Raw genomic sequence first — 41464 nt, forward strand, 5'->3', positions numbered from 1 at the left:
TTTTGTCTGCTCAAAAAATGATATAACCCTCTGAATTAAGAGGGTTTTGTTTCATTTTTACAAACTAAAGACGAGAATTAATCCCTCGCTCCGAGCCATCGAACAGGAAGCCGGACATGAAAAAAACTCTGTAACAGGAAGTATTACAGAGCTAAGTCCTACAAGGAGGGAAAAATCATCTATCTTTAGGGAACCTTGTACACAAAGTTATGACAGCCGCCGCAATAGTTCACTCCGGCCTTGTGGCCTTTATGACATTCTGAGCACGGAAGCGCGCCTTCATGCTGAGCGTGAGGATTAACTTCATAGCGGCCTTCGGTTTTTTGGATCATCGCGGGATAGTCTCCGTGACAGGTCGCGCAGACATCCAGGTCTCCGGAGGTCTTGACCTTATTGTCCGGAGTGTGGCAGGACTCGCATTTCATCCCGCGGGCGACATGGCGGTCAGCTAAAAATTGTCCCTGCTGAGCCTGAGCAGTCAGGCAGAAAAGAGACAGGATCATGGCGGAAAAAGCAATGAGGCGCATATTCTTTTTATCCTTGTTTAGAGCCTCGGGCTATTCGCCCGAGGCTTGATTACAGCTGCGTATTACAGAGTGGTGTCCGGAAGTCCGGCAACATTCTTACCGACGTGACGGCCGTAAACCAGACATTCTGTCAGGTTGCCGCCGCCCTGATAAACGAACTTCAGTGCGGAAGCGATTTCACCGACGCTGTAGAGGCGCGGAATCGGTGTGCCGTCCCAGGCCAGAACGCGTCTGTCGCCGTCAGCAAGAAGACCGCCCTTAGTGTTCGGGCCGCCGGCAACAAGCGGCATCGCATAGAAGGGACCCTGCTCGATCTTGCCAAGCGTTGCGGGTCTGCGGCCAAAGTCGGCGTCCTTCTTGTCGTCGCAGAACTTGTTGAACTTCGTGACTGTCGTGGTCAGATTTTCAGGGACCATGCGGCCTTTGTTTTCCGGATGGTTCTTGATGAGATTGGCGAGTTCCTCAATGCTGTTGGCTTTGAGAATCAGACCGGAAGCGATCGGTTTTTCATTCTTTTCGTCCCAGTCAACCAGACCGTAGCCGACAACGGAGATACCCAGGCCGACGAGCGGTTTGGAAGCGCGCAGTTTTTCATCGAAAATCATCCAGGACGGAGTTCTCGGATAGGACAGAGAGTTAATGTCGAAGTGAACCGCGGCTTTGTAGAAGAAGTAGCGGCTCGGATTGTCCGTCACCTTGGTTTCAGCTTCATAACGATTGCCGTAGTTGTCAACCACGATGGAGTTGGCGGAACCCACAGCCGGAGTAATGGAGCCAAGACGCATGCCGTTACAGCGAACCTGAGTCGGAACGATCACGCGGGCAGCGGACTTGCCTGCTTTCTGCAGACCGGCACCTGCGGCCATACCCATAGCGATACCGTCGCCGGTGTTGGATGTCGTACCGTAGAAAGCCCAGCCGTCAACGCCCGGACCTTCAAGGAAAGCCTGACGCATCGGTTTGCTGTATTCGTAGCCGCCGGAGCAGAGAACGACCGCTTTCTTGCCGCGGTAGAAGACCGGTTTGCCGTTATGCATGGCTTTAACGCCGACCACTTCGCCTTTGGCGTTCTTGAGCAGTTCAACAGCGGGAGTTTCCCAAACAACCTGAATCTTGTCGCCCTGCTTCTTGACGCCTTCTTCCAGGCAGCGCCAGAAAGCTTCGCCGGAGCTGGTTTCTTCTTTCGGGCTGTCAACCGACTTCTGATTGAAGTTCTTCATGCGCTTTGTATATGTAGCACGATAGGCATTGTATTTGCACTCTTTAGCGCCGGGGAAATTTGGGAAAGAAGCCTTGTTGAAACCGGGCTGGCTGCCGCCGATAAAGGCCGGATCAAGAGACTGGAGGAAGTCCAGGTTCGAGGGAGAAAGATCAGCCCAGATCTGAGCCAGAACTTCAGAGTATTCAGGGATTTCGCCTTCTTCTTTCCAGTCAATGTTTTCACCGGAGAACATCGCCTGAGCGTAATCCTTCAGAGCTTTCGGATCACCATCTTTGAACGGGCAGTGGAAGATACCGCCGGACATGCGGGTGTTGCTCAGATGATGGTTCTGGGGGTTCTTTTCCAGAATGATAACTTTAGCGCCGTTCTGAGCGGCAACGATACCGGTAGTCGCACCGGCGCCGCCAAAGCCGACAACTACGACATCGGCTTCACCGTCCCATTTTGCGGGAAGGTTGGCTGCGGGTGCGGCAAACGCAGGCGCGACAGCGGCAGCTGCAGCACCGGCTACGGCACCTTTCATAAAGGAACGACGGGAAGCGGTGATGGATTTTGTCATTGATTTCTCCTTGAGATGCGTACCCAAAATGGGCCGCGATGAGAAAATTTTAGTTTTTGCGGCTGTTTTCCCTCAACAAGCAAACGGCCATTGACAGAATCAATTCAATGCAACAAAATTAAAGATTCGTTTAAGAATCCTTAAGGATCGATTCCGCGGCGATTCTTCCAAAACAAACGGCGCTGTTAATGCCGTTGCCGCCAAGTCTGTTTTTCCCGTGAAGGTTGCCGATCATCTGTCCGCAGGCATACAAACCGCTAATCGCTCGATGCGCACCGAGCACACGTGCCTTTGTGTCGATCGCGACGCCGCCGAGCGTAGTATGAATTTTAAAAAACACCCTCACGGCCCAATACGGCGGCTTGTTGAGTACGCCGCGTTCCTGAAGCTCCGCGGCTGAGGCTATCAGATGATCGGGGTTCACCTGCAGCGCCTCGGCTAGTGCTTCCAAAGTTTCGCAGCGCCATGAACGACCGCTGTAAAGCCCGCGGTAAAGACTCTTTCTGCGAGCCAAACCGATCCGCTCCACCGCATCGGAATCGGCGATCGTAAAACAGCGCCGAATATTTTTGCTGCGGTAAGCGCTAAAGATCTCGGACCTCGGACTCGTTTCCTCCACGAATCGGTTGCCGTTCTCATCGACAAGCATCACGACGGTCGGATCATAATCAAGCCGAACCTGCTCCGAGCTTTCCTCAATACCGCCCGGAACGCATTCGATAAACTCCATATTTCTCAGATGAGCGCCAACACTTGAAGCGATATAAATCATTTCTCCTGTCGCTCCCGGATGGCTGTCGCTCCCCATTTCAGCAAAGAGCGGAGAGGACTGAGCCAGCATCTGACGGTTCGCACCGAAACCGCCCGAGGCAAGCACGACTCCGCGGTTGGCAAAGAGCAGACGCTGCTCTCCGCGGTACGTCACGCGAACGCCAACCACCCTGCCCGTTTCATCGTCCGTTACAAGACCGGTCACCGCGGCAGAAATGCGCATATCCACGCCCTTTCTCAGACAGGCGTTGGAGAGTACCTGCACATAGCCGGTCCCCGAAGGCTGAAGCGGCTTGTAGGAGCGTCCCCAGAGGCCTCCGTAAACCAAGTGCGGAACCGGCAAAAATTTCATACCCTGAGATTTGAGCCATTCAAGCGCGGCGCCGCAGCTTGCCGCATAGACCGAAACGACATCCTCATCCGCGTATCCCGCGGCCGATTTCAGAATTTGCTGCTTAAAAAGCTCCACACTGTCTTCTCCGCGCTTTACCGCTTCATCGGTCACCGCGTTGAAGTATCCGCCGGAATGCAGCGTATCGCCGCCAAGAAACGCCATTTTCTCAAGCAGCGTGACCTTCAGACCGTATTCCCTGCAGCTGAGCGCAGCCGTAAGACCGCCGGAGCCGCCGCCGACAACGATCACATCAGAGTACTCCTGCGGCAGGTTCCCTCTGGCCAAAGCAGAAAGCGGCAGGCACATTAAACCGGATTGCAGCAGCAGTCGCCGTTTCATAAGAGACCCTTGTAATGATCCAGATCATGCAGAAACGCTGCCAGCTCAGCGGCGTTTTCCACTTCAAGTTTGTCGTAAACACTCGCTCTCTGTGAGCGGACCGTACGCTCGGAAATTCCTCTTACCTCGGCTATGACCTGATTCGTGAGTCCCTTGGCAACCATTTGGGCGTTTTCTTTCTCGGCTTCCGTCAGCTGATTCCACTGCTGCATCAGCGCTCGTCCGAAAGCCTGATCTTTACGATTGGAAATATTGAGCTTGATCGCCGATTCAATTTCTTCAAGCAGCGTTTCAAGTTTGGGCGGCTTAACGAGGAAGTTTTTTGCGCCTTTATGCACCGCCTGAACCGCCATCTCAATGTCTCCGTGCGCAGATAGGAAAATAATCGGAAGATCGATTTTGCGCCGAATCATTTCGTCCTGCAGCTCCAGCCCCGACATGTTCGGCATACGAACGTCCAGCACCAGACAGCCGTCAATCCTGTTGTCGTCGTTTTCTAAAAATTCGGCCGCGCTGCTGTAGCAGACAACTTTGAGTCCTGCCATCTTTAAAAACATGGACTGTGCCGTCAGAACGGTCGCGTCATCATCCACTAGCCTAACAATAGGTTCACTGCGCATCATTCTTTCCTGTACTTTGAAAGCAGGAGAACCGCTTCGAGCCCTCCGCCTTTAACTTTTCTAAATTCCAAGTGCCCACCGTTGGACTCTGCCATTGCGGATGCAATCGCCAAACCCCAGCCCAGTCCGTCCTCTTTCGAGCTGTAGCCGATCTGTCCGATCTTTAAGAAATCTTCATCTGATATCTCGGGACCGTTGTCAATCACGGAAAGGCGCCAGCGTTCAGGCTCCTCCTCGACTTTGATGAGGATCTTCGGACGCCTGACCGCAGAAGCCGCGGCTGACGCATTCTTGATGAAATTCACGACAATGAATTCAATTTCAAACGGATCCGCCTGAATTTCACAGCCCTTTTTAACTGTGCTGACGATTTTTATATCTCTGCTGTAGCGCAGAACGCGGTCGACAATGTCTTTCAGATCGCACACCTCAACCGTTTTCTTTCGCGCCTTAGCGTAACTGCGGACGTGTTCGATAATGCCTGAAGAGCGCTCAACCTCGGATTGAATCGCATCAATGATTTCCTTGGCCGGCCCCTCGAGCATGCCTTTTCTGCGCAGAAACATGACGAGGCTTCCGGCATAGTAGGAGATATTCGTGATCGGCTGCTTGATTTCATGCGCGAACATACTTGAGAGCTGCGACACAATGCTCATGCGCTCCATCGAATCTACTTTGATCTTATTTTCCTGAGCTTCCCTATGGAAACGTTCCATTTCAACGAGCGCATACCGAAGCTGAGCCGTTCGCTTTTTCACCAGCCAGTTGATGTAGATGCTATGTAAAACCCAAAGTGCAAGCAGCAGAAAACCGATCAGCAGAGGATAGCGATAGTGGGCAAGAAACGCGTCTAAAGACCAGATGCTGACCGGCTTAAAAGGACCGATTTCCAGCTTGCGCAAAAGCTGATAAGTCGGCACGAAATCATTGGCGACCGTCCACTGGAAATCCTGACCTTCGTCAGGCATCGTGAGCAGCGCGACTGCCACTTTGCGGGAAATACTCGAAGGAACCCCGGGCAGCGAAGAAAACACCGCATCCGGGTACAAGTCCGTGCTTTTTGCGCACCCGAGATGACTCTTGGATTCATTCAGCACTCTAAACTCGCCCGGGCGCACTGCGCCTGAAATAATCAGATTTTCTAATTCACAGGCCGCGAGCACGCCGATTTCCGCGGCTTCAGCCCGAATGAGCGCGACCACGTCCGGATATAAGTGATGGGACTCCACCACGCGCCGGAAAAATTTCTCCGGATTGCCAAAGCGCGCAAGCTCCCCTTTTGCGATGAGCCAACCGGGAAAACTGTCGGCGGAAGTGACCGCGACCACCTTTCCCTTGGCGTCGGAAAGCTCCTTGATCTCACTGCTCGTCGGAACAATAAAAGCGGAAGCGACTGTATGACTGACGTCAGGCGAGGACTTAGGTTCACGCGTTGCAACCTGATGCGCGCCCTTGGATTCCATCAGCGACACGTAAGTCGAAGCCGAAGAAACAATAAAGCCCGGCTCAAATTTCCTGATATCTTCGTCCACGCGTTCCGGATTAATTTCAACGATTCGGAAATCAAATTCGGGCAGAGACTTAATCAGATGATCAATCGTCGGAGAGTAGGTATAAATATAAAAATCCGGAGCGAACGTATCGATCAGACCGATCGTCACGCTCGGTTTTGCACATGCGTCAGCTGCTGCGGCAAGCATAAAGACCGCCGCAAGGACAAAAGTTTTTATGGTTTTTATCGCTGGCAAAATATTCTCCGATTGAAAAATATTCTAGCCAGCCGAGCAGGACTTTAGTATTGATAAAAACGTTAAAAAGAAAAGGAGGCCGAAGCCTCCTTCTGCAGTCTCGGACTTAGTCTTCCGACTCCGCTTTTTTCTTCTGCTGTTTGCTTTCGAGTCTTTCTCGCTCGAGTTCAGCGATATATTCGGGTGTTACATCACCTGTAACGTATTTCCCGTCAAAGCACGAGCAGTCAAACGCCTTGATATTCGGGTTAAAGTGCCCGACGGCATCAATCATCCCTTCGAGCGTTTGGTAGACCAGCGCGTCAGCGCCGATTTCCATACGAATCTCTTCGGTCGGACGATTGTCGCCTGCGATCAGCTCCGAAGAAGTCGGCATATCAATGCCGTAAACGTTCGGATAGCGGACGGGAGGCGCGCCGGAGGCGATAAAGACTTTTCTTGCGCCGCTCTGGCGAGCCATACGGACAATTTCCGTAATCGTGGTGCCGCGAACGATCGAGTCGTCAACGAGCAGGACGTTCTTGCCGACAAACTCCACCTTCATGGCGTTCAGCTTCTGACGAACGCTCTTTTTGCGGATCGCCTGACCGGGCATGATGAAGGTTCTGCCGACATAACGGTTCTTAATGAAACCTTCGCGGTATTCCAAACCGAGGGCCTTAGCAAGCTGAGCCGCGGCAGGACGGGAGGAATCGGGAATCGGCATTACGACATCAATATCCTCAAGAGGAATCTGCTTTTTGATTTCCTTGCCGAGGTTTTCGCCTAAACGAAGACGCGCGTCATAAACCGGAATTCCGTCGAGAACGGAATCAGGACGAGCGAGATAGACGTACTCAAAAATGCAGGGATTCAGTTCTGCCTTTTCCGCGCACTGACGCTTATGGATCTTTCCAAGCTCGTCCACCCAAACCGCTTCGCCGGGCGCCACGTCGCCAAGCAGCGTGAATTCGCTGCCTTCAAGCACGACGGATTCACTTGCGAACATGTATTCGGTCGTACCGTCTTCGGCGATGTTCGAGCCGATGCACAGAGGACGAATGCCGTGCGGATCGCGGAAGGCGATCATGCCGTGACCGGCAATGCAGGCGACCACTGCGTAGGAACCTTTAAGGCGTTTGTGCATGCTTGCCACCGCGCCAAAGAGTGCGTCTTCTGTCAGGTGGTTGCCCTGAGTCGTGTTCTGCAGTTCATTGGCAAACACGTTGAGAAGCACTTCAGAGTCGCTTGTGGTATTGATGTGACGGCGATCGAGCTCATAAAGCTCTTTGGCAAGCTCTTTCGCATTCGTCAGATTACCGTTATGCGCGAGCACGATTCCGTAAGGCGCGTTGACATAGAAAGGCTGAGACTCTTTGTTGCTTGAAGCGTTGCCCTGCGTCGGGTAACGGACCTGGCCGATACCGCAGTTGCCAAGCAGATCCCGCATGTTTCGGGTTCTGAACACGTCCCGCACCAGTCCCATGCCCTTATGCATATGGAAGGTCCGATTTTCCACGGTACAAATACCGGCCGCGTCCTGACCCCGATGCTGAAGCAGCAGCAGTGCGTCATAGAGACGCTGGTTCACAGGACCGGACGCGTACAGTGCCACGATTCCACACATTGTCTTATCTCCAAAGGATTAAAAATATTATTCTTTACGCCAATCCAAAAGGCTCTGAGGAATATAAGGAGAGAACCACACGATCCCCTTTTCCGCTACGGGCACCAGAGCAGAATTTTTCCACCACGGCTGTGTCGAAAGAAAATGCGACGTGCCGCCGATGAAAACCAAAAGACCGACAATCAGTACCCCGCGAAGAAAACCAAACAGGCAGCCGAGCAGACGGTCCTCTGCTCCAATCGAAATGGACGCTAATAAATTACGAATTATTTTACCGATTAAGCCAGATACAAAAACGCATCCGATCACAATCAGGATCACCGAGACAAAAGTACGGACCATCAGACCCATATGGTTCTGGAAAGGAAGCACCTCAGCAAGCGCGGCCGAATAGTAGATCGAGATAAAGAACGCAGCGATCCAGCCGACAAGAGCGAATATCTCTCTGACCATTCCTCGGCTGACGCCAAGGAGTGTCGAGATCACAATGATGATGACAAACAGCCAGTCGAGTTCGCCAAGACCAAGGGAAGAAAAATCCACTTTATTTCACCTGTAGAACCTTTCCGGCGCTGAGACCGGCCATACCTAACTTAGCGCTTGCTTCCGTTGCCGCGTTCTTTGTCTTATAAGGGCCCGACTGAACTCTCCAAATCTTGCCGTTCGCGGTTGAGACCGGAGAGAGGAACGCGTTGACACCGGCCTTTTTCATGCTGTTGACAATCTGCTGGGCCTTGTCCTGATTTGAGAGCGCGACCACCTGAATGTAGAACTGTCCTTTAGGCATCGCCTTGGGCGCTTCCGGTTTAGCTTCAGGCTTCTTAGGCTCAGGTTTCTGAGCTTCCGGTTTCTTAGCCTCAGGCTTCTTAACTTCCGCTTTAGGCGGCTCAGGCTTTTTCACTTCGGCCTTAGGCGTTTCCGCCGGTTTCACCTCTGCCTTCTTGGGCTCAGGCTTCACCGCAGGTTTTGCGCTCGGCTGAACCGCGTTCTGCTGAGGCTGCTGAGGCTCAGCCTTGGAAGCTTCAGCCGCATCATGCGTAATCGCAGAAGGAATCGTGATCTTAGAGACTTCAACAGTATTTTCTTTCGGAATTCTCAGGGGAATCGTTACATTTGCGGGCGGCGGCTCTTTATCAAAAAGCAGAGGAATCGCGATCGCAGCGGTAACAAGAAGCACCAGAGCACCGACAAAGCGGCGTCTTGCCTTAATCCATTTCTGTTTCTTCGCAAATTCCGCGTCCGCCTCTTCCTGTCTGCGGTTTGAATCGAGTTCCGGCTTACGTCTGAAGAGCGGCGGTTTCTTTTCGGCTGCCGGCTTTTCAGGTTCAGTCGCCTGCGGCTGAGGCTCGCTCGGCTGCTGAGCGGGCGCGCTCGCAGGCTGGGGAACTTCATTCGGCTGAGGCTGCGGCTGAGCGGCCGCGGCTGCCTGCGTATCCTGATGCTTTGCAAATACCGCCGGGTAAGTTACAAACTCGCCCTGAGACGCTCCTCTCTTTCCGGGAATCTGAGCCTCAGAGAGCGGAATCGACTGAGAGCCGAACATCGGCTCATCGGAAAACTTAATCGGTTGAGTGGAAGGAGCTGCATTTTGATCCATGCCAGGCTCAACGTGTTCCGTCTTCGGAGCTTTATCTTTTTTCCAGAACTGCATTCAGGTACATCCTTTAATCTCGGCCAACGGGAACCTTCAAGTCTTCAATTGCGGAGGCAACTGTGAGGAAGGATCCGAAAACGGTTATTTTATCAGTCCCGCCGCGCTCGTTGACGGCTGTCTCCAATGCGGTCTTCACATTGTCAAAAGTCCTGATTCTCTCGGCAAGCACGCCGCTTTCCACCAAAAAGGCCTTAAGATCTTCCGCTTTTCCGCCTCTCGGTCCTTCTAAATCACACAGATACCAAACATCAAACGTGTTTTTCATGATCTCGCAGACCTGCTTTCTGTCTTTGTCCGAGAGCATCCCGAACACAGCTGCTTTTGGTCTCGGAATCTGCTGAAGCGTTTTAGCGAGCTCTTTGGCCGCATGCGGATTGTGGCCGACGTCGAGATAAATATCAGGCTTCGTACTCACTTTAGAGAAGCGGCCGATGACTTTAGTCGCAAGCAGCGCCGCGCAGATCGAGTCACGTCCGACTTCAAGGCGGTCGCTCACGCACTGCAGCGCTTCAATCGCACCGCTCGCGTTGGAGAGCTGATGCTCTCCCGGCATGGTCGGAAGCGGAAGATCCTTCAGTTTTCCTTTTGAGCCGACAAAGTCCCAAGTGTCTCTGCCCGGAACGTGTATCGCAGCAAAATCTTTGCCGCGCACGAGCAGTTTCGCGCCGATTTCCCTCGCATAGTTCACTAAGGACGCAGGAGGGTCGTCGTCAGCGCAGACTGCGGATTTGCCGGGACGGTATATATGCGCTTTCTCCCAGCCGATTTTGTCTCTTGTTTCACCTAAGTAAGCAGTGTGGTCAATGCCGACACTTGTGATAATCGAGACCGTGGGCTCAATCGTGTTGACCGCGTCAAGTTTTCCGCCCAAGCCGATTTCCAGCACCAGCGCATCCGGCTTTTTCTCCATGAACAAGAGCAGAATGCCAAGAAGCGTGTATTCGAAATAAGAGAGCGTCATTTCGCCTCGAGCCTGCTCTACTTTTGAGAACATGAGCATCAGGTCTTCGTCGCTGGCGTCTTTGCCGTTCAGGCGTACGCGCTCATTAAATCGGATCAGATGCGGAGAAGTGTGCACCCCGACGCTGTAGCCCGATTCCAGAAGCGCCGACTCTAAAAAAGCGCAGGTGCTTCCTTTACCGTTTGTACCGCCCACTGTAAAGACGGGGCAGTCAAAATGAATCCCGAGGCGCTTGATCATTTCATTCATGCGCTCAAGTCCGAGATCGATGGTCTGAGAATGCAGCTTCTCGATGTGAGAAAGCCATTGATCCAAAGTATCAAAATTCATTGTTTAGTGCCGCAGAAAAAACTTAAGGACCGCCTAAAGCGGTCCTTATCAGAAACTCGTTAAATGATGGAATCAGCCGATTCTTTTTGGAAAAGCGCAATGAGTTTCGCAATCTCCAATTTAAGGTCCTTACGTTCGACAATCATGTCAATCGCGCCCTTCTGGAGAAGGAACTCGGCTCTCTGGAAGCCTTCGGGAAGCTTTTCGCGAACGGTCTGCTCAATAACGCGGGGGCCGGCAAAACCGACCAGGGCCTTCGGCTCGGCGATAACAACGTCGCCCATAAACGCGAAGCTAGCGGAGACGCCGCCCATTGTCGGATCGGTCAGAACAGAAATAAACGGCAGACGGTGCTCGGCAAGCTTTGCGATCATGCCGGTCGTCTTAGCCATCTGCATGAGCGAATTGAGACCTTCCTGCATACGTGCGCCGCCGGTAGCCGTAAAGCAGATGAACGCGCAGCGGTTGTCAATCGCGTACTGAACCGCCTGTACAAATCTTTCTCCGACCACAGAACCCATGGATCCGCCCATGAACTTGAACTCAAAAGCCGCGACAACAGCGGGAATGGAGTGAATGGAACCGGCTTCCACCACGAGAGCGTCTGTCTCTCCGGTGGCAGACTGAGCCTGCTTCAGACGATCCGGATACTTCTTGCTGTCCGTGAAATTCAGCGGATCAATCGAGCGAACGTCCTCACCGATTTTCACGCGGTTTTCCGGATCCAGAATCATGTCAATGCGGTCTCGTGCGCCGACACGCATATGGAAATTACATGTCGGGCAGACATTCAGGTTCGCTTTCAGCTCCTGAGAATAAAGCGTTGTCCCGCAGTTTGTGCATTTCGTCCAGACGCCTGTCGGCATGTCCTTTTTGGCGCTTTCGCCTTCCGAACGCTTGATCTTTGGCGGGAGCAGTTTTTCAAACCAGCTCATGATGTTGTCTTGTCAATTAAATTCGATTGATTTTAATCTAAGTTTTCGCTCAGCGCTGACCGCTTAAAAAGGAGAATTGCCCTCAGCAGGCAGTCCGAACTTTTCAGGATAGCCGACGCTGGCAAGATAGAGTCCGGAAGGATAGAAAGTCGGAGCGGCTGCCTGTCGGCTGCGCGCCTCAAGCACTTCCTCCATCCACTCAACCGGTCTTGCGCCCTGTCCCACATAAACCAGACAGCCGACGATGTTGCGCACCATGTGATAAAGAAACGCGTTGGCCTTGATATGGACACGGATCATGCGCCCTCTTCGTTCAACGTTTAGAAATTCAATGGTTTTGACAGGCGTCTTGCTCTGACATCCGACCGCTCTAAAGCTGCTGAAGTCATGCTCGCCTAAAAGCAGCTGCCCTGCTTCGTGCATTTTGACTTCGTCAAGCGGCCTAAAAACCCAGCCTGCGCGTCCTGCCAAGAGCGGGGAGCGAACCGGTTCGTTAGCGATCCAATACTCGTAAGTACGGCTCACAGCTGAAAAGCGCGCATGAAACTCTTCAGGAACAACTTTCGCCCAGCGAACCGCAACTTCCGAGGGCAGATACGAATTAAGCCCGCGAATCCAGGAAACCTCTTTTCGGTCGGTTTCCGTATCTAAATGAACAACCTGTCCGCACGCATGAACCTTCGCATCGGTTCTTCCCGCGCAGACAGCCTTAATTTTTTCACCCGTAAATTGAACAACGGCCGACTCGAGATAGTCCTGGACTGTCTGTCCGGACGGCTGGGTTTGCCAGCCCTCGAAATATCGGCCGTCGTACTCGAGTCCTAAAGCGACTCTCATGTATTCCTTTTATGCCTTGAAATCAACCAAAATTCTGAGCATGCGGCGAAGCGGTTCGGCCGCACCCCAAAGCAGCTGATCGCCAACCGTGAAAGCGGTGACATATTCTGGACCGAAATTCATCTTGTGAATACGGCCGATCGGAACGGACAGCGTGCCCGATACTTTAGCAGGAGTGAGCTCATGAATGGTCTCTTCCTTGTGATTCGGAATAACTTTGACCCAAGGATTGGCTTCGGCGAGCAATCTTTCGATTTCTTCGCAGGAGACGTCTTTCTTGAGTTTGATGGTGAGCGCCTGAGAGTGGCAGCGCATAGAGCCGACACGTACGCACAGGCCGTCAACCGGCATGCAGCCCGGTTCACCGATCGCGGGTTTGCCTAGAATCTTGTTGGCTTCGGCGCCGCCCTTCCATTCTTCACGGCTCTGTCCGTGCTCAACCTCGCGGTCGATCCAGGGAATCAGAGAACCGGCCAGAGGAACGCCGAACGCTTTATCCGGGAAGTCCGGAGAACGGAGTTCTTCAGTCACTTTGCCGTCGATTGAAAGAATCGCGGAGCGCGGATCCTTCAGATCTTCGGCGGCCACACCGTAAAGAGCGCCCATCTGTTCAAGCAGCTCTCTCATGTTGGGTGCGCCGGCACCGGAAGCAGCCTGATAAGTCATGGAAGAAATCCATTCGACCAGATCAGCGCGAATCAGACCGTCAAGCGCCATGAGCATCAGACTCACGGTGCAGTTTCCGCCGACGTAGTTTTTAACGCCGCTGCGAAGACCTTCCTGAATCACGCTCATGTTGACCGGATCAAGAACAATGATGGCGTCCTTTTCCATACGAAGCGTAGAGGCTGCGTCAATCCAGTAGCCGTTCCAGCCCTTATCGCGAAGCGGTTTGAAATGCGCTTTAGTCCAGTCGCCGCCCTGACACGAAATGACAACGTCACACGCTGCCAAAGCGTCGAGATCATCGGCGTCTTTCAGAACCGGATCGGCATTTACGACTTCCGGAGCTTTTCCACCGGCGTTGCTGGTCGAAAAGAAAGTCGTCTGCACAAATTCAAAATCACCTTCGGCTTTCATGCGGTCCATCAAAACGGAGCCCACCATTCCGCGCCAACCAACCATGCCTAGTTTCAGCATTATTTTTCCCCTTTGTCTCGTTAGGTATTGTTAATTACAAAGCCGCGACAACCGCGTCGCCCATTTCAGAACAGGAAACTTTTTTGCAGCCTTCGCTCCAAATGTCACCAGTTCTATAGCCTTGCGCAAGTACCGTCTTAACCGCATTCTCAATGCGTACTGCTTCTTCCTCCATTCCTAAAGAATAGCGGAGCATCATGGCCGCTGACAGAATTTGCGCTAAAGGATTTGCGATGTTCATGCCGGCGATGTCCGGAGCGGAACCGTGAGACGGTTCAAAAAGGCCCTGACCTATTTCATTCAGCGCCGCAGAAGCCAGCATACCGATGGAACCCGTCAGCATCGCGGCCTCATCGGACAGAATGTCGCCAAAAAGGTTGCCGGTGACCATCACGTCAATCTTCTTAGGCGCTTTCACGAGCTGCATAGCCGCGTTGTCCACGTACATATGTTCGAGTGTGACTTCCGGATATTCCTTAGAAACGCGGATCATAGTGTCACGCCAAACCTGGCTGGTTTCGAGCACGTTGGCCTTGTCCACGCTGACAAGGTGTTTATTGCGTCCCATTGCCGCTTTAAACGCGACGTGAGCAATGCGTTCTACTTCCGGAACGGCGTAGCGCATCGTATCAAAGCCTTCTTCTGCGCCGTCAGGGCTGATGCGTTTGCCGCGGGGCTGACCGAAGTAAACGTCGCCCGTCAGTTCGCGGACAAGCAGAATATCCAGACCGGAAACCAATTCAGGCTTCAAAGAGGAAGCCGCAGTCAGCTCAGGGAAGCAAACCGCAGGACGAAGATTGACAAAAAGACCGAGCGCCTTTCTGAGTCCCAAAATCGCCTGCTCGGGTCTTAAGTGACGCGGCAGCGTGTCGTATTTGAAGTCGCCGACAGCGCCGAAAAGCACAGCGTCACTTCTCTTAGCGAGCTCCACGACTTCCTTGGGAAGCGGATGACCGAAAGCCGCATAAGCCGCTCCGCCGACAAGCGCTTCTTCATATTCGAAAGGAAGCTTCATTGCGGTCAGCACCTTCAGGGCCTGTGCCATGATCTCCGGGCCGATGCCGTCACCGGCCAATACTGCGATTTTTTTCATTTGTTTTTCCTATTAAGCCGCGCCGCGATCCGCGGCGCATCGATCATTGTTTAGTAGATAGTTTTGACGAGCCAGGGTTTGGCTTTGAGGCGCGCTCTTTCGAAAGCGGCGATTTCGTCCTTATGCTGAAGCGTAATGCCGATATCGTCCAAACCGTTCAGCAAACAGTAGCGGCGGAACCCAGGAACGTCAAAGCTGTGGGCGGTGCCGTTAGGCTCAATCACAACTTGCTTTTCCAAATCAACTGTCAGGCGATAGCCGTTATTGGCCTGCACTTCGTTGAAAAGATGATCCACCACAAACTCGGGAAGCGGCAGCGGAAGCAGTCCGTTCTTAAATGAGTTGTTGTAGAAAATATCGGCAAAGCTCGGCGCAATAATGACTTTGAATCCGTACTGAGAAAGCGCCCAAGCCGCATGTTCACGGGAAGATCCGCAGCCGAAATTTTTTCTGGCAAGCAGAATATCCGCGCCCTGGTATCTGGGCTGATTCAGCACAAAGTCGGGATTCGGCGTACGTTCCGACGGGTCCTTGCCGACTTCGCCTTTATCCAGATAACGCCATTCATCAAACAGATTCGGGCCGTAGCCGGTTCTGTAAATCGATTTTAAAAACTGCTTCGGAATAATCGCGTCGGTATCCACGTTGGAGCGGTCAAGCGGAGCGACAATACCGGTAAAAGTAACGAATTTGTTCATGCTGATAGCTCCTTAGAAAATTTTGCGGATATCGACAAAACGGCCTTCGATAGCTGCAGCCGCTGCCATCGCGGGTGAGCACAAGTGTGTACGGCTGCGGTTGCCTTGACGGCCTTCGAAGTTTCTGTTGCTCGTTGAGGCGCAGCGATCTTCCGGATTGAGTTTATCGGCGTTCATCGCAAGGCACATGGAGCAGCCCGGGCGTCTCCATTCAAAGCCTGCGTTAATAAAGATCTGATCCAGTCCCTCTTTTTCCGCCTGCTCACGCACGAGGCCGGAGCCCGGAACCACGAGCGCCTGCTTAATGGTCGGCGCAACCTTCCTGCCCAGTTTCTTCACCACATAAGCCGCAGCGCGAATATCTTCAATTCGTCCGTTAGTGCAGGAGCCGATGAAGACATGGTCGGGGGCAATGGAGGTCACAGGCTGTTTGGGTTCAAGCCCCATGTACACATAAGCGCGCTCCCAGCCTTCGCGTTTAACCGGGTCGGGCTGCTCAGACGGCTCCGGAGTTCTGTCGGTAATCTGCACGACCATTTCCGGAGAGGTGCCCCAGGTGACTACCGGAGGAACGGCGTTTCCGTCGATTTCCACCTCAATATTAAAGTGAGCGCCCTCGTCGCTCTTCAGTGTCCGCCAGTATTCTTCGGCCTGTTTAAAGAGTTCGCCTTCGGGCGCGAGCGTGCGTCCGCGCATGTATTCGACGGTTTTATCATCAACCGCGACAAGACCGCAGCGGGCACCTGCTTCAATCGCCATATTGCAGAGCGTCATACGGCCTTCCATGGAGAGCGCCTCGATCGCGGGACCCGCGAATTCGATCGCGCATCCGGTACCTCCGGCAGTGCCGATTCTGCCGATGATAAAAAGAGCGAGGTCTTTAGCGAAAACGCCTGGTGAAAGTTTTCCGGAAACGTACACGCGCATATTCTTCATCTTCTTGGTCAGAAGCGTCTGCGTTGCCATCACGTGTTCTACTTCACTCGTTCCGATGCCAAACGCCACAGCTGCGCAGGCGCCGTGCGTACTAGTGTGAGAGTCTCCGCAGACGACTGTCATACCGGGAAGAATCGCGCCTTCCTCGGGGCCCATGACATGAATCACGCCCTGACCTCTCGAGAGGAACGGAAAATACGCGGCACAGCCGTTATTACGAATATTTTGATCCAGAGTCGTCACCTGCAGTTTGGCTACCGGGTCAGTAATGCCTTCCAGGCCCTGCTCCCAGCCGGTCGTCGGCGTATTGTGATCCGCCGTCGCTACCACCGAGCTCGAGCGCCACAGCTTGCGGTCATTCATTCTCAGACCTTCAAAGGCCTGAGCGCTGGTCACTTCGTGGACCAGATGGCGGTCAATATAAAGCGTTGCTGTACCGTCTTCTTCGGTTCGGACAACGTGTTCGTCAAAAATCTTGTCGTAAAGAGTCTTAGGCGATGTGTCTGTCATTTTCTCTTGGTGTCGATTGTTTTGAAGTAATCTTTTGAGTATGCCACCGATTAACGGCTGATTAGATATTTTTACCGAACTTTTTCCGACAGTACGGGAAATACTTAATCCGAAACCTCGCATAAATGAAAAAGGTCTCAAACTATGGGACCTAGAGCTGTCAGGAACAAAGAACTACTTCACGAGCTGAAGACGGTAAGCGGTAGAACCGACTCCGATTTTCTCAGCTGCCGAAAGCGTGTCGGTGAAATGTTCTTCCTCCCATTTCCTGCGGACTTCTTCGCTTGGCGCAAAACCATACACCATATCGACGGCGGCCTGATCGCAGGCGACGGGATCAAGGCTCACTAAAATGCCGATATCGCCGATATTCTTGGCTTCCTTGCAGCTGTCTCTTCTCTGCGGGTCCAACGCGTCAATAATATTGAAAAAAATCCATCTTCCGGGCTTGTAGTCAAGAGCCGCTTTCACGGCGTCAGCCATGGCTTCGCTCGCCGTCTTTTCGCCTGCAGATGAGTAATACTCGGTCACCTTGCTGCCGCTGTGGATTTGTGCTGCACCGCGCGGCGTCCCCAGACATATGGAAAGATTTTTCATCGTTCCGCCGTAACGCGGCAGGTTATGACCTTTGAACCGAACAATCGAAATCAAAGAGTCGTAATTGGCAAGATGAGCACCGGTAATAAAGGTCTTAAGATGGAGGCCGCCGTGAACCGAAAGCGTGATTTCTCCTTCAGCATCCAGGATATCGATCGGACCGACCTTATCAAATCCGTTCTGTTTAGCAGTTTCTAAATGTGAAGCGGCGGCGTTTCTTGCCGAATCAAAATAATTGCTGTCAATCAGCGTGCCTTTAACCTGACTGACAAGCGGCTTAATCAAGTCAGGATTAATTTTGACCTCGCGATCCCGGTAGTTTTCGAATGTCAGCTTGATGCCGACTTTTCCCTTGAGAGCCGGATCAATCGCTTTGAGAAGGAGAAGCATGGCCTAGGAGCTGACCAAGGGTGAATAGTAAACCACCGGAGCAGCTGCATCCGCGGTTAAATTTGGAAGTGTAATGTCTGAGATTGGAGTGCCTGCGGGCCCCCTACTCGAAGCAAAGCCCTGCAGGGATAAAACCAAACCGCCGAACCCTGCCGCCGCTCCAAGCATCAAACTTCTGCGTTTCATACTGAATCTCCTAAGGAATTTTACGATGTGCAGCACTGAGTTTATGGAGTGGATTTAAGAAAGTCTAATGCCGTTTTTTTATTGATATTGATGCGTTTTTATACATGAATAGCCTATAGCTCTAAATAAGAGCTGACGTTTTAGGTTCCTATATCCGAACTGAACCTTAATTCGATGAAAGGCGTATTCGACCTTGCATCGAATCGAACTCAGCACCTTTTCGCTGGTAATTCTCCGTACCGATAGCTTCTCCCTTGGCTACAGCGTTTCGCTGCCGTATAGGTTACGTGCTCAGGATCGGCACTCTTGCGCTTTTCCTTTCCGAGATACCCGAATCTCCAAGGACTTCCCGGTCATCGGGCGGCGTAATTCGTCCACTTGCGTAACATCATAACCAATATGCATCTTCATTCCGAAGTGCCAATTCTTCCCTTTCTTTGCTCAGAGCATTTCAAGATCGTGCTTCTTGTCAGCGTTTTTCGTCGAACTCGGCGCTCCAATAAAAGAACCGTCTACAATCGTACCTTTGCTGAAGAGAAGACCTCTGTTGGTAAGTTGTCGCGTGAACAAATCAAAGACCTGTTTGTCTAGGCGGTTTTTCTCAAGAAGGTGACGGAAATGCAAAATCGTAGTCTCATCCGGATATTTTGAATCCATCGCCAGGCTAACAAATCGACGACATGCGAAGAAGTCATGAAGCGGCTCCCTAGTCTTGCGCAGTCAAGGAATCGTGGAATAAATCGTAACCGAACAAGGCGAGGTTACGGCTTTATGCCGCGAAAGTTTCTTGACGGCTTATTCAAATACACATTGTTTTAAGGCATTAAGCAATACGCTTAACGCATTAAAAACTAAATGAGGAGGTAAAAATAAAACTTTACTTGCTAAATTTCACGCAAAATCGTGAACAACCTGTTTAATAACATCAAGTAGACTACACATTTCAGGAAACGACACGATGCGAGTCCATGTTTACAAGGTCGTGAAAAAACGGAATCTATCTGGGTTAAGATTATCCGAGGAGCTGAAAACAAAGTTTTTCTTATTTAACATTAACTGAATCACTACTTATGCACTCTCCTCAAAACAACTCCCATATATTTACAAACAAGAGAGGAAACACTCTTATCAAAGAATTCGAAGGAGTGCTGTCGAATAATCCTTCAATTCAGCATCTCGATGCCGTAGTAGGGTTTTTGAGGGCCTCTGGCTATTTTCGGTTACGTCCATTACTAGATAACATCAATAAGGTTCGAATTCTTATTGGTATTGATGTAGATAAATATATCCTTCATGCTGTTAGGGAAGGAATGTTATTTTACGGGGCGGACGAAGCCGTAAAAGATGATTTGCTCCAACAAATTCGAAGAGATATTGAACATTTGGGATATTCAAAAACAGAAGAAGATGGCATTTTTCAGATGGTGGAGGACCTTAAATCTGGAAAGATTGAAGTCAGGTCTCATCCTTCCCGGAAAATCCACGCAAAAATATATATTCTTTACCCCGATGATTTTAACCAATATACACAAGGGCTTCTTGTTACTGGATCAAGTAATCTGTCTGGCAATGGTCTAGGTATTCCAGAGCAACAACAATATGAATTTAATGTCAAATTGACTCAGTTTGAAGATGTAAATTTTGCTTTAAAGGAGTTCGAAGAACTTTGGGAGGAAGCTAAAAATTGTGAAATAACTGCTGATGATTTGAAAGATAGTATCAATCGCACTTATCTCAAAGGGGGTGTAACTCCATACGAACTATACGTTAAGATGCTTATGGAGTACTTCTCGGACAGGGTTACAGAATCAGACAGTGGAAATTCCTTGGAAATTCCTGACGGGTACACAACTTACGATTACCAAACTGACGCAGTTGTGGAAGGTTACCAAAAACTGCTTCGCTATGATGGCTTTTTCCTTGCTGATGTTGTGGGACTGGGGAAGACAGTCATTGCAACAATGATTGCAAAGAAGTTTTTACTAGAAAATGGTCGTGATAAAACAAAAATATTAGTTGTATACCCTCCTGCTGTCGAGCAGAACTGGAAGACAACCTTTCATGATTTTGGCATAGATAAGTATGCAAAATTCATTACTAACGGAAGCCTCAAAAAAGTCCTCGATGAGGAGGAGCGCGATTATTGGAACGCTGAAGAGTACGATCTTATCCTTGTTGACGAAGCACACAAATTTCGTTCGCATACTACAAACGCATTTGAACAACTTCAGGAAATCTGTAAAATGCCTCGCGTTAACGCAGGTCAAATTCAAGGTTATAAGAAGAAGGTGATGCTTATTTCCGCAACGCCAATGAACAACACTCCTGCCGACATTTACAATCAGATTTTACTTTTCCAAGATCCTCGTCGCTGTACTATTGATGGAGTAACAAACTTGACTGCCTTCTTCAGCCCCCTAATTGCTGAATTCAAAAGATTGCGCAGGGAACATAACAGTAGTTTGGATGACTTCAAGGCTCTCGCAAAAAGGGTTCGAGGTAGGATCATAAAACCACTCACCGTTCGTCGTACTCGCACTGATATTGAGCTTATACCGCGTTATCGCAAAGACATTCAAGCGTTCCCTAAAGTCGAGCGGCCTATCGAAAATCAATACGAACTCAATGAGCACCTTGCCGGTCTCTTTGAGAAGACCGTGAGCATACTTACCAAGCAGCTAAAATATACCCGCTATCAGGCGATTGCTTATCTTAAACCTGAAGTTTCAAAGGGTTTGTATGACAATGCGGAGCTTGTATCTCGCTCTCTTGCAGGAATCAGAAAGAATGGCTTAGTAAAGCGTCTTGAAAGCAGTTTCTATGCTTTTAAAGTCTCCATCAATAGTTTTCGCGAAGCCAATAAGGAGATGATCGATACTTTCGATGCAGGAAAAGGCAAGGTCTACATTGCTCCTGATTTAGACATAAATGGAATGACCGAGGAGGAAATTGAGGAGAAGATAAATGAAAAGGCCAAAGACAACCCTAAAAATGCAATATTTAAGGCGTCAGACTTTGAACCAGAATTTATTGAAACGCTTCAAGAAGATCAGCAGCTTCTAGACGAGATATGGAAAGACTGGAATAACATATCTGATGAGGAAGACTCAAAGTTCGCAAAATTTGAGGAGCTCTTGAAGCACGAATTATTCAAAGCAGATAAAAACCCACAGCAAAAATTGGTGGTTTTTTCAGAATCCTTAGATACCATAGAATATCTTTCCAGAAGGATTAGTCGGTCGGATCTTCTTGTTGTTTCAGCTAAAAATAGAAATTCTCAATTCAAAGCAATTCGAGAAAATTTTGATGCGAACTATAAAACCAAGCTGGACAAATACAATATCATCCTTACCACGGATGTCTTAGCAGAAGGAGTCAACCTGCATCGAGCCAATGTCATAGTAAATTATGACACTCCTTGGAACTCTACTAGACTAATGCAGCGTATTGGTCGCGTAAACCGCATTGGTTCGTTATCTGAGCATATTTACAATTATGTTTTCTACCCCTCTCGGGAAGGTAATCGTGAAATTAACCTCAATGAGGTAGCTCTGAGTAAGATTCAGACATTTCACTCCACATTTGGAGAAGACAATCAAATCTATTCCAAGGATGAAATAGTCGATCGAGGTCTTGAAAAACTGTTTGACGAGGCAATCGAAGGAAATAAGGAAGATGCAAATCTTGAACTTCCTTACTATGAGGAACTAAGAGAACTTTATCTCAAGAATCGACAAGAGTATAACCGCATCGCTAGACTCTCTATTCGTAGCCGGTGTGGTCGCGCTGCCCGAAAGATTGACGGGGTCACCTTAAGCAACGACACTGTCGTATTTTTAAAAACAAACCTTAGGAAAGTTTTTCTCCTTGTGTCGTCTTCCGCCGAGGAAATCTCAGTGTTGGAAGCCTTAAAGTACTTTAAGGCGCATCCAAAAGAAAAGAGTGAAGGACTGATAGCCCTACACCACGAACAAGTTGCTAAGGCAGTTGAATATTTTCACTCCATGCAACAACGTGAACTCCAGACTCAAGAGAATGGTCAGGACGATCCCGCAAGCAAAGGGTCTCAGATAAGCACGGCTCTCAATCTTCTTACTAACTTCATGCGTGAAATTGATGATCCGGACCTTCTCATTCAGTTGAGACAGCTTAAAACACTTGCCGAGAGGGGAGTGATAACCTATATTGCAAAGCGTTTGCAACGAATTCAAAAAGACCTTAGACGCACGTCAGGAAAGGCGCGTTTGACACATGACGAAGCTTTAGAAGAAGTCATCAAAATGGCAAGGAAATATTCTCCTTACTATACGGCAGAAGAATCGTTGCTTAAAATGCATGAGTCTGAGGCGGAAATTATCCTGTCTGAGTCCTTTCAAAAGGCTTAATTATGAACTACCAAGAGATAATTGAATCTAAATACAACCGAGAGTCTTGGCAACAACTTTTAACCGATATTTTTCGCAGTAAGGCTCAGTTCTGGCGAGCCCCTTCTCCGGTTCACGTTAGTAGCAAAATTGCAAAGGAAGCCTTGCTTCTGGGCAAGATATCTCTTGCTGACGGAGAGTCTATAGCAGTTTATGAAGTTGAACTTAATGACAATGTGGACATTGAACGAAATAAACGTAGCATCCGGGATATGTTGACAAAAGATTGGCGGGATATGGGACACGCTGGGGCCTTTATTTTTGCACATCGTCATAATGAGAGCGCTCTTCGATTTTCTTACGTTAGTGAAACATGGGGATTTAATAAGCGGGGAGAATATGAGAGAGTCTCCACCGATACTATGCGTTATACCTATCTCCTTGGAGAGGGACGCGGTTGCCGTACTGCCATTGATCAGTTTATAAAACTTCGAGATAGTAAACAAACATTGCAAGACATCACAGAGGCGTTCTCTGTTGAGGCGCTGACGAAGAAGTTCTACAACGATTTGTTTGATTGGTTTCTTTGGGCAGTTGATTCGTCGAGCGGAATTTCATTCCCAAAAAGTGCATCTGTAGAAAAAAAAGCTAGTGACGACCTCGAAGAAAAGATTATTCGATTGATTACTCGCATAATGTTTGTCTGGTTTATCAAGCAAAAATCTTTTATTCCTAACCAGCTCTTTGATGAGAATTATCTTAAGACAATTCTTAAGGATTTTGATCCCAACAGCACGACAGAGGGAAATTATTACAACGCGATTCTTCAAAATCTCTTTTTTGCAACCCTTAACAGAGCAATTGTAGATGAAGATGGCAAGAAAAGAATCTTTGCAAAAGAAGACCAAGAAGACGTAAAGACCTTATACCGATACGCGGAGATGTTTAGTATATCGGAGCAAGATGTCGTAAATGTTTTTTCAGAAGTTCCTTTCCTCAATGGAGGCCTTTTTGAATGTCTTGATAAAACAAAAGTAGTTGACGGTGTCATAACGAGCTATAACTTTGATGGTTTTAGCCAAAACACAAGTCGTCTTGCTGACGGTGTCTACAAATATCGAGCAATTGTGCCAAACGCTCTATTCTTTACTCCAGAAAAAGGATTATTCTCAATTCTTAATCGTTATAACTTTACCATCGAAGAAAATACGCCCAATGAACAACAGATCGCATTAGATCCTGAACTTTTGGGCAAGGTATTCGAGAATCTCCTTGGCGCTTATAATCCAGAAACCAAAGAAACTGCACGCAACATGAGCGGTTCTTTCTATACTCCGCGCGAGATTGTTAGCTTCATGGTAGATGAAAGTCTTATTGCCTACCTCGGAGATAACGATTTCAATCGCTCGTTGTTTGCTTCGAATTTTAAGTATGACGAAAATTTCGAAGAAAGATATCTGGCGACAGCCAATAAATTAAAGGCCGTAAAGGTTCTCGATCCTGCGTGTGGCTCAGGAGCTTTCCCGATGGGGTTGCTGAACCGTATAGTCGATGTACTGCAGAGAATTCTTCCAGAAGAAAAAAGTTATGACCTTAAACTTTCAATAATTGAAAATTGCCTTTATGGTTGTGACATTCAGAGCATAGCGTCCCAGATTACAAAGCTTCGTTTTTTCATCTCTCTTATTTGTGACTGCGAGAAGGATCCTTCCAAGCCTAATTTCGGTATTCCAACACTTCCAAATTTAGAGACTAAATTTGTTACTGCAGACTCTCTGCATACAGTGAAGAGAAGAAAACAGGGAAATCTTTTCGAGGATCCTGAAATAGAGATTACTAAGCAAAAATTAAAACAAGTTCGTAGGCTTCATTTCGAAGCAAAATCCGCTAAAACTAAACGTGACCTTCGCAATGAAGACCATCTACTTCGTTCCAACCTCGTAAAGCTTCTGGCGGAAAATAACGATTTCGCGCCGGAGGACGCATGCCAACTGGCATCGTGGAATCCATATGATCAGAACAGTGTTAGTTCATTTTTTGATCCGGAATGGATGTTCGGCCTCACTGATGGCTTTGACATCGTTATAGGAAATCCCCCCTACATACAACTTCAAAATAATGCAGGGAAGTTGGCTAATTTATATGAAAAGAGTGGTTATAGAACATTTGAACGAAAGGGAGATATTTATTGTCTTTTCTATGAACGCGGTCATCAATTGCTAAAAGCAGGAGGGCATCTCTGTTTTATTACTTCCAACAAATGGATGAGGGCGGGATATGGTAAAAAAACTCGCGATTTTTTGGCAAAGAACACGAATCCCATTTTGTTAATAGATTTTGCAGGTGTAAAAGTGTTCGATAGCGCTACTGTTGATACCAACATTCTCCTGTTCTCTCAGGAGCCAAATCAGCATAAAACGCTTTGTACATGTGCAAGTAAACAGGATAAAAATAGCATAAAAAATTTGAGCGTTTTCGTTCAGCAAAATGCCGTCTCCAACAATTTTGCGACGTCTGATTCGTGGGTGATACTCTCGCCCATTGAGCGTAGTATTAAACGGAAAATCGAAAGTATTGGAACCCCACTCAAGGACTGGGATATTCGAATTTACCGTGGAATTCTTACTGGTTGTAACGAGGCCTTCATTATTTCATCTCAAAAACGCAATGAAATACTAGCCAATTGTGCCAATGAGGCTGAGCGCCAAAGAACGGCTGAACTTATCCGACCGATTCTTCGTGGCAGGGACATCAAGAGATATGGATATGAGTGGGCAAATTTATATTTGATTGCCACATTCCCCGCTCGCCACTACGATATTGAAGATTACCCTGCAGTCAAGGATTACTTTTTATCTTTTGCAGAAAATAATCTCCGTACTGCTGGCTATGATTGGGTTGCAAACGGCTATCTTGCAGATTTCTGTCAGCAGAAATTAGCACAAACGGGGAAATTTGTAGAGATATTAGGAAAAAGAATAGTTATCGGAAATGCCCCTGAAAAGGCACGGAAGAAAACCCCTAATAGGTGGTTTGAAATACAAGACAGCATCAGTTATTGGGAGGATTTTCTTAAGCCAAAAGTTGTATACCCAAACATGACAAAGTATTTGCCTTTTTATTACGATAAAAGGGGTTTTTACCAAAATGATAAGTCTTTCATGATTACGGGGAAACATTTGGCCTTTCTGACAGCATTTCTAAACTCTTCTCTTTTCAAATATTGTTTCGTCAATGACTTCCCAGAACTACAAGGAGGAACAAGAGAGTTGCGAAAAATATTTTTCGAAAAGATTCCTGTCATTCGAATTGATGATTCAACAGAAGCCTTATTTAAAGAGTTGGTAGCCAAAATGCAAGACGTTCCATGCAAGCGAATAGCGCTAAGATTGGACTCCTTAATTTTTGATCTTTATGAACTTACGGAAAAAGAACGTCAACAGATTGGTTTTATTGAGATTCTATAAAGGCGATCTCCTCCTTTGTAAGACTTAATGTCTCGTATAAGCTCCCGCTAACTTTTTTGGGGACCGGCAAATTAAGTACATAAATTGAGAACATACGAACAGCGCAGCTTCCTAATTGCACGGAAATGGTCCGGTAGTACCAGTCCATAAGCTTAGTATTCAAGACTGAGGCTAAATACTCTAATAGTTTTTCAGATTTTGAGGAGAAAAAATAGACCGTGTTATTACAGAAAACTTTTTCCTGACATAAAGCAAAAGTTAAGTTCTGAGAAATATCGGGGTAGAACAATTTTGGTTTGGAAAAATCCTCCAAATAAGCGCAGTTTCTTAAATTATATGGAGTATCTCCTTGGTCTGCTCTCTTTTCAATCTTGTCCCAATATTGGTCTAGATGAGCCTTTACAGCAGGATAGTCCTCTATTTTGATGCGAGGAATACGCCCACGAATGCCGTTATGAATATTGATAAGGTATAGTCCATTGTCCATATATCCATACCTCTTGATATCCCTGCCACGAAGAATCGGTCGGATAAGTTCAGCCGTTCTTTGGCGTTCAGCCTCATTGGCACAATTGGCTAGTATTTCATTACGTTTTTCGGTTGATATGATGAATGCTTCGTTGCTACCAGTCTTTATCCCATAATTAATCTGAATATCCCAGTCCTTGAGCGGGGTTCCAATACTTTCGATTTTCCGTTTAATACTACGCTCAATGGGCGAGAGTATCACCCACGAATCAGACGTCGCAAAATTGTTGGAGACGGCATTTTGCTGAACGAAAACGCTCAATTATTTATTGCTAGTCATATTTTTTATGAACCTGGCAAGTGTATTGCGATCAACTTTGCAGATTTTGGCTATCTGTCTTTGAGATGTGCCAATGGTAAGCAGGTCTTGAATGAGTCTTTCCTTCCCAGAAAGTTTATATTTATCAGGAGAATTCTTCCTTCCTTTAGGACGTCCAAGGATGACTCCTTCCGATTTTTTCCGGGCTAGAGCTTCTTTAGTGCGCTGAGAAATAAGGTTGCGTTCAATTTCTGCGGAAAGGCCGAACGCAAAAGCCAACACTTTACTTTGAATATCATCACCAAGACGATAATTGTCCTTGATGGTCCATACCTTTGCTTCTTTCATCATGCATAAATTAAGGATCTCCATAATCATAAAAAGATTTCGGCCAAGGCGCGACAACTCTGCACAAATAATGAGATCATCTTTCTTTATTCGGTTAAGCAACTTTCCAAGCTCGCGCTTGTTATAGGCTTTGGTTCCCGAAATTGTTTCTTCTATCCAACCGTTAACAACCATATTTTTTTCGATGCAGAAGCGATTAATTTCGTACCGCTGGTTTTCAACCGTTTGCTTGTCAGAACTGACCCTAATGTAACCGTATATCATGGCAATCTATAAAAGTTTCTCTATAGAAGCTTTTGGTAAATCAGTCAAGTAAGCTTGCTAAACGACAAATTACAGGGGGCGCACCAAAGCTTCTGAAAAACGCATTCCGGTTTTTGCAACCAGGAGAATAAACCAGCCCCAATTAAGAGAAGCGGATAAATCCAGAGCGGAAAGAAGCTTGTGTAACTCAAACTGATTTAAAAATTTCGCCTTTTTTGAACGCGGCGCACGCCCCTTGATAATGGCTTTGCGAGTAGGATCTCGGTCAATTAATCCATCGTCGACGGCATCCAAAATTGCGCCTTTAAGCTGATGATGAAAATCAATCGTCGTCTGTTTTTCATGGCATTCCGCATACCGATTCAATAGGTCCTGATAGTTAAGTCGGGTCAAATCCCTAAGAACAAGATTCGGAATCAAACGCCTAACCCAAAGAAGCGTCATTTGATACTTATTAAATGTAACTTCCCTGACGGCACCTTTCTTGTAGATACGTAACCACGATTCGTAGTACTCAGCAAAGGTTTGGGATTCTGTCGGAGGCTTTTTAATTTCATTTTTCATGATAAATCACTCAAAAGTGACACGCAGATGAAGTGAGCTGGTTAAAAACCTGGCGACCTCATTAAACACGAAATCAAGTACGAGTCTCGTCCGGAGAAATAGCATACTCAAATTCGGATCATGGCCCTCACACCTCCCCTAACCTCTTGGCTAACCATAATTTCTGCCGATTGAAAATCGATACTGCTGATCAATTAAACTTATTACCGACCTCTTTCTTAAATGAGTTTCCTTACACCAAAAGGTTGTCTGTATGCACAATAAACAGGTCAGCATTTCCCGAATGAATCTTGAGCATCTCAAGACGTTTCATGTGGTCGCAAGTTTAGGCAGTTTCACTGAAGCCGCCAAAGCGCTTTACATGACTCAGCCCGCGGTTTCTCAGCAGATTCAGGGCATCGAACACGCACTGCGCAACCCGCTTTTTGATCGGAGCAAACGCCAGATCAGACTGACCGCCAAAGGAAAAATCCTTTTTAGCTATACGCAGAAACTCTTCGGCATCTTCCGAGAAATCGAAAACGTTTTTAATGACCTGAACCACCTTCTTACCGGTGAACTGACAATCGCTGCAAGCGCAGTCATGGGCAACTATTTCCTCTCTTCGGTCATTAACGAGTTCTACAAAAAATACCCGCTGATTTCCATTCGCTTGGAAATGGGAGACTCCGCCTATGTCACGCACCTTGTCGAAGAAGGTGTCGCTGACGTTGCTTTAAGCCGTCATGTCAGCGGCCTTAAACACTGTCGGCAGAAGCTGCTTATGAAGGAGCCTTATGTCTGCGTCTGCAGGCCCTCGTCGCCGCTCGCAGCCCTGAAAAGACCGCTGTCCCCAAAAGAATTCGCAGAAAGCTATCTCGTCATGCGGCAAAGAGGAAGCCGTATGCGCTCCAAACTTGAAGAGTGGTTTAAGAGCGTCGGCGTCTATGAGTTTCTCACGGCGCCTGCCATTGAAGTCAACAGTCTTGAAAGTTCAAAACGCCTGATTGCGTGCGGCTTCGGCGCCGCAGCCTTCCCGCTCGTTGCCGTCAGTCACGAACTCAAACGAGAGGCTTTGAGCCTTCTCAGCGTTGAAAACTTTTCCGTCACCGCCGATTATTTCCTCGGCTACAACGATAAACGTGAACTCTCGCCCGCCGCGTTTGAATTCATTTCTCTTCTCTCGGACCATATGAAGCCGAAAGAACAAAGTGAATCGATTCACTCATAAGAATTGCTTATAAGACGTATATGATTTGATAATTTTTTATTTTTCTGCCGCAAGCTCAGAATGTACTCATCGTTATTAACCAATGACTTATTCATTTAGCAAGGAGCATAAAGTGGCAAAAGAAATTGAGAGAAAATTCCTCGTCGTCGGCGACGAATGGCGTAAGGGCGCTGTCGGTACACATTATCGTCAGGGCTATCTGAACAGCGTTAAGGAACGCACTGTCCGCATCCGCACCATCAATGACAAAGCATTCCTCACAGTCAAAGGACTGACGGTCGGCTGCACTCGTCTCGAGTTCGAATATGCGATCCCGTATGACGACTGCGTCAAGATGCTCGACGAACTTGCTGAAAAACCCATCATTGAGAAGACCCGCTATAAGATTCCTGCCGGGAACGGCCTGACTTGGGAAATCGATGAATTCCACGGCGTTAACGAAGGTCTGGTTGTCGCTGAAATTGAAATTCCCTCGGAAGACACTGCGTTTGTCAAACCGGAATGGATCGGTGAAGAAGTTTCTTCTGATCCCCGTTATTTCAATTCCAACCTCGTTGCTCATCCTTTCACCACCTGGAACAAGTAGGCCTCAAAATGACAAATCCTTACGACAAAAACAAAGCCATCAGCGCTGACGAAGCCGCCAAAATCATCCCCCGCGCTGAATTCCGTGTCTTTGGTAAAGACATCATCTCCGGCGTTCAGGAACACATGTGGAAATGCAAAGCCACACTTTACGCTGCCCGCATAATGCCGACCGAAGTCTATTTCCTCTCCCGCCGCACCAACGAAGCCAACGTCAAAGTTCGTGACGGACTGCTCGACATCAAGACCAAAGTCGGTGAAACACCCGAAGGCTACGAAATCTTCCAGCCGAGAGGAAAGTTCCAGTTCCCGGTCAAACAGGCAGAACTTGCGGAAATTCTCAAGCATCTGCAGGTACCGCTTGAACTGACCAAGGACGTTTACACGCTTGAAGAGTTCATCGCTATGGCTAAAGACAACCCCGAACTTGCGGTTGTGCGCGTAGAAAAGAAACGCTACGGATTCTCCGTTGAAGGCATCATCTGCGAATACGCCCAGGTTTGGTTCAACGGCGCTATGGTTGAAACTGCCTGCTGCGAAAGCGAAAACTATGAAGGCATGAAGAAAGCCACCGAAGCACTTGGCATCGCCGACCTGCCCAACACAAATTACTTAAAGGCGGCCAAACAAGTTCTCGGCATGAACTAAAGATTTACCAGATTTAACCGGAACGGCGGTCTTGAACGACCGCCGCAAAAACTATGACAACGAACACCGTCCAGACCAAATTCGATCCGTTGGATCTGAACAGTTATTCGCTAAACCGACTCCCCAAAAAAAAGCTCACAAAGACCGGAGCTTTCTTCAGAACATGGGGACTGCCGATCGCCGCAATTCTGTTCGTCCTTCTCGCGTACGTCTTCCAAATTCCTATTCTGAACGCGAAACAGCAGGTGATGTTCGCGCTTTTTGCGACTGCGCTTTTCCTCTGGATCAGCGAAGCGCTTCCGAACTACGTGACCTCAATGCTTTTAATCTGCGGACTCGTGCTGACCGGGATTTTAAAAGCAAAGCCGGCCATGGCCACCCTAGGCGATCCGGTCATTTGGCTGAACGTTTCCGCGTTCGTGCTTGCGAGCGCTCTGGTTAAGACGCAGCTCGTGAAACGCGTCGCGCTTTGGCTGATTCTGAGATTCGGCCGAAACGCCTCGGCAATCTTTTTGACATTCCTCGGCATTAACGTCCTGCTGGCAGCCTTTGTAAACGCGACAGCCGCAAAAGCCGCACTCATGATGCCTCTCTTTATGGTGATCTCTGCGGTTTACGGAGCGCCCGGCACCGATTCCACCAACAATTTCTCCCGTAATCTGGTGCTCTATAACCTCGTCATGATCAATGCGAGCTGCAACGCGTTTATGACCGGATCCGGCGCCAACCTTCTTGCAATCGCGCTGCTCGCGGGCGCAGGCTGCACCATTTATTACTTTGACTGGCTGATGGCCGGTCTGCCGCTTGTCATCGGATTCGGCATCATCGGCTACGCGCTTGGCGTGCGCTTCATCTTCCCGGTCTCAAAGGAAGACTCGCAGCCCAAACTTCAGGGCGGCATGGAGTCGCTCCAAAAAGCCTACGATGAGCTCGGTCCCTTCAAAGTCAATGAACTTAAAGCCATCGCGATCTTCGGACTGGTGCTCCTCGTTTGGGCAACCGATAAGATCCACGGCATCAATGCAACGGTTGTTGCCATGACCGGCGCCGTCATCATGCTCGCGCCGCAGTTTAAGCTGCTGAACTGGAACGACGTGGATATTCCGTGGCACCTGATGATCTTCTCGGCAGGCGCCTATGCGCTGGGTGCAGGTCTGACCGCGACCAAACTGATGGACACGCTCACCAAGGCGATGATGGACGGACTCGGTTTGGCTTCAATGAGCTACTTCAGCCTGTATGCGCTCCTGACCGGCATCTTTATCACGAGTCATTTCATCTTCCAAAGCAAGAACATGAGAACCATTATTTTCATGCCGATCGTCATCGGTATTGCTCAGGAATTAAAGATCGACATCCTTTCGCTCGCAATCCCGGTCGCGCTCTGCATCAACGTCTGCTGGAGTCTTCCGTTTAACGCAAAGCCTAACGCGATGCTTTACGGCACCAACAAATACACGATGGGAGAATCCTTCTATTACGGCTTCGTAATGTCGATTCTCTACTGGCTGGGCCTATTGCTCGCAGGAGCTACCTACTTCAAATGGCTCGGCATCACGCCCGGATTCTTCTAACGAGGTAATCCCCGATCGCGCCGCAAAGCCGAAGAAAGCTTTGGGGGGCGTTTGTTGTGCGTGAGTGAACTCGCCCAGGCGCACGCCCAGGGGACAGACGCGATCAAACTGCACGGCAGAAAACAAATCGAAATCAAACAAAAAATCCGTATCGCCGCTCAATCCAAGAAGCTCAAATACCGAGTCGACAATTTCTTTATCTTTCCGGGTGCGCTTCAGATCACAGAAAACAATTTCAAAAAGGAAGAATTCAAGCGCAATCTGAAGTGCTACCTGAGCCTCTCTGAAACCAGTCCCAGCTTGGAGACGCTCTTTGACGAACTTTCCGAACCGCTGCAGTCCTGCTCCGACATCAATCAGCTCAGCACCGCTTATAAAAGGTTCGGTCTGAGATTTAAATCCGCTCTGCAGGAAAGATGCCGGGCTTTAATGGGAACCTCGGAACTGACAGCTGACGAAGTTGATGACTTTCTGCGCACTGTCGGGCAGCTCCTTGAAGAATTTCGTAAAGTTAAATCCTCTCAGACGCATGACAAGGATGTAGGGCATCTGCTTGACTGCCTTGACGAATTTCTCACGGTGGAAACCGCTTTCTGCCTCAGAGATCTGAGCGCTGTCTTCGTCGGAGAAAACCGAACAAAGATACTCTCTCACTGGCGAGACGTCGAAGACTATCGTCAAATGCATTTCCCTTATGAAATTCCTGAAGGAGAAAGCAAAGAATCCGCATTTCTTCTGCGCTGGTCTCATCTGAAGAAATTTGTGCACAGCTGTCTTTATCTTGACATCCGATATAAGGCAGGAGCGCCCCTGCTGACTCATTCCATCTACGGATCAGCGGCCGCTCTCTCCATGCTGTTTGCGACGATCGTCGCCTTCTTCTACCAGGATCTCTACGGCTCGCTGAGCCGCAACCTATTCTTTGCGCTTGTAATCGCCTACATCTTTAAAGATCGCTTCAAAGAAATTTTTAGAGACTGGCTCTCAAACGTTATTTTTAGAAGATGGATACCGGACAGACGGCTTTTTATTTTCATGAATAATCAGCGCGTCGGTTCGGCCAAAGAAAATTTCGGCTTTGTACGTTCAGAGGAGCTGCCATTGCGCGCTGAGGATTTAATCCGAGACGCTTCACGCAGGTTTGAACTTTCTGCTTTCCGGCCTGACTCCGTATTTCGTTACAGTCGTGAAGTTTCATTGTCGGTCAGCGAACTGCCTCAGCAAACGTGCCTCATTGATATTGTCCGCTTCAATATCTCCGAATTCCTCCATAACCTCGGCGCCAAATCCGAAGAACTTCCGTTTTTCAGCGAAGACGGCAAGAGCCCGAAAGGCGAAAAGCTCTACAACATTTATCTCCTGCGCATATTCAGCTGTGCAGGCAGGATGGACTCCGAAGTGATCAGAATTACTGTAAACGCTAAATCCGTACGTCGAATCAGCATTGTTAAAGCTTATGAGGTTGGAAATTCCGTCATAGAAAACCGCGGCAAATTTATCTATACCTAACGCTATAACCGAGACTTACTTCTTTATCGACTTAAAGCTCACAGGATGTTTAGGGAACCTCAAAAGCTCAGGCATGCCCGGAACTTTTTCGATATCTGCTCCTCAAACCAACCTGCTCTATTACGAGAAGTTTTTTGTCGAAAAAATCCGGAGCCTCGTCACGGAAAATTGGACTATAAGAAAATCGAACAGGACACAATCCCTTAAAAATTAATCCCCCTGAAAACAAAAAGCTGAACAAAAATTGTTCGTATTTGCGGTATCACTAATTTGCGATTGCTACAATTAGTGGTTAATCCTGATACTTATCCTTTTTAATAGTCAATGAATTGGTTCGCTTCTGCTGTCGCGTCTATTAATGACGTTCTTTGGTCTTATGTTCTGATCATCATGCTGATTGGCATCGGACTTTGGTTTACTTTTACCTCGCGTTTTGTCCAAATCACTAATATTCGGGAGATGTTCCGCTGCGTGCTCGAAGGATCCAGAACGCCTCCGCCCAACGGACATATTTCTCCTTTCCAGGCTTTCTGCATTTCTACAGCGTCCCGAGTCGGTGTCGGCAATATCGCCGGTATCGCGATTGCCGTTGTCACGGGTGGTCCCGGCGCTATTTTCTGGATGTGGGTTATCGCGACAATCGGTGCGGCAAGTGGCTTTATCGAATCTACCCTTGCGCAGATCTATAAAATTCGCAAACCGGGCGGAGGCTTTCTCGGAGGCCCCGCTTATTACATCAAGAACGCGCTGGGTTCCCCTTTCTTCGCGGGCGTATTTGCGGTCCTGATTTCCGTCACATATGGTCTGATCTTTAACTCTGTGCAGGCCAACACAATGTCGCTTTCAATTGCGACAACTTTCCAGATTGACCCGCTCTACACCGGCATCGGCGTTGCCATTCTGACTTCACTTGTAATTTTCGGAGGCATGACACGCATCGCGAAGGTCGCAAGCTACATTGTGCCTTTTATGGCGGGGGCTTATCTTCTGCTCGCGCTTGTGATTACCTTAATGAACATCACGGAAGTACCTCGCGTGCTTCTCATGATTGTCACCAAAGCCTTCAATTTTGAGTCAGTAACCGGCGCCGCAATCGGTACTGCCATGATGACCGGCATTAAACGCGGTCTCTTCTCCAACGAAGCCGGTATGGGTGCTGTTCCGAATGCCGCTGCTGCTGCGGACGCAACTCACCCGGTCAAACAGGGTCTCATTCAGTCCATGGGCGTTTACTTCGACACCCTATTCGTCTGCACCGCTTCTGCGATGCTGGTTCTGCTCTCGCCGGAATGGGAAAGCGCAAAAATTACCGGTATTGAATTGGTTCAGAAATCCGTTGCCGGTCAGCTCGGCACCTGGACAAATTTCTTCATGACAATCGTCGTTCTTTTCTTTGCCTTCAGCTCCATTATCGGCAATTATTTCTACGGCGAAATGAATATGCCCTTTATCTCTAAGAGCAAAGCAGCGCTTCCGATCTTCAGAGCCTGCGTCGTAGTCATGGTATTTGTCGGCTCCATCGCATCCCTTTCCATTGTTTGGGATTTGGCCGACCTCTTCATGGCGCTTATGGCAATTGTCAACTTAATCGCGATTGTTCTCCTCGGGAAGTATGCAATTGCAGCGCTCAGAGATTACAACGCGCAGAAAGCCAATGGCATCACGGATCCGGAATTTGACCCTGCTGTTCTTTCGAACACAAAAGGCGTCAGCTGCTGGCCGAGAAAAAAGTAAGCAAACGGACCTTCAATGAAAAATTAAACTCATAAATTTGGAGAGAGCAAACAGGTATTGTGAACGATGCGACTGACACGCCTTAATCCGGTTCGATCTGTAGGCGTGTCCGCATATACAGCTTGTTAGCCATACCCCGGAGCTTTTTATTATTGAGCTGCCTCCTAATGCGGAGGATTATCCGAATCTCTAAAATGCGATAGAAACGCTAGAAATGGGAGCACGCTCCCATGAAACCTCGCACGTGAGTGCGAGGTAGTTCATGGAAAGCGAAAAAGGTCTGGAAGAATTATCCGAGGTTGATGCCCGCTCCGTCGCAAGAGGCAGAGCGGAAGAAAGACTTGAAATCGTAACTAAACTGATTCGGCTTGGCCAAATGTCCCTAGAAAGGATCTCTGAAGTCAGCGGGCTACCTATCGAAGAACTTCTGAAAATCAAAGAGACCGAGTAGAGTCATTCCTAACAGCAATGTTCGCGACCCTTCTGAAAAACCGTTAACAAACGTGCTCAAGGCGCCGTAAACAGACCAGCCCAACTAACAGACGATACTCGCATTATCTTTGTCAACGGCCGGTTCCGAGGAGATGATCCGATCGGAAGATTAATGAATGATTTTTTCAGTAAGGGAGCTGACGAGATGAAAAACGAAGTTTTAGGTGAACGCCTGCGCCTCTTTAAGGATAGAGATAGTCTAGATGAATTATCCGAAGTTGACGCCCGCTCTGTCGCAAGAGGCAGAGCTATAGGAATAGAAGAAGGCAGAAGAGAAGTGAGATTGTCTTGTGCCAAAAAACTCATTGCTGCAAACCTTCTACCTTTGGAAACAATCTCAAAGGTCTGCTGTCTCTCTTTAGAAGAGTTAGAAAAGATTAAGAGCAACATCACCAATCTTACCTAATCCGCTTCTTTTGGAAGAGAGGCAAGTGTCTGACTAAAGTTTCTCCGGTCAAACTCTTGTTTCTTTGCGCCGCTCTCAACTACAACAAACTTCGTTGATACATCCTGCAGCCATACCGGCACGGGCAACTCAAAAATACAAAAAATATTCTCTTCTAACGCCTCTGATTCAGAAGGTATTCAGCCGAGAATCAATCTACAAAATCCCTTGGCCCTCTCCTCCTTTGCACTGACCTTCAACGGAGGCCTGTGTTATTACCTGAAGCCCTTATCTATATTTTGCGGAGAGGTTCCTTCAGCGCTTTGGGCATGAAGGAACCCCGGCTTACTTGGCATCTTTTGACTCGAAACAAACCAAACGGTTCCTTTCACAACCTCCTCTGAGGCAGAGATTGAATGTGATCACCGGCCTTTTGCCAAATAGCCTGAAGCTGATTCACCGAGCGAATCATCCTATTCTTCCGCATTGACCGCGCTGAGCAAGAACTTGATCCATCAGCACCAGTGCAAAAAGTGCTTCAATAATCGGAGCAGCACGAATACCGACACACGGATCATGACGTCCTTTTGTCGACACGCGCACGTTCTCTCCGTCGACGGTCATCGAATCAAGTTCCGTACGAACCGACGGAGTCGGCTTAATTGCGATTCTCGCGGTTATCGGCTGACCGTTTGAAATTCCGCCGAGAATGCCGCCAGCGTGGTTGGAACCAAAATCATTCTCCCAGCGGGTATTCATTTGATCCGCGTTTTCCGTGCCTCTGGCTCCGATCACGTCAAAACCGTCTCCGATGGATACTCCCTTGACCGCGTTCAGTCCCATAAAGGCGTACGCCAGACAGGCGTCCAGCCTGCGATAGATCGGATCACCAAGACCCGCGGGAGCACCAAGCGCTTCAGCGTAAACCTCACTGCCCGCTGAATCGCCTGACTTCCTTAAAGCGTCCATAAAAGCTTCAAGCTCAGGAACCTTCTGCGGATCCGCGGTAAAAAAGGGATTTTCGTCAACCGCCGACCAATCTTTAATAGCAAGCGGTATTCCTCCTAAATTAGTCAGGCACGCCCGAATTTGAATACCTAAGTTCTTTTCCAGCCACTTGCGGGCGACAGCGCCGGCGGCAACGGTCGGCGCAGTCAGTCTTGCCGAACTTCTTCCGCCGCCCCTCGGATCGCGGATGCCGAACTTACGGTAATACGTATAGTCGGCATGCGCCGGTCTGAACACATTCTCAATCGCAGAATAATCCTTGCTGCGCTGATCTTCATTGCGGATCAAAAGCGCGATCGGCGTCCCTGTTGTAACGCCTTTGTAGAGACCCGAGAGAATTTCCACCGTGTCGCTCTCTTTTCTCTGCGTCACGTGCCGCGATTGTCCGGGGCGTCTTCGATCCAGCTGCTTCTGAATATCCTCCGCGCTGAGTTCCATTCCCGGAGGACACCCGTCAATGACGCACCCGATCGCCGGTCCGTGCGACTCGCCGAAATTGGTGACGGCAAAGTATTCTCCAATGCGTGATCCTGCCATTTAACTTCCTTTCCTTATTTGAGCCCCTAGAGGCGGACGCTGTAAGAAATTGTATCTTAATCGACTAAAATCTCTGCCATATTCTATGAGAGAAGAAAAATGGTTTCCTTAGATGTCAATATTCGTTTCGCGCATGAAAGAGACATCGACGCGATTACAAGCATTTATGAACAGGCGGTGCTTTTAGGAACTGGAAGTTTTGAGATTGATCCGCCTGATGAAAAAGAGATGCTTCGAAGAATGCAGCAGGTTTTTGCTTTTAAAGCACCTTATTTAGTCGCCGAATTAGAGGGGCAGATCTTAGGCTTTGCCTACGCGTCCGCCTATCGTCCGAGAGCTGCCTATCGCTTTACCGTTCAGGATTCGATTTACGTCCACCCTGAATGCCGGTCCGTCGGCGTCGGCACACAGCTTCTCACCTCGCTGATCTCTGAGTGCGAAATTCGCGGATTCTCTCAGATGATCGCCATCATCGGCGACTCTGAGAATAAAGCGTCAATCGGTCTGCATAAACACTGCGGTTTTGAGCATGTCGGCACTCTGAAAAACGTCGGATTTAAATTTGACCGCTGGCTGGATTCAGTACTCATGCAAAAAACGCTATCCGCAAGCCAAAACTGACTAAACTAATCAGATCCACTTTAATTGAGACGGTTATGGACGACTACAAAACTGAATACGATCCCGAATGGGTTTTAGCGACACTCAACGACGCTAAAGAAGCGCTGGAAAATTTAATCGCCTATGTTGAAGACAATCCCGATGCCGTCAAGGAAACACTTGATGACGGAATTCAGGATGTATACGCCAAGCTGAATTACGCATACAACAGCGCCAAAGACGGCCCTGAAGCACTCATGACCATGGACGACGATGACTTAGTCGCTTTTCCGATCATGCTACCCTTCAAGCACGGCGTCGACGTCACCAGAGAATAACGAGACTCTCGGATCTAGTCGACTTCACTGACTTTCAGATCCGAGATTCGATAACCGAAAGCGGCGAGTGTTCCAAGATACAGCACCGCCGCACCGACAACCACCGCAAGAATTAGTGCGACCTTGAGAATCCAGGCGCAGGTGAGCTCTGTCCAAACCACATAGTGCTGAATCACGCCCAAATAAACAACGAGCAGCGCGGCGCCGACAAAGATAGCAATAAAGAGCTTTTTCCAGCCGGCAAGCGGCGTGAAAACGCCTCGTTTCCTAAGCGTCAGCATCAGCACTCCCGCATTAAAGCAGGCTCCCATACCGACAGAAAGCGCAAGCCCCGCGTGAGAAAACAGCGGAACATTGATCAAATTGAAAATCTGAGTCACAACGAGCGCCGTACATGCAATCTTCACCGGTGTCTTGATATCTTTCTGCGCGTAAAAACCGGGCGCGAGGATCTTAATGCCGATCAGCCCAATCAGACCGCAGGAGTAGCCGAGCACCGCCGTCGAAGTCTGAAAGACATCATTGGCGTTAAAGCGGGCGCTTTGGAAGAGAACTGCAACCAGCCCTTCCCCAAGCATCGCCAAACCAATTGCGGCAGGAATCGCAAAAGCCGCCACCAATTTAAGCCCCCAATCCAATAGCGCGTTGTAGCGCTCCTTCAGTCCTTTGGAAAAGGCTGCTGAAAGACTCGGCAGAAGAACTGTACCCAAGGCGACTCCTAAAAGCGCAGTCGGAAATTCCATGAGGCGATCGGCGTACGCAAGCCAAGTCACCGACCCTTCCTGAAGAAAAGACGCGATATTTGTGTTGATCAGGATGGAAATCTGAGCGACGCCAACACCAAAAAGCGACGGCACCATTAATTTGAGCACGCGGCGAACGGATGGATCTTTAGCTGCGGTTATCGGATTGATGAATCTCGGAAAAAGACCGAGCTTCACCAACTGAGGAATCTGAACAAAAAGCTGAAGAAATCCGCCGGACATTACACCGATTGCCAGTGCAAAAATCGGACGTTCTAAATGAGGCGCAATAAAAAGCGTCGCGGTAATCAGCGAGAGGTTTAAGAGAATCGGAACCGCCGCCGGTATCGCAAAGTGTTTCCATGTATTAAGAATGGACGAGCTCAGCGCGACCATTGACATGAAGAAGATATACGGAAACATGTACCGCGTAAGCTGTACAGCCGTATCAAAAGTCGTCGGCTCCTCGGTGAGACCTGAGGCAATTACCCAGACGAGCACCGGTGCGGCCAAAACGCCAAGTATGCTGACGACTAAAACTACAAACGCCAGCAGAGAGGCAACTTTGTCGATAAATGACTTAGCCTCATGAGGCGAGCGTGTACTTCGGACATCCGCGAGCATCGGTACAAATGCCTGCTGAAACGCTCCCTCGGCAAAGAGCCTGCGCAATAAATTCGGCAGTCTGAAGGCAACATAGTAGGCATCCGTATCTCCGCTTACGCCAAAAACTCGGGCAATAAGGATGTCTCGAATCAGACCTGTGATACGAGATAAAAGTGTCATGCCGGATATAACCGCGGCGTTGCGAAAGATGCTCACGTCTGTACCAAAACAAAAATACTGTAAGAACAGGATTGTAACAGTCCTTGACAGCCAGGCGACGCTATGCCTATGACGGCACTGCCCGAAAGAAACAATCCTATCTTCCGTCCACAATATAGGCGAGAGCGCTTCCAAAATCTGCTTCTGACACAAGAAGCTGAAGTTATCGAAAAAGTCAATTGTCTCTCTGTTGGTTAGGCCTAAGCGATTTTGCGAGGTTAAAAATCCCAGCACTTGGATTATTGACCTCTTAAAATGAGAATGTCAGTTGCTTGGATAAGGTACTATCTCTAACACGTATTCTTTGCTTATAGAAAGCGGGCTGTGAACGCCATGTGCTCATCTAAAGGATTAACCTTGAACTCTTTGTTGTATTCAGTCAGGAAGCACTTGAATCCCTTAGCTTTCACCTCAGAGTTCTTTACCTTAGTGCCTAGCAGTAAAACAACCCATGTTGGAACTACTTCGCAAAGTTTTGTGTGCCTAACAGACAATTGCCTCCCGGTTGATAACAGGAGGTTTTTTTTATATAATCCTGCTCTTTCGTATGGTTCTTTTTCATTTGAGAAAGAGCAAATTTGATTAACCTAACCGGCCGAGCCCGTAGTATTGCTAGTGGCGACCGGTAAAGATTGAAGACGCCACTCGCATAGGCAAGGAAAATAAACAATGGCAAATACTAAGCAAGCTCGCAAGCGCGCTATTCAGGCAGTTGCTCGCAACAAGCATCTTTCCGCTCAGCGCTCTCGCTATCGTACAGCTATCAAGAACGTTCGCAAAGTCATCCTGACCGGCGACAAAGAAGCTGCACTGGTTTCTTACAAGACCGCTCAGTCCGTTATTGACTCAATGGCTGACAAAGGCGTTCTGCACAAAAACGCAGCTGCTCGTCATAAGAGCCGCCTCGTTGCTGCTATCAAGGCTATGGCCTAATTCTGCAGCACCTGCCTTATAAAAGGCATGGAAAAAAGCTCGGGTACATACTCGGGCTTTTTTTGTCCTACGTCCCATCCCCTGCGCTCTTCTCAGTTTGCTCGCCTTGGCGAGGAGGAAACCTTAGGGAACTTAATTTAGTGAAACGCTTTTCAGCGACTGCATAAATGGAGCAGTTACACAGCCTTGCTAACCAACATTAGAAGAACAGAATGCGAGCGTAATTTATGCGCTGCTTCGACAGCTCCGGAGAATCGAAAATAACTTTAGTGTCTTAGAAGCCAGACGAGCGGTGTACGAGTGGACATACAAGATCATTTTGTATTGTGCTGTCTCAGTCTTATCCTAACCCGTTTGATCCTGAATTCCGTGCCCTCTAGGTGATAAATCTTGGAGGCACGGCTATCTTCAGAGCTTCTATCGTCGCTCTTAGTTTCTTGGGGATTAGGTCCCAGTAAAAAGAGTTTTCTTCGTCAGATTTCCTGCTGGTTACGTC

35 protein-coding genes and 1 pseudogene are annotated in these 41464 nt (G+C 48.6%); 13 read left to right on the forward strand and 23 right to left on the reverse strand.

Annotated features, from left to right (window positions below):
• Positions 1 to 185: 185 nt before the first annotated feature.
• The 18 genes and pseudogenes from E5987_RS08790 to E5987_RS13495 all read right to left on the reverse strand — a co-directional run.
• The gene (locus tag E5987_RS08790) at positions 186 to 527 is read right to left on the reverse strand and encodes a cytochrome c3 family protein (RefSeq protein ID WP_160335721.1); all 342 of its coding nucleotides are present in this window, start codon (positions 525 to 527) and stop codon (positions 186 to 188) included.
• A 62-nt stretch (positions 528 to 589) separates the two neighbouring features.
• A complete protein-coding gene (locus E5987_RS08795) occupies positions 590 to 2308 on the reverse strand; it encodes an FAD-dependent oxidoreductase (RefSeq protein ID WP_160335722.1) in 1719 nt (572 codons plus the stop codon).
• Positions 2309 to 2438: 130 nt separating this feature from the next.
• Positions 2439 to 3812, reverse strand: coding sequence for an FAD-dependent oxidoreductase (locus E5987_RS08800; protein WP_160335723.1), 1374 nt, complete (start codon positions 3810 to 3812; stop codon positions 2439 to 2441).
• Positions 3809 to 4435, reverse strand: coding sequence for a response regulator transcription factor (locus tag E5987_RS08805; protein ID WP_160335724.1), 627 nt, complete (start codon positions 4433 to 4435; stop codon positions 3809 to 3811). The genes E5987_RS08800 and E5987_RS08805 overlap by 4 nt, the downstream gene beginning before the upstream one ends.
• The gene (locus tag E5987_RS08810; protein ID WP_160335725.1) at positions 4432 to 6180 is read right to left on the reverse strand and encodes a sensor histidine kinase; all 1749 of its coding nucleotides are present in this window, start codon (positions 6178 to 6180) and stop codon (positions 4432 to 4434) included. Before E5987_RS08810 ends, E5987_RS08805 begins: the two co-directional genes overlap by 4 nt.
• A gap of 106 nt (positions 6181 to 6286) precedes the next feature.
• A complete protein-coding gene (gene purF / locus E5987_RS08815; protein ID WP_160335726.1) occupies positions 6287 to 7786 on the reverse strand; it encodes an amidophosphoribosyltransferase in 1500 nt (499 codons plus the stop codon).
• Positions 7787 to 7813: 27 nt separating this feature from the next.
• Positions 7814 to 8329, reverse strand: a complete 516-nt coding sequence (locus tag E5987_RS08820; RefSeq protein ID WP_160335727.1) for a CvpA family protein — start codon at positions 8327 to 8329, stop codon at positions 7814 to 7816.
• A 1-nt stretch (position 8330) separates the two neighbouring features.
• The gene (locus E5987_RS08825) at positions 8331 to 9437 is read right to left on the reverse strand and encodes an SPOR domain-containing protein (protein WP_160335728.1); all 1107 of its coding nucleotides are present in this window, start codon (positions 9435 to 9437) and stop codon (positions 8331 to 8333) included.
• A 13-nt stretch (positions 9438 to 9450) separates the two neighbouring features.
• Positions 9451 to 10731, reverse strand: a complete 1281-nt coding sequence (gene folC, locus E5987_RS08830) for a bifunctional tetrahydrofolate synthase/dihydrofolate synthase (protein ID WP_160335729.1) — start codon at positions 10729 to 10731, stop codon at positions 9451 to 9453.
• 59 nt (positions 10732 to 10790) lie between these two features.
• Positions 10791 to 11666, reverse strand: a complete 876-nt coding sequence (accD, locus tag E5987_RS08835) for an acetyl-CoA carboxylase, carboxyltransferase subunit beta (protein WP_160335730.1) — start codon at positions 11664 to 11666, stop codon at positions 10791 to 10793.
• 63 nt (positions 11667 to 11729) lie between these two features.
• Entirely contained in the window at positions 11730 to 12503 is a 774-nt protein-coding gene (gene truA, locus E5987_RS08840) for a tRNA pseudouridine(38-40) synthase TruA (protein ID WP_160335731.1), read from the reverse strand.
• Positions 12504 to 12512: 9 nt separating this feature from the next.
• Positions 12513 to 13640 (reverse strand): aspartate-semialdehyde dehydrogenase, encoded by a 1128-nt coding sequence (gene asd / locus E5987_RS08845; RefSeq protein ID WP_160335755.1) that lies wholly within the window; start codon positions 13638 to 13640, stop codon positions 12513 to 12515.
• A 37-nt stretch (positions 13641 to 13677) separates the two neighbouring features.
• Entirely contained in the window at positions 13678 to 14736 is a 1059-nt protein-coding gene (leuB, locus tag E5987_RS08850) for a 3-isopropylmalate dehydrogenase (protein WP_160335732.1), read from the reverse strand.
• Positions 14737 to 14786: 50 nt separating this feature from the next.
• Positions 14787 to 15434, reverse strand: a complete 648-nt coding sequence (leuD, locus tag E5987_RS08855) for a 3-isopropylmalate dehydratase small subunit (protein WP_160335733.1) — start codon at positions 15432 to 15434, stop codon at positions 14787 to 14789.
• 12 nt (positions 15435 to 15446) lie between these two features.
• Positions 15447 to 16880 carry a 3-isopropylmalate dehydratase large subunit gene (gene leuC, locus E5987_RS08860; RefSeq protein WP_160335734.1) on the reverse strand — a complete coding sequence of 478 codons (1434 nt, stop codon included), beginning with the start codon at positions 16878 to 16880 and terminating at the stop codon, positions 15447 to 15449.
• 174 nt (positions 16881 to 17054) lie between these two features.
• Positions 17055 to 17867, reverse strand: coding sequence for a DUF362 domain-containing protein (locus tag E5987_RS08865; RefSeq protein WP_160335735.1), 813 nt, complete (start codon positions 17865 to 17867; stop codon positions 17055 to 17057).
• A 3-nt stretch (positions 17868 to 17870) separates the two neighbouring features.
• Positions 17871 to 18053, reverse strand: coding sequence for a hypothetical protein (locus E5987_RS08870; RefSeq protein WP_160335736.1), 183 nt, complete (start codon positions 18051 to 18053; stop codon positions 17871 to 17873).
• 138 nt (positions 18054 to 18191) lie between these two features.
• Positions 18192 to 18761: pseudogene (locus E5987_RS13495) on the reverse strand (transposase); the annotation flags it as partial.
• Positions 18762 to 19123: 362 nt separating this feature from the next.
• Between E5987_RS13495 and E5987_RS08880 the strand changes: the two are divergent.
• Positions 19124 to 22438 carry a helicase-related protein gene (locus tag E5987_RS08880; protein ID WP_160335737.1) on the forward strand — a complete coding sequence of 1105 codons (3315 nt, stop codon included), beginning with the start codon at positions 19124 to 19126 and terminating at the stop codon, positions 22436 to 22438.
• A gap of 2 nt (positions 22439 to 22440) precedes the next feature.
• Positions 22441 to 25884 (forward strand): Eco57I restriction-modification methylase domain-containing protein, encoded by a 3444-nt coding sequence (locus E5987_RS08885; RefSeq protein WP_160335738.1) that lies wholly within the window; start codon positions 22441 to 22443, stop codon positions 25882 to 25884.
• Here E5987_RS08885 and E5987_RS08890 read toward each other — a convergent pair.
• From E5987_RS08890 to E5987_RS08900, 3 genes are all read right to left on the reverse strand, one after another.
• The gene (locus E5987_RS08890; protein ID WP_160335739.1) at positions 25868 to 26674 is read right to left on the reverse strand and encodes a TaqI-like C-terminal specificity domain-containing protein; all 807 of its coding nucleotides are present in this window, start codon (positions 26672 to 26674) and stop codon (positions 25868 to 25870) included. The two genes, E5987_RS08885 and E5987_RS08890, sit on opposite strands and share 17 nt — an antisense overlap.
• Complete coding sequence (locus E5987_RS08895) at positions 26675 to 27283, reverse strand: master DNA invertase Mpi family serine-type recombinase (protein ID WP_160335740.1); 609 nt, start codon at positions 27281 to 27283, stop codon at positions 26675 to 26677.
• A gap of 69 nt (positions 27284 to 27352) precedes the next feature.
• Positions 27353 to 27847: a tyrosine-type recombinase/integrase gene (locus tag E5987_RS08900; RefSeq protein ID WP_160335741.1), complete on the reverse strand. Its 495-nt coding sequence runs from the start codon at positions 27845 to 27847 to the stop codon at positions 27353 to 27355.
• A 253-nt stretch (positions 27848 to 28100) separates the two neighbouring features.
• Between E5987_RS08900 and E5987_RS08905 the strand changes: the two genes are divergently transcribed.
• The 8 genes from E5987_RS08905 to E5987_RS08940 all read left to right on the forward strand — a co-directional run bounded on the left by E5987_RS08905 (position 28101) and on the right by E5987_RS08940 (position 36005).
• On the forward strand, positions 28101 to 29057 hold the full coding sequence (locus tag E5987_RS08905) for a LysR family transcriptional regulator (protein WP_160335742.1): 957 nt from the start codon (positions 28101 to 28103) through the stop codon (positions 29055 to 29057).
• A 112-nt stretch (positions 29058 to 29169) separates the two neighbouring features.
• Positions 29170 to 29643 carry a CYTH domain-containing protein gene (locus E5987_RS08910; protein ID WP_160335743.1) on the forward strand — a complete coding sequence of 158 codons (474 nt, stop codon included), beginning with the start codon at positions 29170 to 29172 and terminating at the stop codon, positions 29641 to 29643.
• Positions 29644 to 29651: 8 nt separating this feature from the next.
• On the forward strand, positions 29652 to 30290 hold the full coding sequence (locus E5987_RS08915) for a hypothetical protein (protein WP_160335744.1): 639 nt from the start codon (positions 29652 to 29654) through the stop codon (positions 30288 to 30290).
• 53 nt (positions 30291 to 30343) lie between these two features.
• Positions 30344 to 31864 (forward strand): SLC13 family permease, encoded by a 1521-nt coding sequence (locus E5987_RS08920; RefSeq protein WP_160335745.1) that lies wholly within the window; start codon positions 30344 to 30346, stop codon positions 31862 to 31864.
• Positions 31865 to 31924: 60 nt separating this feature from the next.
• On the forward strand, positions 31925 to 33373 hold the full coding sequence (locus E5987_RS08925) for a hypothetical protein (protein ID WP_160335746.1): 1449 nt from the start codon (positions 31925 to 31927) through the stop codon (positions 33371 to 33373).
• A gap of 324 nt (positions 33374 to 33697) precedes the next feature.
• On the forward strand, positions 33698 to 35107 hold the full coding sequence (locus E5987_RS08930; protein WP_160335747.1) for an alanine/glycine:cation symporter family protein: 1410 nt from the start codon (positions 33698 to 33700) through the stop codon (positions 35105 to 35107).
• 262 nt (positions 35108 to 35369) lie between these two features.
• A complete protein-coding gene (locus E5987_RS08935; RefSeq protein WP_160335748.1) occupies positions 35370 to 35558 on the forward strand; it encodes a hypothetical protein in 189 nt (62 codons plus the stop codon).
• 153 nt (positions 35559 to 35711) lie between these two features.
• Positions 35712 to 36005 (forward strand): hypothetical protein, encoded by a 294-nt coding sequence (locus E5987_RS08940; RefSeq protein ID WP_160335749.1) that lies wholly within the window; start codon positions 35712 to 35714, stop codon positions 36003 to 36005.
• Between the two features lie 447 nt (positions 36006 to 36452).
• Here the strand turns inward: E5987_RS08940 and aroC are convergent, their stop codons facing one another.
• Complete coding sequence (gene aroC / locus E5987_RS08945) at positions 36453 to 37529, reverse strand: chorismate synthase (RefSeq protein WP_160335750.1); 1077 nt, start codon at positions 37527 to 37529, stop codon at positions 36453 to 36455.
• Positions 37530 to 37607: 78 nt separating this feature from the next.
• On the opposite strand from aroC, the gene E5987_RS08950 reads away from it, so the two are divergent.
• Both E5987_RS08950 and E5987_RS08955 read left to right on the forward strand, forming a co-directional pair.
• Positions 37608 to 38150, forward strand: coding sequence for a GNAT family N-acetyltransferase (locus tag E5987_RS08950; protein ID WP_277612585.1), 543 nt, complete (start codon positions 37608 to 37610; stop codon positions 38148 to 38150).
• A gap of 35 nt (positions 38151 to 38185) precedes the next feature.
• Positions 38186 to 38467 carry a hypothetical protein gene (locus E5987_RS08955; protein ID WP_160335752.1) on the forward strand — a complete coding sequence of 94 codons (282 nt, stop codon included), beginning with the start codon at positions 38186 to 38188 and terminating at the stop codon, positions 38465 to 38467.
• Positions 38468 to 38481: 14 nt separating this feature from the next.
• Here the strand turns inward: E5987_RS08955 and murJ are convergent, their stop codons facing one another.
• Positions 38482 to 40032 carry a murein biosynthesis integral membrane protein MurJ gene (gene murJ, locus E5987_RS08960; protein ID WP_160335753.1) on the reverse strand — a complete coding sequence of 517 codons (1551 nt, stop codon included), beginning with the start codon at positions 40030 to 40032 and terminating at the stop codon, positions 38482 to 38484.
• A 672-nt stretch (positions 40033 to 40704) separates the two neighbouring features.
• Here murJ and rpsT point away from each other — a divergent pair.
• Positions 40705 to 40968 carry a 30S ribosomal protein S20 gene (gene rpsT / locus E5987_RS08965; protein ID WP_160335754.1) on the forward strand — a complete coding sequence of 88 codons (264 nt, stop codon included), beginning with the start codon at positions 40705 to 40707 and terminating at the stop codon, positions 40966 to 40968.
• Positions 40969 to 41464 lie beyond the last annotated feature (496 nt).

The sequence above is a fragment of the Parasutterella muris genome (assembly GCF_009767915.1).
GTDB classification, from domain to species: domain Bacteria; phylum Pseudomonadota; class Gammaproteobacteria; order Burkholderiales; family Burkholderiaceae_F; genus Parasutterella; species Parasutterella muris.

Coding starts and splice junctions, on each gene's coding strand:
- folC (WP_160335729.1), bottom strand. CDS start 10,731: ATGAATTTTGATACTTTGGATCAATGGCTTTCTCACATCGAGAAGCTG.
- E5987_RS08805 (WP_160335724.1), bottom strand. CDS start 4,435: ATGATGCGCAGTGAACCTATTGTTAGGCTAGTGGATGATGACGCGACC.
- E5987_RS08880 (WP_160335737.1), top strand. CDS start 19,124: ATGCACTCTCCTCAAAACAACTCCCATATATTTACAAACAAGAGAGGA.
- leuD (WP_160335733.1), bottom strand. CDS start 15,434: ATGAACAAATTCGTTACTTTTACCGGTATTGTCGCTCCGCTTGACCGC.
- E5987_RS08885 (WP_160335738.1), top strand. CDS start 22,441: ATGAACTACCAAGAGATAATTGAATCTAAATACAACCGAGAGTCTTGG.
- aroC (WP_160335750.1), bottom strand. CDS start 37,529: ATGGCAGGATCACGCATTGGAGAATACTTTGCCGTCACCAATTTCGGC.
- E5987_RS08895 (WP_160335740.1), bottom strand. CDS start 27,283: ATGATATACGGTTACATTAGGGTCAGTTCTGACAAGCAAACGGTTGAA.
- E5987_RS08920 (WP_160335745.1), top strand. CDS start 30,344: ATGACAACGAACACCGTCCAGACCAAATTCGATCCGTTGGATCTGAAC.
- E5987_RS08940 (WP_160335749.1), top strand. CDS start 35,712: ATGAATGATTTTTTCAGTAAGGGAGCTGACGAGATGAAAAACGAAGTT.
- E5987_RS08870 (WP_160335736.1), bottom strand. CDS start 18,053: ATGAAACGCAGAAGTTTGATGCTTGGAGCGGCGGCAGGGTTCGGCGGT.
- E5987_RS08905 (WP_160335742.1), top strand. CDS start 28,101: ATGCACAATAAACAGGTCAGCATTTCCCGAATGAATCTTGAGCATCTC.
- E5987_RS08915 (WP_160335744.1), top strand. CDS start 29,652: ATGACAAATCCTTACGACAAAAACAAAGCCATCAGCGCTGACGAAGCC.
- E5987_RS08790 (WP_160335721.1), bottom strand. CDS start 527: ATGCGCCTCATTGCTTTTTCCGCCATGATCCTGTCTCTTTTCTGCCTG.
- E5987_RS08795 (WP_160335722.1), bottom strand. CDS start 2,308: ATGACAAAATCCATCACCGCTTCCCGTCGTTCCTTTATGAAAGGTGCC.
- E5987_RS08955 (WP_160335752.1), top strand. CDS start 38,186: ATGGACGACTACAAAACTGAATACGATCCCGAATGGGTTTTAGCGACA.
- rpsT (WP_160335754.1), top strand. CDS start 40,705: ATGGCAAATACTAAGCAAGCTCGCAAGCGCGCTATTCAGGCAGTTGCT.
- leuC (WP_160335734.1), bottom strand. CDS start 16,880: ATGACAGACACATCGCCTAAGACTCTTTACGACAAGATTTTTGACGAA.
- E5987_RS08865 (WP_160335735.1), bottom strand. CDS start 17,867: ATGCTTCTCCTTCTCAAAGCGATTGATCCGGCTCTCAAGGGAAAAGTC.
- E5987_RS08825 (WP_160335728.1), bottom strand. CDS start 9,437: ATGCAGTTCTGGAAAAAAGATAAAGCTCCGAAGACGGAACACGTTGAG.
- accD (WP_160335730.1), bottom strand. CDS start 11,666: ATGAGCTGGTTTGAAAAACTGCTCCCGCCAAAGATCAAGCGTTCGGAA.
- leuB (WP_160335732.1), bottom strand. CDS start 14,736: ATGAAAAAAATCGCAGTATTGGCCGGTGACGGCATCGGCCCGGAGATC.
- E5987_RS08930 (WP_160335747.1), top strand. CDS start 33,698: ATGAATTGGTTCGCTTCTGCTGTCGCGTCTATTAATGACGTTCTTTGG.
- purF (WP_160335726.1), bottom strand. CDS start 7,786: ATGTGTGGAATCGTGGCACTGTACGCGTCCGGTCCTGTGAACCAGCGT.
- E5987_RS08900 (WP_160335741.1), bottom strand. CDS start 27,847: ATGAAAAATGAAATTAAAAAGCCTCCGACAGAATCCCAAACCTTTGCT.
- E5987_RS08935 (WP_160335748.1), top strand. CDS start 35,370: ATGGAAAGCGAAAAAGGTCTGGAAGAATTATCCGAGGTTGATGCCCGC.
- E5987_RS08800 (WP_160335723.1), bottom strand. CDS start 3,812: ATGAAACGGCGACTGCTGCTGCAATCCGGTTTAATGTGCCTGCCGCTT.
- truA (WP_160335731.1), bottom strand. CDS start 12,503: ATGAGAGTCGCTTTAGGACTCGAGTACGACGGCCGATATTTCGAGGGC.